This window comes from Tenggerimyces flavus (genome assembly GCF_016907715.1).
Taxonomy (GTDB): Bacteria; Actinomycetota; Actinomycetes; order Propionibacteriales; family Actinopolymorphaceae; genus Tenggerimyces; species Tenggerimyces flavus.
This window is the reverse complement of sequence record NZ_JAFBCM010000001.1, coordinates 560451-617901: the sequence shown is the minus strand read 5'-3', so window position 1 is coordinate 617901 and position 57451 is coordinate 560451. Positions and strand designations below refer to the sequence as shown.

Genomic DNA, 57451 nt, shown 5'->3' with positions numbered 1-57451 from the left:
ACCGCTGCCGCCGGAAGCCGAGGTGTACGGCGGTGGCGAGAGCTTCCAGGGACCGCGGCTGCGCGGGCGTACGAGGCTGTGCCGGAACGCCGAGACGCACGGCATCCTCGGCCGCGACGTCGCCTACCTGAACGTGCCGTTCTTCTGGTCCGACGCGGGCTGGGGCCTCTACCTGCACTCGTCCGGCGCTACCGCAGCCGATCTCGGAGCCACTCATACCGACATCGCGGCGTTTCTCGTTCCCACCAACGAGATCGACGTCTTCGTCTACTCCGGCACACCCGAGGAGATCCTGCGCCAGCACCAGGGCGTGACGGGGACGTCGCCCGTCCCGCCGGACTGGGCGTTCGGCGTCTGGATGAGCCGCTGCTCGTACCTCTCCGAGACACACGTGGACGCGATCGTCGACGAGCTGCAGGCGGCCGGCTGCCCGGTCGACGTCATCCATGTCGACGCCTGGGTGAGCGGCAACGTGATCGACGATCTGTCCTGCAACTGGACGATCGACCGGCGGCGCTTCCCGGAAGGGTGGACCAAACGCCTGCGGGACAAGGGCGTTCGCACCAGCCTGTGGGTCAACCCGTACGTCACGAGCGGAACGGAGACCGCCGAGCTGCTCGCGAGTCGGAGCTTCCTCGTCCGCACGGACTGCGGGCCGCGCGCGACCACCCCCGACCTGGTAAGCCGCAACCTGATCGACTTCACCAACCCCGAAGCCGTTGCCTGGTGGCAGGAACGCGTCGCCGAGCTGGTGGCCGAGGGCGCGAGCGCGATCAAGGCGGACTTCGCCGAGGAGGTGCCCGCGGACGCTCGGTTCGCCGACGGCCGGGACGGAGTCGAGCTGCGGAACGAGTACGCGCTGCTCTACCAGCAGGCGATCCGCGAGGTGCTATCCGACGACGCAGTGCTGTTCTGCCGTTCCGGCACCGCCGGCGGGCAGCGCACTCCCGTGCACTGGGTCGGGGACACGCCGGCCACCTGGGCCGGGCTGGTCTCGGCGCTGCGGGCGAGCCTGTCGATGTCCCTGTCCGGCTTCTCGTTCCTCGGCCACGACGTCGGCGGGTTCTGGACCCCCACGGCCGATCCGGTGATGCGGGCGGTCTTCGATGACATCGACGGCTACGAGTGGAGCGGCGAGGACCCGCTGCCGGCGGACGTCGAGCCGGAGCTGTTCGCCCGATGGGCCCAGTGGGGTGCGCTGTCGCCGGTGCTGCGCTTCCACGGGACCGGCCGCCGCGAACCCACCGCCTATCCCGAGCCGTGGCGGTCGGTCGCGATCGAGGCGTGCCGGCTGCGCGAACGGCTGCGCCCATACCTCCGCGAGGCCGCCGCCGACGGGTTGCCGATGATGCGTCCGATGGCGTTGGCCTATCCGGAGGTGCGGGAGGGCCGGGACGCGGATCTGCAGTACCTGTTGGGCAACGACGTCCTGGTCGCACCACTGCTCGAGCCCGGTGGGCGGCGGACGTTCTGGGTCCCACCCGGCCGGTGGCACCCGTTGCTCGGCGGTGAGCCGGTCGACGGGCCGGGGTGGACGACCGTGACGATGACCGCGACGGAGTTTCCGGCGTACGAACGGGAGGACGTGGCATGAGGCGCATCGGTGCGGTTCTCGCGGTGTTGGCCGCTGGCGCGGCGTTGCTGGTCGGTACGCCCGAGCAGCCCGCCGTCGCGGCACCGCCGGACACGATCGACCAAGCCCTGTTGCGGCACGACGGGCACAACGACGTCTACCGCGTACCGTTCGGAGCGGTCGCGCCTGGTCAGCGGGTCACGCTGCGGTTCCGGACGGCGGCGAACGACGTCTCCGAGGTCTTCCTGCGGATGCAGGACGCGGTGGGCAAGGAGCACCGGCTGCCGATGGCGGTCGCGGCGGCCGACACGGCGTGCGAGCCCGGGTCCGCTGGCCGCTGCGACTTCTGGCAAGCGACGTACGCACCGCCGAGCCTCGGCACCTACGCGTACCGCTTCCTCGTCCGCGACGGCTCGGCCGTCTCGTACTACGCCGACACGTCGTTCGAGTACGGCGGCGTCGGCGTGGGGGCGGCGCAGCCCGCGGTCACCGGCTACCGGATCCACGTGACCGACCCGAAGCAACGCGTGGTGCCGTGGCTCCGCGACGGCGTGATGTACCAGATCTTCCCGGACCGATTCGCCAACGGGGACAGCGGAAACGACCCTTCGCCGAACGGGCCGCGGTACGACTACCCGGCGCCGCCGAACGCGACGCCGGAGCAACTGCGCAATGCCGAGCTGTCCCGGATCCAGAACCGGCCGTGGACGGACCAGCCCGAGGGCTACTGCCGGACGTACGACCAGCCGGCGTCGCCGTGCGCCGAGGACACCCGCGGCCGCGACTACTTCGGTGGCGACCTCGAGGGCGTGACGGGCAAGCTGGACTACCTGAAGAAGCTCGGTGTCACTGTCCTCTACCTGAACCCGATCTTCACCGCCTCGTCCAACCACGCTTACGACGTGCGCGACTTCTACCACGTCGATCCCGCGTTCGGCGGCGACGAGGCGTTCCGCAAGCTGGTGAAGGCTGCGCACCAACGCGGGATGCGCGTGATCCTGGACGGGCCGTTCGCGCCGGCGTCGAGCGACAGCCCGTACTTCGACCGCTACGGCCACTTCCCGGAGGTCGGCGCGTGTGAGTCCTCGAGCTCGCCGATCCGGGACTGGTTCATCTTCCACGACGCCGGCGGGGCTGGACCCTGTGCCGGGGCGACGTACGAGAGCTGGGGCGGCTCGTTCGACGCGTTGCCCTTGTTCCGCAAGAAGGATCCCGCCGATCCGAGCAAGCCGTACGGTCCGGTCGCCGACTACTTCTACCGCGCCAAGGACAGCGTCGCGCGGCACTGGCTCGACCTCGGCGCAGACGGGTGGAGGCTCGACTCCATGCAGGAACCCTCGTTCCCGCTGAGCTACTGGCAGGAGTTCCGCAAGGTCGTCAAGCGCGATCACCCGGACGCGCCACTGATCGGCGAGGCTTGGCACTGGTACGACAACTTCCCGTTGACGAACGGTGACACGGCCGACTCGCCGATGGGCTACCGCTTCCGCGCTGCAGTGCTCGGCCTGTTGGGCGGGGTGGGGAGCTCGAAGGGTTTCCCCGGAGACGATGATCCGAACCTGCCCGTGTCGACGTTCGTCGACGGCATCGAGTCGATCCAGCAGGACTACTCGCCGGAGACCGTTGCCACGTTCATGAATCTGGTCTCCTCACACGACGTGCCTCGGTCGCTGTGGCTGCTGACGCCGGGCCGGAACAACGCGGAGGAGAAGGAGCGGAACGCCGCGAATCTCGCGGTGGGTAAGGCGAAAGCGACTATCGCCGCCGCTGTCCAGTTCACCTTGCCAGGCACGCCGAGCGTCTACTACGGCGACGAGGTCGGGCTGAACGGGTTCGACGACCCGGACAACCGGCGGACGTTCCCGTGGCAGGCGGACGGGTTCGCGGGTGGGGATGCCGCGATGCGTACGGCATTTCAGACTCTGGCGAAGGTGCGGCGGGACAACCCAGTGCTGAGCCGCGGTGAGCTGCGGTTCCTCTCAGCCGACAACGAGAACCGTACGGTCTCGTACGCGATGCGGGACTCGCGCAACGTCGCGTTGACGGTGGTCAACCGGGACGAGAAGGCCACCCGGACAGTCGAGGTACCGACCGTGGGCTACCTGCGCGACGGAGTGACGTTCCGGTCGGCGTTCGGACCCGCTTCTGACGCAACGACGACAGGGGGCAAGCTGACCTTGACGCTGCCGCCGTTGACGGCACAGGTCCTGGTATCGAAGGGCGAGCAGGATCTGAAGGGTCCCAGCGCTCCGCGGGGCGTCGAGACCAGGGCGAGTTCCGATGAGGTTCGGGTCAGCTGGTCCGGCGACGCGCCGCGGTACCAGGTGCTCCGCAGCGAGCTCGCTGGCGGCGGATACCAGCCGGTGGCGACGGTGGCGGGGGAGCGCTTCGTTGATCGCGGGGTCGAGGCCGGGCGGACCTATCGCTACGTGGTGCGCGCGATCGACCCTGCTGGCAACGTCGGCGCCTCGTCGAAGGAGGCGACGGCCCGGCCGGCGGTCCGCCTCAGCAACGCGGAGCTGATCGCGCCGACCTCGCTGAAGCACGAGCTCAGCGCCGGCTACGACACCGTCACGGCTCGGGTGCGGGCGACCGGTCCCGTCACGTCGCTGTCGGTGCGGGGCGAGGTCGGCGTCGGCGTCGGCGTCGCATGGTCGCCGATGAGCCTCGACGAGGGGACGTTCACTGGACACGTGCGGGCGGAGACCGTCGGCCGGCATGCGATCCGGGTGCGGTTCAGCGCGGACGGCGGGCGTACGTGGACGTACGCCGACCCGGGCCGGCTCGAGATCACGCCGAGCGCTGACACCACGCCGCCCGCGGCGCCGGTGACCGCGATCGACTGGGCGGAGACCGCGCTCACCGTGTCGTGGCCTGCGGTCGCGACGGCGGCCGAGTACCGCGTCTACCGGGCGGCGCCGGGTGGCTCGTTCGCCTTGCTGACAACGGTGAACGACGAGAACTTCGCCGACTACACGGTGTCCGAGGGCGACACGTACCGCTATGTCGTCCGCGCGGTGGACGACCACCTGAACGTGTCCGCGGCGTCGAACGAGGTCGCGCACAAGGTGGAGCGGAAGGTCGTCCACACGACGGTCCGCGTCCGCGTCCCGGACGAGACACCGGACAGCCAGACCATCTATCTCGCGGGCGCCACGACCGGGCTGCGTCCCGGCGAGCCCGACCCGTTGTGCTTGTGGTGCGGCGGAAACGCGACCACCGCGATGACCCGCGTGGCGCCGGGAGTGTGGGAGCTCACGCGCGACTTTCCGGTGGGCGCGTCGATCCAGTACAAGTACACGCGCGGTAACTGGAACACGGTCGAACGGTGGGGTTCGATCGTCGGTTTCGTCAACCGTACGGGCACGATCACGCCGGAAGACCCGTCGGCGCCGGAGCTCACCCAGGTGATCGACAACACCGGCTCGACGGGACCGGACAACGGGCGCGCGGTCGGCAACTGGGGCGATCCGCTGGTCCGGTCGCTCACCGCCTCGGCGGACTCGGTGGCGGTGGCGTTCAACTGGCCGGTCGCTGGGGCAGGGACCGACCCGGACGACGTGAGCGCCGTCGTGACGGTGACGCGGGACGGCGCAGCGGTGGCGGGGACCGCTTCGCGTTCCGGCGCCACCGTGACCTGGCGACCTTCGTCGCCGCTGGCCGCGGGGACGTACCACGTGGTGGTGGATCACGTGCTTTCGCTGCCAGACGGCTCGACCGGTGTCACGATGGCCGAACCGTTCGTACGCGACGTGGTGGTGTCCGGTTGAGGCGCGAGTCCAAGACCCAGGGGGCGAGTCCCGGCGTGCTCCGGGAGGTGAACCGTTCCCTGGTGCTCGAGGCGATCAAGGCCGCCGGCCAGATCTCGCGGGCGCGAGTGGCCGAGCAGGTCGGGCTGACGAAGCCGACGGTGTCGGCGATCGTCGACGCGCTGCTCCATGAGGGCGTTCTTCGCGAGCTCGGGCCGGGTGCGACCGCGGCGTTGGGTGGGCGGCGGCCGATCCTGTTGGAGTTCGACTCCAGCTCGGAGTACGTCGTCGGAGTGGGCGTCGGGGTCCGCCGTACGGCGATCGTCGTGGCGAACGGGCGAGGCGTGGAGGTGGCTCGGACGACGTTCGCAACGCCGCGGTCCTCGCCGGCGACGGCTTTGGCGAAGATCGCCTCGCGTACCGCCGCGACCATCGCGGAGGCCGGCGTCGACGCCGACCTGGTGGTGGGAACGGGCGTGGTCGTTCCGGGACTCGTCGACGCGGATCAGTCGACCTGCCTGCTGGCGCCGAACCTGGGCTGGCGGGACGTGCCGGTGCGCGAGCTGGTGTCGCGCCAGCTGGGTGGGCAGATCTTCGTGCACAACACGTCCCAGGCCGCGGCCGTCGCGGAGAGTGTGGAGGGGGCGGCGGTCGGTGTCGGCGACGTCGTTCTGCTCTACGCGTCGCACGGGGTCGGGGCGGGGATCCTGGCGGACCGCCGGGTGTTCCACGGTTTTCGCGGGCTGGCGGGGGAGATCGGGCACTGCGTGGTGCCGGGTGCGTCGGAGCCGTGCCGGTGCGGGAAGCGCGGCTGCGTGGAGACCCTGGCCTCCGGGCCAGCTTTGGCGCGGGCTGGGGCCCGAGCAGTGGAGGTGGGACTGGCGACGTCGATCCGGCCGGGTGCGCGCGGGAAGGTGACGTCGGAGGCAGTGTCGGCGGCGGCGCATGCCGGTGACCTTGTGGCGTTGCAGATCCTGGCGGATGCCGGGCGGGTGTTGGGGATCGCCGCGTCGTGGTTGGTGAACGTGGTCAATCCGGCGGCCGTGGTGGTGGCGGGCGGGCTCGCGGAGATCGGGCCGCCACTGCTCGATCCGCTCGAAGCGTCGCTGCGCGAACACGTTCTGCCACAGGCAGCTTCGGGCTTGCTGGTAAGGCGTTCCGCCCTCGGTCAGGACGCCGCCGTACGGGGTGCGGTGCTGCTGGCGAGGCAGAACACGGAGTCGTACTACAGGGTTGTCTTCCGCGGTTGAGGTGGCGACGTAGGTACCTAGGCCTAGGCCATTCGGACTAGGTAGGTCTGTCGGGGCGAAGATACGCATCTCGCTCCCGATGGCTGGGGCTCTCCTTCGAACCAGAATTGAGTCATCACCACACAGACTCGAAGAACTCGAAGGAGAACCACCATGTACGGTCACCCCGACTACTTGATCGACGTAGCCAAGACCCGTCACCAGGAGCTCATCGCCGAGGCCGACCGGCACCGCATCCTCGCGGCCGCCCGCCGGCGTCGTCGTCCCGCTCAGCGTGCCGATCTCGGTTCACGCTCTCCGGTCCGAGCCGGCCCCCGCGTCCCCACGCAGCGGACCGAATCGCCCGCGGAGCAGAAGGTCGCCTGACCCGGCCTTGACGAGCTGAGTTGAAGTCGAAGGAGCGCCGCTCGGACCCCCGAGCGCGCTCCTTCGCCGTTCAGGCTGTCAGCTGACGACCTCGCAGTAGCCGTTGCACTCGTAGCGCCACAACGAGCCGCAGCCGGTGAAGCAGTAGCAGCCGTGGGACTGGTCGCATTCCATGTGGCAGGCGATCTGGCGGCAGTAGCGCGCCGGCTTCGAGCACCAGTCGGACTCGGTCGAGCACTCGCAGATGTCACAGTCCTGCGGCGAGACGGATCCCGGCTGCAGGCTCGGCCCGAGCGACGCGAGCACCTTGTAGATCTCGTCCCGTTCGAACGCCTGGTGCGCGGCCTCGGTCAGCGCGTCCACCGCCGGTTGGGTGGCCGTACGCGTGGCCACGTCGTCGGTGAACGTCGACTCCTTGGCCGCGAGCGCCACCGCCTTGTCCAGGACGGACCGCTGCGCGGCGGACAGCTTCGCGCTATCGCGGTACCGCGTGAGCTGTTCCACCCACAGGTGGCTGCGAACGGCCGGCGAGGAGGCTTCGTAGATCGCGCGCCGGTACGCCGGAGCGTGAGCCACCACCTCGTCGTAGCGCTGTGGCAGCTTTCCGGCGTTCGCGGCCACCCACGCACGCGCCTCGGACTTCTCCCGCTCGACCGCGAGCGCGGGAGAGCTGCCGGCCAGCAGGGCACCCGCCGCCATGACCGCACCTCCGCCGAGCCGGAGGAAGCTGCCTCGCGTCAACCCAGTCTTGCCGCCGGGCGCGGTGCGCAGATCGCCCAGCGCGCCCAGGACGCGGAGGGACGCGGCCGCGCCCAGTCGCCGGACGAGCGGAAACGCCATGCGAGGACCGGTCCACGCCCGGACGTCGTCGTCGTCGACCCGGAGCAGAGTCGGTGCCCATGGTGCCTGCGCTCCGAGCGCTTGGCGCCGCCAGGTCGCTACGTCCGAACGACCGAGTGGGACGATCTCGAGCTTGCCCGCGCTGGCCCGTTCCACCGCCTGTGAGATCCCGCGGCACGTCGAACACGACGCGTCGAAAGCCAACATCCACTGTGCTGCCATGGCGAACCCCCGGAGAAGTCGGTGTCGGATCGGTTCGTTCTGGCAACCCACCTTGGCATCCGCTGCTGGCGCGCCGATGGCGCCGCGTTACCGGATGGTTACGTGCGGCATCCGGATCCAGCCTCGGGATTTCAGGTGTTGGTAGGCACTCCGTGGGTGAAGCGTCGTGGGTCGCCTTACCCGGCCAGTGCCCCCTCTACCTGGCGTCCACCCCACGTAAAGCGGCCAATGATCATGTAAACATGATCATTGGCCCCCGGGGGCCGGGCTGGACCGGTCGAACCCACCGCTGGACGAAAGATCGAGGCTGGGCCCGGTCGAGCTAGGCGGGGATGGGGACGGCGCGGGTGCGGAGGCGTTCGCCGGCGAGGTCGGTGGGGCGGATCTCGAAGCCCAACGGCCCCGCGAGCTCCTGCACGTGCTCGATCGGCAGTGACCCGTGCCGGTCGATCGTCAGCACCGGTCGTCCCCCGACGAACCCGTCCTGCGCGTGGAACGACAACAGCGTCACCGAACCCGGCGTGTGGTGCGGGTACGCGGCCAGGGACAGGGCCTCGTCGCGGTGCTCGATCAGCTCGAACTCGCCCACGTGATGTAACTCCTCCACAACCTCCGACGCCCGCCAGGGCACGAGGTTGGAGGAGAGGCGGCTCGCTGCCCCCACGTACAGAACGTCCGAGCCCAGCACGTCGACAGCATGCGCGAACAGCACGTTCGACGGGCATGCGTACCCCGGCGCGATCACCTGCACGGTCCGCACCCCCGCGGACGACAGCGTCAGGTGCGCAGGCACGTGCTCGGCGGCGGGACCGCGGAATCCGAACGGGCCAAGGGCAAACAGCTCGTCCATCAACGCGCGCACCGCGTGCCCGGACACGCCGCTCGGCAGCTGGGACCAGTCGAACATGGTCGGAATGAGATCGAACGAGGTGGTAACGCTGCCCACCTGCCGGATCGGACGCCCCGTCAGCAAGTTGATCCGCTGCACGGTCTCGACGTCCGGTCGGGACACGATCACGTAGAAGTTCGCGAACGCCGTGGCGACGATCGCCCCGTCCGCGAGGTCTTCGGCGACGTCCTCGACGTCGTGTTGATCATCGATCAGCAAGCGCTGTCGAACGATTCGATGGTTCATAGCTCCCCCTGAAGCTCACCTCGGCGCCGGCTGCCCCCCTTGGTGCCCTTCGCCGGGTCGAAGACTAGCGCCGTCCGGCTGTTACGTCTGGTGTTTTTCGTCCTTGACGTCAGCAGACGCCACGTCGCCCGTGTCGGTGACGTCGAGGTGCCCTCGTACCGCCGCGATCACGACCCACGGAACGCCAAGCAGGCAACCGATTCCGAGCACGATGAGCCCAGTACGCAGCCCGTACACCTGACCCAGCAGCCCGCCGACCAGACCGCCCACCGGCCCAGGCCCCCACTCGATCAGCCGCATCACCGCACCCACCCGGCCGAGCAGGTGATGCGCCACCGACTGCTGCAGCATCGTCTGCCGCACGATGATCAGGTACACGACGCCGAGCCCGAGGATGAACTGCCCGAACGCGATGATCGCGATCACCATCCACGTCGGCCCGGTGGCGAACGGGATCAGCAGGTTGCCGCCGAGCAGGACGGCGCCGATGACCGACGTCCACGCGGTTCCGAAGCGCCGGCTGACCGGCGCGACGACGAGCCCTGCCACCACCGGACCGAGCGACGCGACCATCGCGATCAGCCCGATCGTCGCGGGCGACAGGTGCAGCTCGCGGACGGCGTACAACACGTACAGCGCGAGCACGCCCCAGTGGAAGAAGTCCGGAACGCCCTTGGCGACCGTCAGAGCGACGACGCCCTTGTGCCGGGCGAAGGCGCGGAACCCCTCGCGCAAAGACGCGCCGATCCGCTCGTTGTGCTCCACCGCCGGCTTCGGATCGGTCCGCCGGCCGAACAGCTGCAGCACCGCGGCGACGAGGAACGAAGCCGCGTCGACAGCCACCGCGATCGGCGCGGTGAGCACCTGCACCAGCACGCCGGCCACGCCAGGCCCCGCCACCGCCGCGACCGAGTCGCTCAGCGCCACGACCCCGTTCGCCGTGGTGAGTTGACGGTTGTCGGTGACGAGCACGGGGATGTACGCCGTGTGCGCCAACGCGTACGCGAGCGCGAGCCCACCGGCGGTGAACATCACGATGCACATCTGCGCCAACGTGAGCACGCCGAACATCGCGGCGAGGGGAATCGTCCCGATCAGTACGGCCTGTCCGATGTTGCACCAGAACATCAGCCGTGCGCGCCGCACTCGGTCGACCAGGACGCCGAGGAACAAGCCCAGCACCAGGCTCGGCAGCGGCTCCATCGCGGTGAGGATGCCCATCTCGGCGGGGGTCGCGGACAGCACGATCACCGCGGTGAGCGGGATCGCAAGCTCGCTGACCTGGGTGCCCATGTTCGACATGGCCTGGGCGACCCAGAACATGACGAACGGCCGGTTGCGCCACAGCGACTTCGGCTTGGCGACTTCCGTCGTTTGTTGCTCGGACACAGAAGGTTCCGTTCTCGGCAAGCAGCTGATCCCCGGCGCCGAAGGTATCGCACGCTCTGGTCAGTAAGCTCTATTTACCAACCTCGGAGGACGCATGGCAGAGCCGATGGAGATCGTCGACGTCGACGCCTGGGAGGTGCTCGACTCGCGCGGTCGTCCGACCGTTGCCGCGGCCGTTCGGGTCGCCGGCGGCGGGTACGGGGAGGCCGCCGTTCCCTCTGGCGCATCCGTCGGGAGCCACGAGGCGCACGAGCTCCGCGACGGCGGCGAACGGTACGCCGGGAGAGGCGTCCGCACTGCCGTCGAGAACGTCCGCACCACGCTCGCCGACACCGTCAAGGGCCGCGACGCCAGCGACCAGCAAGCCGTCGACGAGGCGCTCCTGGCAGCCGACGGAACGAAGAACCTCGAACGCCTCGGCGCCAACGCCGTCCTCGCGGTCTCGCTCGCGACCGCCAAGGCCGCGGCCGACCAGCACCGCGTCCCGCTCTACCGCTACCTGGCCGGCGACCAGCTCACGATCCCGCTTCCCATGATCAACATCGTGTCCGGCGGCGCGCACGCCGGCGGCGCCGTCGACATCCAGGACGTGCTCGTCGTCCCGGTCGCGGCCGAGTCGATCGCCGACGCGCTCGAGACCGTCGTACGGGTCCGTGCCGCGACCGTCGAGGTCGCCGAGACCGACGGCCACCGCGCGAACCTGGTGGCGGACGAGGGCGGGCTCGGCGTCACGCTGCCGAACAACCGCTCCGCGCTCGAGCTCGTCGTGCGGGGCATCGAGCACGCCGGCTTGCGACCTGGGGACGAGGTCGCGCTCGCGATCGACGTCGCCGCGACCCAGTTCTACCGCGACGGCAGGTACGTCCTCGCCGCCGAGAACAGGGAGCTCGAAGCCGCCGACTGGGTCGCCGAGCTGGCTCAATGGGCAAGGGATCTTCCTATCGTCTCGATCGAGGACCCGTGCGCCGACGACGACTGGGACGCCTGGGCGCTCGCGACCAAGGAGCTCGGCGGGATCCAGCTGCTCGGCGACGACCTCTTCGTGACCTCCGCCGAACGCCTGCGGCGCGGAGTTGACGAAGACATTGCCAACGCGATCCTGGTCAAACCCAACCAGAACGGAACCCTGACCGGAGCGCGCCAGGTCGTACGGCAAGCACACAAAGCCGGCTATGCGACCGTGCTCTCAGCGCGATCCGGCGAGACCGAAGACTCCTGGCTCTCCGATCTCGCGGTGGGTTGGGCAACGGGGCAGATCAAGGTCGGCTCGACAACGCGGTCGGAGCGGACGGCGAAGTGGAACAGGCTGCTGCGGATCGCGCGCGAGGTCGGCGCCGAGGCCGCGTACGCCGGTGGTGCGGTTGTGCGGAGGGGATGACGAATGCGAGCCGTTCGCTTCTATGGACGACGTGACGTCCGGATGGACCAGGTCGAAGACCTCGGTAGCCCCAAGCCCGGATGGGTCCGGCTCAAGGTCGACGCGTGCGGGATCTGCGGCACCGACCTGGAGGGGTACGTCAACGGCCCCGATGACCGGGAGTACGCCGGCAAGGGGATCTTGACGCTCGGCCACGAGGGCGCCGGCACCGTCGTCGAGACCGGCGAGGGCGTCTCGCTCGCGATCGGCCAGCGCGTCGCGGTCGAAGGGCACCTGTTCTGCCGCGAGTGCTTCTACTGCCTGCGTGGCGACTACGCGTTGTGCGTCCGGCTCAAGTCGCTCGGCCAGGGCGCCGACGGCGGGCTGGCCGAGGAGATGCTCGCGCCGGAGTACATGTGCCTGCCGTACGCCGACTCGCTCGAGCCCCACCACGCGGCCCTCGCCGAGCCCACCTCCGTCGCCGTCCGAGCCGTACGCCGCGGCAGGCTGGCGGCGGGGGAGACCGTCGTGGTCGTCGGCGGCGGCACGATTGGCCTTCTGCTGTTGCAGATCGTGCGTCTCCGCGGCGCCGCCCGCGTCGTGGTGGTCGAGCCCGTCGCGTCCCGTCGCGAGCTGGCGCTCAGGCTCGGCGCGGACCAGGCAGTCGCACCCGACGATGCCCAGGCCACGTTGGACGAGCTCACCAGCGGCGTGGGCGCGGACGTCGCGTTCGAGGCCGGCGGCAGCCCCGCGGCGGCGAAGGCAGCGGTCGAGCTCGTACGCAAGGGCGGCCGCACCGTCCTGCTCGGCGTCACCGGCGGCTCGCTCGAGCTCCCGCTGCTCCGGTTTCTTCTTACGGAGAAGGAAGTTATCGCCTCGCTGTCGCACACGTATGACGTGGACTTCCCCGAAGCCCTGCGCCTGCTGGAGTCCGGACAGGTCGTCGCGGAACCCCTGATCACCGACCGAATCGGTCTCGATCAGGTCGTCTCGCACGGCTTCGAGGCACTGCTTGCCGAGCCGGCTGCCCACCTCAAGGTGCTCGTCGTTCCCTGATGTAGGCACCCCCTGCCGGGAGATGGGTAACCGGCACCGATGTTTGCGCACGCCCGCGACGCTTCCATCGAGTCATGTCCACTGTCGTGCTCACCGCACCGCCGCGCCCGAACGCGTTGTTCCTGCGCGTCAGCGCGCTCGGTGCCGTCGTCGCGTACGCGGTCGGCTGGGCGGTGCACAACTTCTACCTCAACGGAAGCTCGCACCTGGGCCACCTAGGCCGGCTTCCCGAACCGAGGCTGGAGAATCTCACCCCTGCGGCCAAGGCCGCCCTCGCCAGCCACGCTGGTCTCGTCTCCCACCACGGGGAAAGCGCGGGAGGCAGCTTCCTCCGCGACGCCACCCTGTCCGTCCCCCTCACGCTCGCGGTCCTGCTGCTCGCCGTGATGCTCGTCCGCAAGCTCACCTCCCGTAACGGCGTCGACGCCGACAGCATGCAGGCGCGGCTCGGCTTCGCCGTCGCGGCCGCCACCCTCGCCGCCATCGCGAGCATTCCCTTCGCTCTCGTACAGAACGGGCTCGACGGCGGGGTCCTCCCCACCGAGCTCGGCGCTCATCTCGCGGGCGTCGCACTCGCGACCCTCCGCTACACCTTCGCGATCACTCTCGGCGCGTCGCTGTTCTTCGGCGTGCCGTGGAAAGGCATGGAGTCACACTCATGATCAGCAGACGTAACCTCGTCAAGCTCGGCGGTCTCGCCGGTGCCGCGGCGATCCTGCCGGCCGAACGCATCGTCAGCGCACTCGGCGCGAAGCCCGCACAGGCCTCGCCCGCGGTGGAGCTGTTCGCGCAGAAGCTGCGGATTCCGCCGGTGCTCGTCCGCAAGTACCGCAAGTGGGGCGTCGACTACTACGGGGTCTCGATGCGGGAGGGCCTGGCGCAGATCCTGCCGGGCGCCAAGACGCCGATCTGGGGCTACAACGGGCAGTTCCCCGGCCCGACGTTCAAGGTCGAGAAGAACCGCCCGATCAAGGTGATCCAGAAGAACAAGCTGGACAAGGAGCTCGCGGTCCACCTGCACGGCGGGAACGTCCCGTCCAGCTCCGACGGCCTGCCGGGCGACGAGATCCAGCCCGGCGACACCCGGACGTACTTCTACCCGAACGCGCAGCAGGCCTCGACGTACTGGTACCACGACCACAAGCACGGCCTGGAGTCGTTCAACAGCTACATGGGCCTGTCCGGCTACTACCTGCTGCACGACTGGCGCGAGGACCGGCTGGACCTCCCGCGTGGCAAGTACGACGTGCCCCTCATCATCCAGGACCGCTTCTTCAACGACGACAACTCGTTCCGGCTGCCTGTTCCGGGTGAGTTCGCCGGCGACGTCACGTTGGTGAACGGCGTCGCGCACCCGCGCTTCGAGGTCGAGCGGCGGCCGTACCGCTTCCGGCTCCTGAACGGCTCGTCGATGGACGGACTCGTCGACCTGAGCCTGGACAACGGCGCGCCGCTCTACGTGATCGGCAACGACGGCGGCCTGCTCGAGAAGCCTGTCCCCGTTCAGCATCTGCCGATCGCGCCGTCGGAACGGTACGACGTGATCGTCGACTTCTCGAAGGTCGCTCTCGGCGCGAAGATCGTGCTGAGGAACGCGGTCAACTTCTTCGGCAACCGCGCCGAGGTCATGCGCTTCGACGTGACGAAGAAGGCCCAGGGGTACGTCCACCCGATCCCGAAGAAGCTCGTCCACCTGCACCGGCTCGACCCCAAGCGAGCCAGCAAGCACCGTACGTTCGACTTGCGCTCCAACCTCGAGGTCGGCCAGATGCTGATCAACGGGAAGGCGTTCGACCCGGCCCGGATCGACATCAAGCCGAAACTCGGCGCCACCGAGATCTGGACCGTCCGCAACACCGAGGCTCCGGAGCTGCCGATCCCGCACGTGTTCCACACCCACCTGGTGCAGTTCCACATCCTCGACCGCGACGGCAAGCCGCCGGCGGCGCACGAGGCCGGCTGGAAGGACAGCGTCACGATCGAGGCAGGCTCGAGCATCCGGCTGATCATGAGGTTCGGGGACTTCACCGGGCGGTACCTCTACCACTGCCACCTGCTCGGCCACGCCGACGCCGGAATGATGGCGCAGATGGAGGTCGTTCGATGAACGACTCCGTCGACAGGCGGGCGTTCCTCCAGAAGCTCGCCGTCGTGGGAGCCGCCTTTCCCCTTGCCAGCTTGGCGAACGCGCCGGCATCGGCGGGGACGCACAAGAAGCGGGTCGTGATCCTTGGTGCCGGACTTGCGGGTCTGGCGTCGGCGTACAACCTGATGAAGCGCGGGTACGACGTCAAGGTGCTCGAGGCGCAGGACCGCCCCGGCGGTCGCGTCTACACCAGGCGCGACGGGCTGCGTCGCGGCGGACACGCTGAGATGGGCGCGGTCCGCATCTTCGAGGTGCACGAGTACACGCACAAGTACGTCAAGGAGTTCGGCCTGCCGCTGCGCGAGTACGACACCGGGACGCGGGCCTTCTACCTGCAGGGCAAGCGATTCCTTGCACCCCCGGCTGGTAAGCGATGGCCTATCACGTTGGGGGAGAACGAGCAGCCCGACCCGAACGGGAAGGTGGGCGACTACCTCGGCAGCGGGTTCGGCAAGCTCGGCGACATCTTCGACTCCGCGTGGCCGAAGAAGTTCCCCGCTACCAAGGAGCTCGACGACACCACGTTCGGCGGCTACGCGAAGTCGCAGGGGGCTTCGGACACCTGGCTCGACTGGTTCCGAGCGGACCACGGCAACATCCTTCAGGTCAACGCGCTCGCCGGGTTCGCGGTGGAGTCGATCGCGAACGGCGAACAGCTGCGGAGCATCGACGGCGGGAACGACAAGCTGCCGTACGCGTTCGCGAAGGCGCTCGGGCAGCGGGTCAAGTACCGCTCGGTGGTCAAGCGGATCGCGCAGGACGCCCATGGCGTGACCGTGTCGTACGAGGACAGGCATGGCCGCCGGCACGAGCTGCGCGCCGACCGGATGATCGTCGCGATGCCGTTCGCGCCGCTGCGCCGGGTCAACATCGCGACACCGTTCTCCGCGAACAAGATGGCCGCGATCAAGAAGCTGCGGTACTACCCGGCGGCTCGCGCCTACTTCCAGACCCGCAAGCCGTTCTGGCGTTCCGACCCGCTCGGCGCGTTGGGTGGCTTGCAGCTCGTCGGTACGGACACGTTCGCCGGACGGATCTGGGACACGACGTCGCAGCAGACCGATCCGCACTACGGCATGGTGCAGAGCTACATGCTCGGCCAGGACGCGGTCGACTTCGCCGCGTACGGACATCGCCGGATCGACGCGATGCGCAAGCAGTTCCGCAAGGCGCTGCCGGGGATGGACGACCAGATCGTCGGCGTCGCCACCCACACCTGGCAGGAGGACAAGTGGGCCGGCGGCGTGACCGGCTGGGTGCAACCCGGCGACCTGACCTGGATGTGGCCAGCGATGCGCAAGGTCGAGGGCCGTGTCCACTTCGCCGGCGAGCACACCTCGCTCTGGATCGCCTGGATGAACGGTGCCCTCGAGTCCGCCGAACGCGTGGTCTCAGAGGTACTCGCCGCTGACTCGAAGGGCGCCTGATGAACAAGCAAGCTTTGGACAAGGAACCCCACATGAAGAACAGCACTGTCAAGCAGTCCTTGTTGCCGCTCGGACTCGCGGTGGCCGGGGTCGCGTCGATCGTCGGACTCAGCGCCGCCGCCGCGCCGGATGCTCAGCCGGACGCCGCACCCGCGGCCGCCAGCTCAGTCAGCGGCACCCAGCACCAGCCGCGGCCCGGCGACATCTTCCGCCGGACCGAGCTCTACTTCGGCTCGGCCCGTCCCGACAACAAGCCGCCGGTCACCGACGCGCAGTTCGACACGTTCGTCGACAAGTACGTCACCCCGCGCTTCCCCGACGGCCTCACCCAGCTCACCGGCGAGGGCCAGTTCAACGGGTCCACCGGCCCGATCGAGGAGAAGTCGTTCGTCGTCGTTCTGCTCTACCCGCTGGACGATCGCGGTGCGAACAAGGAGATCGAGGCCATCCGCAAGGACTACAAGAAGGCGTTCCAGCAGGAGTCCGTCCTCCGCGCCGACAGCCTGGATCGGGTGTCGTTCTGATGCGCCTCCGACGTCGTGCCGTGCTCACGGGGGCTCTGACCGTGAGCGCGGCCCTCGCTGCCCCGGGCATCGCCAACGCCGCGCCTTCGACCGTCCGAGCGTTCGGCGTCGAGGTCGTACGCCGCGCCGGCTGGGGTGCCGACGAGTCGTTCCGGTTCGACACGAACGGCAACGAGATCATGCCGCAGGCGTACTTTCCTGTTCAAACGTTGACGGTTCACCATGCGGTGACGTCGAACAACGACGCGAACCCGGCGGCCACCGTACGCGCGATCTACCGCGACCAGGCCGTGACACAGACCTGGGGCGACATCGGCTACCAACTGCTGATCGACCGGCACGGCACGATCTACGAGGGCCGCTGGTCCGGCGCCGACACCACGCCGGTCTTTCAAGGCCGGCAGGGCAACGGCCCACGGATGTCGAACGGCGCGCACGTCGGCGGCTTCAACGCCGGCAACGTGGGCGTCTGCCTGCTCGGCGACTTCACCACCATCCAACCCACCGCGGCCGCACGCAGGTCGCTCGTCCGTACGCTCGCCGGCCTTGCCCACCTCACTGGGCTCGACCCGCTCGCCACCGTCGCGTACGTCAACCCCATCAGCGGAGCGCAGAAGACCGTACCGGCCATCGCCGCGCACCGCGAGTGGAGCGCGACGGCCTGCCCCGGCGACGCGTTCTACCCCCACCTTCCCGGCGTCCGCCAGGACGTCGCGGCCTATCTCGAACGGTTCCGGAGAGAACACTCATGACCCCGACCATTCCACGCATCCGACTACTTGTCCTGATCGCTCTCGCCGCCATCGCCTTGCTGGCAGGTGGATTCAGCGCGCAGCCGGCCACCGCGTCGAGCGCCCCGCTCGGCAAGCCGGTCAAGATCGAGCAGCTCCCGGCGGCGCTCTGGCTGCCCAACACCGCCAAGGCGTACCGCGTCCACTACGTGTCGACCGGCCAGAACGGCAAGCAGACCGTCGTGTCCGGCGCCGTCTTCATCCCGACGGGCAAGGCTCCCAAGAAGGGTTGGCCCGTCGTCAGCTGGGGACACGGAACGGTCGGCATCGCCGACAACTGCGCGAACTCGATCGCCGGCCGCTCGGCCCGCGACACCAACTACCTCGGTGCATTGCTCGGCGCCGGCTACGCCGTCGTCAGCAGCGACTACGAGGGCTTCGGCACTCCCGGCACGCATCTCTACCTGTACGGGAAGTCCGAGGGGTACGGCATCATCGACATGGTCCGCGCGGCCCGCAAGGTGGACTCCTCGCTGAGCCGCACCTGGCTCGCCGTCGGGCAGTCGCAGGGCGCCCAGGGCGTGCTGTTCGCCGGTGCGATGGAGCACAAGTACGCGCCGGAGCTGGACTTCCGTGGCACGATCGCGACCGCCCCGCCGACGCAGTTCCGCGACACGATCGCCTCGTACACCGCGTTCGGGCCGGCCGCGCCGGTGATCCCGAACTTCTTCCTGGTGTTCCCCGTGGTCGAGGCAGCGCACCCCGGCAAGTTCGAGGCGGACGACTACGTCACCCCCGCGGGCAAGGAGCTCATGACCCGGGCCGAGCAGACCGACTGCTACACCGCGCTCGCCGTCGCGTCCGCGGGCAAGACGAACGGTGACTACTTCGACGTCTCGCTGGGCGAGTACCAGAAGGTGGCCGAACTGTTCATCCCGAACGCCGAGATCCCGATCGTCAAGCACCACGAGCCGTTGTTCATCGCTCAGGGCACCCTCGACACGGTCGTCTCGCCCGAGGCCGCCGAGCTGACCGCGGATCGCCTGCGGGCCAAGGGCAACGACGTCACGTTCAAGTCCTACCCGGGCGTCGACCACCTCGGTCTCATGCCCGCCGCGCTGCAGGACGTGCTCGCGTTCGCCGACGACCTCGTGCACTGAGCACTGACGCACCGAAACACGAAGGATCGGGGCCTTGAAGCTACTCGCGGGGATCAACCACGTTGCCGTACTGACGCCGGATCTCGACCGGCTGGTGCGGTTCTACCGACGCGTCTTCGAGGCGCGGGTCGAATGGGACCTGCAGGAGGAGAACGTACGGCTCGCGTTGATCAACGTGGGACCGAACGCGATCCTCTCCGCCTACGAGCTCGCGTCGGTGGACATGCCCGCGACAAGGCCCCGGTTCGACCGCGGTCGCCACGACCACCTCGGCTACAACGCCGCCAGTGAAGAGGCGTTCCGCGAGCTCCGCAGCAGGCTGCGCGCGATCGGCGCGACCGACGGTGTCGTCACCGACGTCGGTCCCGCGCGGCTGTTCTGCTTCACCGACCCGGACGGCTGGGAAGGCGAAGTGCTCTGGATGAAGCCGGGCGTGCCGTGGGCAACGCACAAACGACCGGCCCACTGGGAAATCGTCGACCTCGACTGAAGGGAATTACCATGCCAAGCCTGCGTCAAGGCGCCCTTGCGGTCGCTGCCGCAGTGGGACTGGTGCTCGCCGGGTTGCTGCCGAGCGGGGCGGTGGCGGCGACGTCTACCGTTCCGACGCTCGACTGGAAGCCGTGCGCGGAGCAGTTCGAATGCGCCACGATCCCCGTGCCGCTCGACTATCGCAAGCCGCACGGCAAGAGGATCTCGATCGCGATGATGCGTGCGCCCGCGACCGACCGGGACAACCGGATCGGCTCGTTGTTCATCCTCCCGGGTGGGCCTGGCCTTCCTGGCAACGACTTCCTCCCCACCGCGCCGCCCGGCGCCCTCGCCGCGCTCGGCCAGTTCGACGTGGTCACCTACGACCCGCGCGGCACCGGTGCGAGCCGGCCGCTGTTCGACTGCGGGCAGGGCTTCCAGGTCCCGCCCTCGTTCGAACGTGCGGCGACGATCGACCGGCGGGCGTACGAGGCGAAGACCCGCGCGTACGTCAAGGCGTGCCAGCAGAAGAACGCGCTGCTGATGCCACACATGAGCACGGCGAACGCTGCCCGCGACGTCGATCTGATGCGCAAGGCCGTGGGGGACGACAAGCTCACGGCGCTCGGCATCTCGTACGGCAGCGCGATCGCCGCGACGTACGCCACCATGTTCCCCGGTCGCTCGCGGGCGATGGTGATCAGCAACCCGATGGACGTGCAGACCTACTACGACCGTCCGCTCGACCTGTGGCTCGAGCAGTCCGCCGGGTACGAGACCGTCCTCGACCGGTTCTTCCAAGGCTGCTTGGCCGCAGGGCCTGCATGTGGCTTCGGCGGCGACGATCCGAAGGTCGCGTTCGACAACCTTCTCGCGAAGCTCGACCACGCACCGCTGCGCGGATCCGACCCCGCCGACCCGGTCGTGAACGGCGACTTCGTCCGGCAGAGCGCCATGTCGATGACGTACGGACTGTCCACCTGGGACGGCTTCGCGGCCGCCCTGACCCGGTTGGAGGCAGGCGAGGCCGACCCGATGCTGGACTGGTACGAGGAGACCGTCGGCCTGCTCGGCTTCAGCTTCGTCAACGACGCGTACACGGCCGTCACGGCAGTCGACGAACGGTGGCCGCGCGGGCCGGTCTCCGACTACTTCGACCGGCGCCAGCTCGGCGAGGGCCTGTTCGACCACTTCTTCTTCACCGTCGGACACAACGAGCTGGACGCCGCGCTGTGGCCGGCGAAGGACCGGAACGCGTTCCATGGCAAGATCCGCAACCCGAAGTCGGCGGCACCGATCCTCGTCGTCGGAGCGACGTACGACTCCGCCACGCCGTACGTCTGGAGCGAGCGGCTCACCGCGGACCTCGGCAACGCGCGGCTGCTGACGTTCGAGGCCGACGGCCACAACGCCGTTCTGACCGGCGACTTCTGCCTGTTCGTGCACGTGCTGACGTACCTCACCGACGGCAAGACGCTGCCGCCGGCAGGGACCGTGTGCGTGGACCAACGCGAGCCGTTCTCGGCAGGCACGCGATGACGAACCCGACCGTGGTCCCGGGCATCGCGGGACTGCCGGCCTGGGCAGCACCGGACGGAGCCGAGCTGGCCGCGATGGTGCGCGGCCAGCTCGGCCGGCCGAACGCGACCGTCGTGAACTGGTGGATCGAGGAGGTCGACTACGAGATCGGCACGCCGGTCACGGCCCGGTTGACGCGCGTCCGGGGCACCGCGAGGGACGGCGAGGCCGTGCTCCGCTGGTCGTTCTTCGTCAAGGAGCTGCAGTCGTTCCGGCTGTGGCCGCCGTACGAACGAGTGTCCAAGCTGGTGCCGGACTTCGGCCGGTTCGACGGGCGCTGGCGCTTCGAGGCCGACGTGTACGAGTCGGACCTGCACCACGCGCTGCCGCCCGGCCTCCGGCTGCCGAAGGTCTACGCAACGTACGAGCACGACGATCTGCGGACCGTCGTCTGGTCGGAGAACGTCGAGACCGCCCAGGTGGACTGGGACATCCCGCGGTACCAGCGCGCCGCCCGGCTGCTCGGCCAGCTGTCGGCCCGGCTGACCCGGCACGACCTGTACCCGGAGACCGCGTCGCGCGTCCCCGGTGAGATGACCCGCCTGTACGTGACGACGCGCCTGGAGGCAGGGGCGTTCGAGGACCTGTTCGCCGACTCCGTGTGGGAGCACCCGCTGCTGGAGGGGACGGGCTCGCTGCGGGCCGACCTGGAACGGCTGGCCGCACGCGTACCGGAGCTGCTCGGCGTCCTCGACACGCTGCCCCAGACGTTCATGCACGGCGACGCCAGCCCACAGAACCTCCTTGTTCCGAAGGACAATCCGCAAGGATTCGTGGTCATCGACTGGACGATGGCCGGGCTCGTCGCCGTGGGATACGACCTCGGCCAGCTGCTCGTCGGGCACGCCCACGCCGGGCTGCTCGACGCGGCCGAGCTGCCGGCGCTGCACGACGAGATCGCGGTCGCGCACGCGCAGGGTCTCGCGATGGACGGGTTCCCGGTGGACCTGGACGAGCTGCGGTGCGGCTTCGACGCGCAGCTCGTGATCCGCAGCGCGTTCACGGCCCTGCCGCTCGGCCGGCTCCGTGAGCCCGCGTCGGACAAGCTCGCCGACCTCGTGGAGAGCCGGCTCGCGCTCACCCGCTACCTCGTCGACCTCGGCCTCGCGCTCCCCGACCGGCTGACGGGATCTCAGGTCTGGAGGTCGTGACTACCTCAGGCAACTATCCTTCGGATGTGGCGGACGGTAGCCTCCCGGTCCGGCTGTCCAGCTTCGTCGGCCGGGAGAACGAGCTGGGAGAGCTCGAGCGACTCGTCTCCGCCGCACGCCTGGTCACGCTGATCGGGCCTGGTGGCAGCGGCAAGAGCCGGCTCGGGCTGGCGCTCGGCCGGCGGGTCCAGCCGCGGTTCGCCGGCGGCGTCTGGTGGGTCGCGCTGGCGCACCTGAACGACCCGACCGGCGTGCTGCCGGCGATCGCCGAGACCCTGCACGTGCGGAGTACGCCGACGGCGCCCCTCCTCCCCGCCATCGAGCGCCGGCTGTCGAGCGGACCGACGCTGCTGGTGCTGGACAACTGCGAGCACCTCGTCGACGCCATCGCCGACCTCGCGGCCACGTTGCTCACGAACTGTCCGGAGCTGTGCATCGTGGCGACCAGCCAGGCCGTGCTGAACGCCGAGGGCGAGGTGATGTTCGCCGTTCCGTCGCTGCCGTCGCCCGACGCCGTGCAGCTGTACGCCGACCGCGCCCGGCAGGCGCGGCACGACTTCGTCGTTGACGCCGCGAACGCCGAAGACGTGCTGCGGATCTGCCAGCAGCTGGACGGGATCCCGCTCGCGATCGAGCTCGCGGCCGCGTGGTCGGCGTTGATGACGCCGGCCGAGGTCGCGACGAAGCTGGCGAACCCGTTGGCCGTTCTCGTCGGTGGCGACCGGCAGTCGCTGCCGCGGCACCGGGCGATGCAGGCTGCGCTCGACTGGAGCGTGAGCCTGCTGTCGGAGCCCGAACGGCAGCTGCTGCGGCGGCTCGCTCCGTTCCCGGGCACGTTCGATCTTGCCGCCGTCGAGGCCGTGTCGGCCGAGTCGGGCGTCGCCTCGGGTGAGGTGCTGCGGCTGCTCTCGTCGCTGGTGAACCGTTCGCTCGTGCTCGTGACGCAGGGGGCGACGGCCCGGTACCGGCTGCTGCAGGTCGTGCGCCAGTTCGTCGTCAGCGAGCTCGGCGAGGACGAGGCCGCGGCCCGGCTGCACGCCGACTGGTTCCTGTCGGTGGCGATGCGGATCGGCGACGGCGTGGACGGCAGCCAGCAGGAGGAGCTGCTCCGGCTGTTCGACGAGGAGCGCGGCAACCTCCGGGCGGCGCTCACCTGGTGCGAGGCGAACGGGTTGGCCGAGGGTGCGCTGCACATCGCTGTCGGCTGCTGGTGGGCGTACTACCTGCAGGGCTGGTTCAGCGAGGGGCGGGACTGGTTGGAGTCGGCGCTCGCGATCGAGGGCTCGGCGCCGACGGAACTGCGTGCGCGGGCGTTGATGGGGGCCGCGTCGATGGCCCATCTGCAGGGCGACGAGGACGCCTCGGAGACCTGGCTGCAGGCCGGCCTGGCGGCGTACCAGGCCGAGGGCGACCGGACCGGCGTGGGCATCGAGCTGAACTGGCTGGGCGGCGTCGCGATGCGTCGCGGCGACTACGCGGAGGCGCGGCGCCTCGGCGAGGAAACCGTTGCCCTGTGGGAAGAACTCGGCGACGAGTCGCGAGCGGCCCGCGCGGTCGACTATCTGTGCATGCGCGAGCTGCTGGCCGGCGAGCTGTCGCGCGCTTCCGAGCTCGGCTTGCAGGCGTACGAGCTGCATGAACGTTCGGGCAACGCGGAGGCACTCGCGTGGACGGCCGTGCTTCGGGGCGGAATCGCCTTGTATTCAGGCGATGTGGGGCTTGCTGGCTCGTTCTTCGCGGACGGGTTGCGGACGGCACGGGCAGGGGCGTACCGGAACGTCCTCGCCTGGGGACTGCAGCTGCGTGGCGTGCTCGCGCTGCGGTCTGGTCGTTTCGACGAGGCGTGGCGCGACCTGTCGGAGGCGCTGCGGCTGTGCCTGGAGGGCGGGAACCGGTGGCGGGTGCCCACGGTGCTCGAGACGCTCGCGGGTGCCGCGGTCGAGTCGTCGGACGCGAAGCTCGCCGCGCGCTTGCTCGGCTGTGCGGGGCAGCTGCACGAGTCGTGGGGGTGGCCCGTTCCGGCGGTCGAGCGCCCGGACGTCGAGCGCATCACGGCGTCGGTACGGCAGGCGCTCGGGCCGAGCGTGTTCGCGGGCGAGTGGGAGTTGGGAGAACTGCGCTCGTTGGACGAGTTGGTCGCCGAGCTGCCGGCTTCTCTGCGACGGCCCGCGCCTGTTGCCGTTGCGGAGCCGGCGCCGCTGGTGCTGCTCGGCTTCGGCGCGAGCGCGGCGCGGCGGGACGGTGCGTTGCTGGGGCCGGCGGACTGGGGGTACGCCAAGCCGCGGGAGCTGCTGTTCTTCTTGCTGGGCGAGGAGTCCGCGCACAAGGACACGATCGGGGCGGCGCTGTGGCCCGAGGCCTCGACGCTCGTGCTGCGAAACAGCTTCCACACCTGCCTGCACCAGCTGCGACGGGCGTTGGGACGTACGGACTGGATCTTGTTCCGGAAGGGGCGGTACGCGTTCAACCGGTCGCTCGCCTACTCCTTCGATGTGGAGCGCTTCGCTTCGGTGGTCGGCGGACCTCGTACGGCGCTGGCTTTGGCGGAGGCGGTGGAGCTGTATCGCGGCGACTATTGCGCTGATCTGTCCGGTGCGTGGGTCGATACCCGCCGTTCCTCGCTGCAGCAGTCGTACGAGCGGGCGCTGCTCGACCTGGCCGGTTTGCGCACTGGTGAGGGGTCGCACGCCGCGGCGGCCGAGCTGTACCTGCGGGCGATCGAGCACGATCCGCTGCTGGAGCCGGCGCACCGGGAGCTGATGGCTTCGTACGTACGGATGGGTGACCGGGGGCGGGCGCTCCGGCACTATCAGACGCTGTCGACGCTGCTTGCGGACGAGCTCGGGGTGGGGCCGAGCGCCGAGACTGTGGCGTTGCATGCCGCTTTGATCCGGGAGCCCGGCGACTGACGACGGTCCCCACAGCGTTTCCCACAGCATCGACCCGCCACTCTGTCACGCAGAGGGATCCACCACGCCGTCAGGTCAGGGCGACGTGGCGACGGCAGGGGCGTTGCGGTGAAGTTCCAGGGTTTCACGCTGAGCAACCTCGAGCTGTAGGGCCAGGTGTCCATACAGGCTTTGCTACAGGTGCGGGTGGGGAAACTCCGATGGAAGCACTGTTCGAACGTCATGATCATGTCCAGACCCTCATGGCCGCGGTCGCCGCGGCGACGACACGTCACAGCACCGCCGTCCTGCTGACGGGCGAGGCGGGAATCGGCAAGACTTCCCTCGTCCGTGAGTTCCTGCGCCGCGTGGGGGGCGGCGTCAAGGTCATGGTCGGTAGCTGCGACGACATGCTCGCGCCGCCGGCTCTGGCGCCGCTTCGCGACGCCGCTCGCGGTTCGGGCGGGCCACTGGAGCGTGCCCTCGCCGCCGGCTCGCCCGACCAGATCTTCGATGCGCTGTGCGCTGAGCTCGACGGCGCGCACCCGACCGTTCTCGTGATCGAGGACGTGCACTGGGCCGACGACGCGACGCTGGACCTGCTGCACTACCTCGCGCGGCGGCTGTACCGGTTGCGCGTGGTGCTGGTGCTGACGTTCCGCGACGACGAGGTCGACGCCCGCCACCCGCTGCGGCCGGTGCTGGGGGCGCTCGCCGACAGCCGGGTGTACCGGCTCGCGCTGTCGCCGTTGACGGTCGAGTCCGTGCGTACGTTGGCTTCGGGGTCCGGCTGGGACGCTCGTGAGCTGCACGAGCTGACGGCTGGCAACCCGTTCTTCGTGACTGAGGTGCTCGCCGCTGGTGCCGCCGCGGGCGGGGTGCCGACGAGCGTGGTCGACGCGGTGCTCGCGCGGCTGCGGTCGCTCGACCTGTCGACGCTGCGGGTGCTGGAGCAGCTGTGCATCCTGCCGGGGGCGATCACGCTCGAGGTCGCGCGGCACGTGGTCGGGGATGCTCTGCACGAGCTGTCGGTGGCCGAACGTTCGGGGCTGATCGAGCTGGACGGGACCGGCCTGCGATTCCGGCATGAGATCGCTCGGCGCGCCCTGGAGCAGTCGCTGGCGCCGATTCGTCGCCGTACGATGCACGCCGACCTGGTGCGGAAGATGCTCGAGCTCGGGAACGCTCCGCTGTCGTGCCTGATCCACCACGCGGTGGCGGCGGGAGATGTCGCGACGGTGCTGGAGTACGCGCCGCAGGCCGCGCGGGAGGCCACGCAGGCGGGGTCGCACCGGCAGGCGCTGGTGTTCTTCGAGGCGTTGTTGCCGTACGTCGACTCGCTTCCGGTGGCCGAACGTGCTGCTGTGCTTGACGATTACGCCTGGGAGCTGCACATCGCGCACCGCTTCACCGAGGCCGTGGTGGTCGGGGACTCCGCGATCACGTTGCGCGAGGTCGTGGGGTCGCCGGTCGAGCTGGCGGAGACGTTGCTGCGGCAGTCGCGCCACCAGCTGATGGCGGGCGACACGTCGGGTGCCCTGTCGACGATCGACCGGGCGGTGTCGGTGGCTTCGTCGACGTCGTCGGACTCGGTGCGTGCGGCGGCGGCGTACTACCGGGGCGCGATCCTGGTGTTGACCGGCGACCCGGTGACCGGGATCGCCGCGCTGACGGAGGCCCGTTCGCTCGCTGCCGCGGCGGGACGGACCGACTTTGCCGCGCTGTGCTTGAACTATCTCGGCGTCGCTCATGGCGAGTTGGCTCTGCAGGGGGCGCCGGCGCGTCAGTATCTGCGGGACAGCCTTGCTCTGGCGCTCGCGACGGGGGACCACGAGGCGGCTGCGCGGGGATACACGAACCTGGTGGAGTTGCTGTTCTGCCAGGGGGAGTGGTCGTCGCTGCCTGCCTTGCTCGACGAGGGTTCGGCTTTCACTTCTGAGCGTGGGTTGTGGTTCCACTCGTACTCCCTGGACGCGCATGTGGCGATGCTGCACCTGCGTCGGGGCGAGTGGGAGCTGGCGGAGTCCTTGTTCGGCCGGTTGGCTTCTGCCGTGGAGGACCCGGGGCTGCTGGACCTGTTCAGCACACCGGCGTACGGTCGCCTCCTGGCGCGGCGCGGGGATCCGCGGGCGCAGGAGCTGTTGGCGTCGGCGTGGTCGCGCGCTGTGTCGCTGCGGTCGATGGCCGGCCTGCGGTATGCGGCGACGGCTTATGTCGAGTGGGCTTTCCTGAACGGGCGCGACGACATCGCGCATGCCGTGCGGGACGGGGTGTTGGCCTTGTTGCCGCACGGGTTCACGCCTGCGTTTGGTGAGCTGCTGCGGTACCTTTCGCGCGCTGGGGTGGAGGTCACGTCGATCCCCGGGCTGGCCGAGGGCTACGCGGCCGGGCTGAGCGGCTCGTGGCGTGCGGCGGCTGCTGCGTGGGAGCGGGTGGGGGACCCGTACGAGCAAGCCCTGGAGCTGGCTGCCGCCGGGTCGGCGGAGGCGATGTTGCAGGCGTTGTCGATCCTGGACGAGCTCGGCGCCACCGCGACGGCCACGATCGTGCGCCGCCGACTGAAGGCGATCGGCGTGCAGCGAATCCCGCGTGGAGTGCAGTCGAGCACCCGCAACAACCCGGCGGGCTTGACCGACCGGCAGCTCGACGTCCTCGTCCTGTTGGCGCGTGGGTTGACGAACGCGGAGATCGCCCAGCAGCTGGTGGTGTCGGTGCGAACGGTCGACCACCACGTGTCCGCCATCCTCAGCAAACTCGGCGCCCGCACCCGCCGCGACGCCGCGGCCGCCGCCTACACCCTGGGCATCGCCTCCGACACCGACTCCCCGGAGCGCAGCCTCCTGCTCGCCTGAACCGGAACGCGTGTCGTGGTACACCCTCGCAAGAGCGGAGACGTACCACGACACGCGTTCTCTTTCGGTGTACGTTGCGATGCAGATGATTTGACCGACTGGCACCCCACGAGGTCCTCCAGCCGACTCGCACCGCCACCCGGGTCGACACTCACCAACTGGAGGATCTCGAATGTCTGTGCTCACCGTCGCCCTGCTGCAGATCGCCGCGGCCGGGAACGACCAGGCCGCCAACCTCGCCATCGGCGAGGCCGCCTGCCGCAAGGCGAAGCATCTCGGCGCGGACGTCGCGCTGTTCCCCGAACTGTTCAGCATCGGCTTCGCCCCGGCCGTTCCGCTCGACCCGGACGGCCCGGACGTCTATCGCTCGCCGGACCGATGGACCGACCGCGTACCGCCGTCGCCACCCGCGGCCGAGATCTGGCGCGGACTCGCCATCGGCCGAAACTCGGCCTTCGTTCGTCACTTCCGCGACCTCGCCCGAGAGCTCCAGCTGGCCATCGCGGTGACCTACCTTGAGGACTGGCCGGGCCTACCCCGCAACACGGTGTCGCTGATCGATCGCCACGGTGAGCTCGTGTTGACGTACGCCAAGGTGCACCCCTGTGCGTTCAGCCAGAGCGAGGCCGCGTGCACGCCCGGCGACGGGTTTCCCGTGACGACGCTCGACACCGCAGCGGGAGCAGTGCAGGTCGGCGCGATGATCTGCTTCGACCGACTGTTCCCCGAAGCCGCTCGCGCGCTCATGCTCGCCGGCGCCGAGCTCATCCTGGTGCCGAACGCCAGCAGCATGGAGACGTACCGGCTCAGCCAGCTCCGCTCGCGCTCCGACGAGAACATGGTCGCCATCGCGATGGCCAACGATCCGGGCGCCGGCAAGGGTCATTCGATCGCCTTCGACGGCATCTCGAACTCCGACTCGAGCGCACGGGACATGTTGGTCGTCGAAGCCGGCGAGCACGAAGGCATCTATCCGGCGATCTTCGACCTGGACCGGCTCCGCGACTTCCGCGACCGCGAGACCGAGGGCGACGCGTTTCGCCGCCCTGACCTCTACGGCATTCTCACCGATACCGCGCAGCATCCGCCGTTCGTCCGCGTCGATCACCGGGGCGATCCCGTACCAGGGCGCACGATCGGCCATGTGAAACACGTGTTGTAAAACGCCTGTTGTAGTACAGGTGTTTTACAACACGTGTTTCAAAACGGCTGTTGCACTACCCGACGGGGTGGTTGCTGCGAATCACTCCGTTCGGGTCACGGCGGTGCTTGATGGCGCGCAGGGAGGACAGGACGTCGGTGGGGAAGAGGACTTCGACGGGCTTGTTGGACGACATGTTCAGGTGCGTCCGCTGCGTGTCCCAGGTGGCCATCGCCTCGGTGATCTCGCCCATCGCTGCCTCGAGGATCGGGGTGAAGGCGGGCGAGGGGAGGAAGCCGCCGAAGAAGAGGAGGTACGGCTCGGCCAACGCGCCCGCGGCGCCGTCTGTGGGCTGAGGGCGGGCGAAGGCTCCGCCGAGGTGGCGGACCTCGAAGACTGCCACCGGCGACGGCTGGCCCGGGTTGGCCGCCGCGATCAGCGCGTCCACCGCCGACTCGTCGAAGCCGCTCAGCAACGTCCCCTGCAGCAGGCCCGGAACGGGATCCACCGGCTCGTTCGCCACCCCGTCCAGCTGGTTCAACGGCACCGTCCCCACCGTGTCGGACAGCAAAGGTGCCGCGGCACGGATTGGCGCCAGCAGCGCGTCCGCAGCGGACGAAGAGCCCAGGTACACAGCATCGATCATCACCAGCCAACGCCCGCGCATCGGCTCGGGGATCATCGGCGCGTCCGGCATGTTCATCAGCCACGCCCACAGCGTCAGGTCCTCGGGCGCCGACTTGGTCACGGCGACGAACGAACGGAAGACCTCCCGCGCGTGCTCGGCCGCGAACGTCATCCGCCCACCGTAGATCTGCGGCTCGGCGAACAGCCGAAGCTCCAAAGCCGTCACGATGCCGAAGTCGCCACCCCCGCCCCGCACAGCCCAGAAGAGCTCCGGATCCGACTCAGCGGTCACGCGCACAGGCTCGCCGTCCGCAGTGACGAGTTCGACAGCGTGCACGTGGTTCGCGGCCTGACCGTACTTGCGCCCGAACCAGCTGAGGCCGCCGCCGAGCGTGTACCCGACCACGGACGTGTCACCCGAGCTGCCCGGCAGACCGGTGAGCCCCGTCGGCGCCAGGACCTCGTTCAGCTCACCCCACCGCACCCCGGGCTCGACGCGCGCGATGCGCGCCTGCTCGTCGACCTCGATCGCGGTGAGGCCCAACGTACGAAGGAGGATCGCGCCCTGCAACGCCGCTGTGGCACCGTGTCCACGCGCCTGCGCGGTGACGGAAAGCCCATGCTGCTTGGCGAAATTGACAGCGGCGACGACATCGTCGACGCCGGTGACGTGGACGACCGCCGCCGGGTGTTGGTCGTTCGTGAGATGCCAGGCGAGCCGTTCCTGCTCCCAGGTAGCGTCACCGGGAAGAACGACGGCGCCCTTGACCGCGTCGCGGAGTGTGGCAATGGAGTTCATGGTTCCGTTGTAGGCGGCCACGGAGGGTGCACCCATCGGCAGCGGGTGCCCAACTCGGAGGCGGCGCTGCCTATATTCGTTCGCGCTCGCGGCGCAGTCCCGGCTATACAAGGGCATATGGCGCTGCGCGTGGTCGTGATGACGTTCTTCCATCCCGCCTATCGCGTCGTCGCGGACTGGGCCGAACGGCACGGCCACCGGATCGTCCTCGTGGTCACCCCGCCGGTCGGCAGGTCCCTCCGGGGCGCCAACCCCCTCGTTCTCGACCTCCCGCCGGACGCCGACGTTCTGCTCACCGGGCGGCTCCGCCCCATCGCCACCCCGGCGATCACGGCCCTCGCCCCCGACCTCGTGGTCTCGGTCGCCTATCCGCGGCTGATTCCGCCGGAGATCATCGCGGTGCCGACGTGTGGGGCGTTCAACGTGCACCCGTCGCTCCTCCCCGAAGGCCGCGGCCCCAACCCGCAGCGCGCGGTGTACGAGGGTGCGACGACGATCGGCGCCACGACGCACCGGATCGCGCCGGAGTTCGACACCGGCGCGATCATGTCGCAGCGCGAAGCCACCCTCCCCGAAGAGCTGACCGCCGTGACGTTCCTCGCCGGCTGGCTCGACCTGATGGCGCAGACGCTCGAGGAGGGCGTGGCAAGCGCGCTGGCCGGAGAGCCGGGCAGGCCGCAGGATGCGGAGCGAGCCACCGAGGCAAGGCCGTTCACGATCGAGGAGAAGCTGCTCGACCTCACCGAGCCGGCAAGCGTCCTCGTCCGAAAGGCAGCTGCGCTGAACGTGATGGGCCCCGAAGCGAAGGTGCGCGTGGACGGCACTGAAGCCACCGTCCTCGCCGTGCGGCCGGCACCCGGCCAGGCGACGGCACCGGGCACCATCCTGGACAAGCACGAGGACGGCTGGACCGTCCAGACCGGCACGGACGCCCTGCGCATCGTCACCGTGGTCGCCTTACACGGCCAATGACCCCTCTACCTGGCGTCCACCCCACGTGAAGAGGCCAATGACCATGTAAACATGATCATTGGCCCCAGGGTGGGGTGGGGCGGGCAGGTCGAACCCACCGCCGGACGAAAGATCGAGGCGGGTTAGCTGCCCGGTCGGAGGTAGGCGAGGACCGCCATCACCCGGCGGTGGTCGGAGTCGGACGGGGCCAGGCCGAGCTTGGCGAAGATGTTGCTGACGTGCTTCTCGACCGCGCCCTCGGAGACCACGAGCCGCTGGGAGATCGCGGTGTTCGTACGTCCCTCCGCCATCAGCCCGATCACCTCGCGCTCGCGCGGCGTCAGCGTCGTCAAGGGATCGCGACGGGCGACGAGGAGCTGCGAGACGACCTCCGGGTCGAGCACCGTACCCCCGCCGGCGACGCGGTTGAGCCCGTCCATGAACTCGTCGACGTCGACCACGCGGTCCTTCAGCAGATAACCGACCGCGCCCACCTTGTCGGCGAGCAGGTCGGTGGCGTACGACTCCTCGACGTACTGCGACAGCACCAGGATCGGCGCCCCCGGTACGCGTTTGCGGGCCTCGATCGCGGCCCGCAAACCCTCGTCGGTGTGGCTCGGTGGCATCCGTACGTCGACGATGGAGATGTCCGGCCGGTGCTCCTCGATCGCCTCGACGAGCGTGGTGCCGTCGCCCACCGCGGCGACCACCGTGTGGTCGTGCTCCTCGACCAACCGGACCAGACCTTCTCGGAGCAGTACCGAATCCTCGGCGATCACGACCCGCATGGGGTCGAGGGTGTCACATCGGGCAGGGGATCTCGGCAGGGAGGCACAGCGTTGGGCCGCCCACTCGCTTTGGGGCCTTGGGGGTCACATCGGGCAGGGGATCTCGGCAGCAAGGATGGTCGGCCCGCCCACGGGGCTCTCGACGTCGAGCTTGCCGCCGATCGCGCGGACCCGGTCGACCAGCCCGGACAGCCCGTGTCCCTTCGCGGGATGGGCGCCGCCCACGCCGTTGTCGGTGATGATCACGCGGATGGACTCGGTCGTACGGGAGACGTCGACTCGGCAGTGCGTGGCCTGGCTGTGCTTCGCCACGTTGGTCAGCGCTTCGGCGACGACGAAGTACGCCGCGTTCTCCACCGCTGCGGGCAGCCGGCTGCCGCCCGGCATCGCGACCTCGAGGTCGACCGTCACCGTGCTCCGCGCCGCGACCGCTGCCAGCGCCGCGGCCAGACCGCGGTCGGCGAGGATCGGCGGGGCGATGCCACGCGACAGCGCGCGCAACTCGTCCAGCGTCTCGCGGGTCTGGGCGATCGCCTCGGCGATCAGCGGCTGGGCGGCGTCGGGGTCCTTCTGTAGCCGACGCTGGGCGGTGGACAGGTCCATCGCGAGGCGTACGAGTCGCTGTTGCGGGCCGTCGTGGATGTCGCGTTCGAGCCGGCGCAGCGCCGACGCCTCGGCCGACACCGCCGCGTCGCGGCTCTCGGCCAGGTCGGACACCTGCTCGTGCAGCACCTGCACCCGGTCGCTGGTCAGCATGAAGCGGGCCAGGCCGGACAGCATGCCGGAGCTGAACTTCACGATCGCGGGCAGCGTCACCAGGAAGATCACGCCGATGATCGTGCTCAGCAGGGCGTTCGCCGCCTTGCCCTCGCCGAAGCCGATGAGCTCGGCCAGGCCCTGGTCGCCGTCGCCGCCGTCCGGGATCGCCGGGTACCAGACGAACGACAACGTGCCGCCGACGCCCGCGCACCACCAGGTGACGGTGAGAATGAACGCCACGAGTGCGGGAACGAACGCGATGATGCCGTGTCCCCAGTCCGCCCAGCGCTGCGCCTGCGCCAGCATCCCGAACAGCTTCGAGAAGCCCTTGCGATCCTCGAGCGAACGGTACTGCGGGCGCTGCGCCGGCCAGCCCTGCACGTTGGTCAGCCGGCCCCGGTCGACGTCGGCGAAGACGCGCGAGATGCCCAACGTTCCGGCCAGAATCGGCAGGCCGAGCACGGTGACGAACGTCCCGATGCCGAGCAGGAACATGGGAAGCAGCACGACGAAGCGTGCGATCGCGATCGGGAACTCCGTGATCACGTAGAGGCTGCGGGCCCCGAGGCGACGCAGGAAGCTCTGCGTCTGCGGGGGGACGGCGGGCAAGGCGCTGGTCATGTCACTCACATTATGGAGCCGCGAAGCGTGGGGGCATCCGGCGGACAGGCGTCGTGAGGGTGGGGTTTCCCCTACCATCTGGGGCGATGACTGCGCCTCTGACCTTGGACGACGTGGCCGCCCACCTGCTCGCCCGCGGTGTGCTGGCCGCCCCGCCGGACTCGGTGTCGGTGCTGGCGGGCGGGGTGAGTGGGGCGACGTACCTCGTGACCGGCCCCTCGGAGCGGCTGGTGGTCAAGCAGCCGCTGCCGTTCCTGTCCGTCGCCGACGAGTGGCCGGCCCGGATGGAACGGGCGGCCGTCGAGGCTGCCGCGCTGTCGCTGGTGGGGACGTTGACGCCCGAGGTGGCGCCGCGGTTGCTGGACTTCGATCCGGAACGGTTCGTGCTGGTGATGGCGGCCGCGCCCGCGTCGTGGGTGGAGTGGCGGACCCAGCTGCTCGGCGGGACCGTGGTGTCGTGGGCGGGTACGACGTTGGGCTCGACACTGGGCCGCTGGCACTCCGCGACGGTCTCCGACCTACCTGAGGTGTTTACCTCGTTGGACGGCTTCCTGGAGCTACGCGGCGACCCGTACCACCGTACGGTCGCGGCCCGGCGTACCGACCTCGCGCCGCTCGTTTCGGCTTGCCTGGATGAGCTTCTGGCCGCGCCGACGTGCTTCGTGCATGGGGACTTCTCGCCGAAGAACGTGCTGATCGGGCCGGATTCGCTGTGGGCTTTGGACTTCGAGGTGGCGCACCGCGGTAACCCGGTCTTCGACGTCGCGTTCATGCTGCACCACCTGACGATGAAGGCGATCCACCTTCCCGCATTGGCGTCACCGCTGGAGGACTGTGCGCTGGCGTTCTGGCGCGCGTACGGCGACGCCGGCGGGCTTGCGCTCGACGAGCCAGCAGTCCTCCGCCACACCGGCGCCCTGCTGCTGGCCCGCGTGCACGGGAAGTCCCCCACCGCCTACCTCACGCCGGCCGAGGCCGAGCAGGTCTCGCTGCTCGGCGAGCGGGCGCTCCGAGGCGGGTTCGGCACGCTCGCGGAGCTGTTCGCGCGGTAGTCAGGGCCTCGCGCTACAGTTCGAGATCCGGACACTTGGGGGATCTCGGGCAGAGCTGTGGACATCCGACTGCTGGGGCCTGTCGAGGCCCGCGATGGCGACGACCGCGTGGTCGACCTGGGCCCCCGACAACAGCGGCTCGCGTTCGCCGTCCTGGCGCTCGAGGTCGGACGGGCCGTTCCGGTCAACCGCTTCGTCGACCTGATGTGGCCCGACGGTCCTCCGCGTACGGCACGTTCCTCAGTCCAGGTACGCATCTCCGGGCTCCGCGGCGCGCTCCGCGGCCTCGCCACCGTGCCGAGCTCCGGCGACGGCTACCTGCTCGACGTCGACCCCGAAGCGGTCGACGCGCACCGGTTCAAACGGCTCGTACGCCAAGCGCACCAAGCCACCGACGACCAGCAGCTCGTCGCCCTCCTCACCGAAGCCACCGACCTCTGGCGCGGGCCTGCGCTCGGCGGCGCCCTCACCGACGAGCTGCTGCGCGACCGCCTCACGCACGGACTCGAAGAGGCAAGGCTCGGCGCGATCGAGGACCGCATCGACGCCGAGCTGCGCCTCGGCCGCCATACCCGGCTGCTGGGCGAGCTCACCGACCTCGTCGAGGCACACGGCACCCGCGAACGCCTGGTCCGCCTGCACATGCTCGCGTCCCACCGCGCCGGCCAGACCGACCGCGCGCTCACCGCCGCGCGGACGTACCGCGACCTGCTCGCCAGCGAGTACAGCGGCAAGCCCACCAGCGAGCTCACCGACCTCGAGCAGGCGATCCGCCGCGCCGACCCCGCGCTGATCCCGGTCGACGTACCCGCACCACGACAGCCGAACGGTGCCGTCCCACCCGCCGAGCTCCCGCCCGCGGTCGCCGCGTTCACCGGCCGAACCGACGACCTGCTCGGGCTCGACGAGCTGCTCCCCAACCCCCAGGACGCCCGGCAGACCGCCGCTCTCGCCGTCATCGCGGGCACCGCCGGCGTCGGGAAGACCAGCCTCGCGGTGCACTGGAGCCACCGCGTCCGCGACCACTTCCCCGACGGCCAGCTGCACGTGGACCTGCGCGGGTACGCACCGGCGCCAGCCCTCACCCCGCACGAGGCGCTCGCCCAGTTGCTCCGCGGACTCGGCGTCGACTCCCGCGCCGTGCCCGTCGAAGTCACCGAGGCGACCGCGCTCTACCGTTCGGCGACCGCGGGCAAACGTGTGCTGGTGCTGCTCGACAACGCGATCGACGCCGAGCAGGTACGCCCGCTGCTGCCCGCCACCTCGGGGAGCCTCTGCCTGGTGACGAGCCGGGACCGCCTGTCCGGCCTCGTCGCCAGGGACGGCGCTCGACGGATTCTGCTCGACACGTTGAAGCCGGAAGAGGCGACGGCGCTGCTCGACTCGCTGCTCGGAAGGGACCGGCCGCGGGAACGCGCCTTGCTGCCCGAGCTCGCCGCTGCCTGCGCGTTTCTCCCACTGGCGTTGCGGATTGCGGCCGCACAGCTCGTCGACGACCCGCATCGTACGATCGCCGACTACCTCGTCGAGCTTCGCTCCGAGCCGCTCGCCGCGCTCCGGCTTGACGGCGACGACGCGGTCCAACGGGCGTTCGAGCTCTCCTACCAACGCCTCGGCGAAGCCGACCGGCGGATGTTCCGGCTGCTCGGCGTGATCCCCGGGCCGGACTTCACCGTCGACACCGCAGCCGCGCTGGCGTCCGTGACGTCGGGCGACGCGCGTGCTCAGCTCCGGCGCCTCGTCGCGGCGCACCTGCTGGAGCAGCACGCATCGCAGCGGTACCGCTTCCACGACCTGCTCCGCGAGTTCGCGCGCGCCCGGCTGACGTCGGAGGAGTCGGCAGCGACCGAGACGTTCGAACGCCTCCTCGCCTGGTACTACGCCCACTGCGACGGCGCTGTGACCCGGCTCGTGCCCGTTCACCAGGCGCCGGAGCTGCCGCCGCCGGACGTCGAGGCGGTCCCGTACGCCGACGAGGACGCCGCGATCGGCTGGCTCGAGGACGAGCGCCACGTGCTGCTGGCCGCCGTCGCGCACTGCGCCGAACAAGGCCCGTACGCCTGGGCCTGCCGGTTCGCCAACCGGCTGCGGCTGTACGCGAGCACCGTCAGCTCGGCCGACGAGCTCGCGCTGGCCGAGGCCGGCGTGATCGCCGCCGACCGGCTCGACGACCCGGTGTTCCAGGCCCGTGCGTACGCCAACCTCGGCGTGGTCAGAGCCAAGCTCGACTCCGCGGCTGGCCTGCCGTTCATCAAGCGGGCTTTGGAGTTCGCTCAGGCCACTGGCGACCTGGAGGAGATCGCGAACGCTAAGAACAACCTCGGGCTCGTCCACATGCAGCTCGGTGAGCTGCCGGTCGCGCAGGAGCTGTTGACCGAGTGCATCGCGATGCGGAGGCAGGCGCGCGAGCCGTTCCCGTTGCAGCTGCTGAACCTCGGGTACGTCGAGTCGCTCCTCGGCCGGCTGCACGTCGCGCGCGACCATCTCGCGGAAGCTGCGGCCACGATCCAGCAGGGCGACCAGCGGTACGCGGCGGACACCTTGGACACGTTCGCCGACGTGACCTACGCGCTCGGAAGACCCCTGGTGGCGTTGGAGATTCTCGACCAGGCGCTCGATGTCGCGACCTCGACGAACAACCGGCGCGCTGAGGGCGGGATCCTCAAGACGCGCGCGGCGGTGTTGGGCTCGATCGGCCGGTTCGACGAGGCTTTCGCCTTGGTGAGCAGGAGTCTGGAGATCGCGTCGGAGATCCGGGCGGCGGAGAATCTCGGTCAGGCGTTGACCGTTCTGGCTCGGATCGAGCAGCGACTCGGACGGTTCGACGCGTCCGCGCGGCACTACGCCGAGGCGGTGGAGGCGAGCCGCGACGGGCGCTACCACCACGCGTACGTCGAGGCGCTGCTCGGGCAGACGACGGGTCACGCCGATCGCGGTGACCTCGTGGCCGCCGACAGGCAGGCGCGGAGGGTGCTCGAACTCGCGCAGGCGAGCAGCTACCGCGTGTGCGAGGGCGACGCGCGGGTCGCGCTCGCGTGGACCGCGTTGTCGATGGGCGAGGCGCTCGCCGCGGAGGGCCACGCCCGTGCCGGCTGCCAGCTCCACCGGGAGACCGGGCATCTGCTCGGTCTGGCGTGGGCGTTGGCGGCGTTGGCGGACGCGCTGTTGGCGCGCGGTGCGACGGCCGAGGGGCAGGGGTCGCTGCGGGAGGCGCACGAGTCGTTCGTCGCGTGCGGCGCGGCACCACAGGTGGCGATCACGACGCGCCGACTGGCGGAGCTCACGCCCGCGTAGCCGGTTCCCAGACGCGGTCCTCGGTGACGATCGCGGTGATCAGGTCGGCGGGGGTGACGTCGAACGCGGGGTTGAACGCCTTGGCGCCGTCCGGGACCAAGTCGCCGAGCTCGGCAGCGTCCCGTTCCTCGATCGCGATGTCCTTGCCGGTAAGGGTTTTGGCGTCGATCGTGGACTCCGGCGCGACGACCAGGAACGGCACGCCGTGGTGCTTCGCGGCGAGGGCGAGCGGGTACGTGCCGATCTTGTTGGCGACGTCGCCGTTCGCCGCGATCCGGTCCGCGCCGACGACCACCGCGTCGCTCCTGCCTTCGGCGAGCGCGGTCGCGGCGGCGGAGTCGGGCAGGATGCAGTACGGGACGCCCGCCTCGGCGAGCTCGAACGCGGTGAGCCGCGCGCCCTGCAGCAGCGGGCGGGTCTCGTCGACGAGGACCTCTTCGATCGCGTTCTCGTTGGCGAGATGCCAGACGACGCCGAGCGCGGTGCCCCAGCCCGCGGTCGCGAGCCAGCCGGTGTTGCAGTGGGTGTGCAGCCTGAGCTTGCGTCTCGTCGTGTGGGCCTTGACGTACTCGGCCGCGCGGAACGACGCGCGCTTGTTGATCTCCTCGTCGGCCTTGGCCAGCCGTTGCGCTCTGGCGAGGACCTGCTGTGGTCCGTTCGGCAGCTCCTTCAAGGCCTGCTCGACGCCCCACCTCAGGTTGACCGCGGTGGGCCTCGCTCGCGCGAGCCGTTCGGCCAGCTCGCTCGCGTCGTCGCGGCCGGCGACGAGCGCCACGCCGAGCGCCCCCGCCACCCCCAGCGCGGGTGCGCCGCGGACGGCCAGCCGCTGGATCGCGTCGATCAGCTCGTCCACGTTGGTGATTCGTTGGGTGGCGAACGTCCCCGGCAGCAGCGTCTGGTCGACGATCACGATCGCGTCGCCGTCCCACTCGATAGCCCTCCGCATGCCCCTCAGTCTCGCGGCTAGCTCGCGCGCAGCAACTCGCGGCCCAGCGGGGTGAGCGTGTGCTGGACGGACTGGCCGAGGCGGTTCGTCGCCACCAGCCCCGCGCCGCGCAGGACGGCGGTGTGTTGGCTGATGGCGGCGGAGGAGACGTCGAGGCGGACCGCCAGGCGGCCGGTCGACGTGGGCAGGGTGAGGAGCTCCAGCAGGCGGGCTCTCGTACCGCCGAGCAGCTTGCCCAACCGTTCTTCGCCCTGTCGCGGTTGCGGGATCGCGTCGTCGGCGGCCGCGGGGTAGACGAGGACGGGGGAGCGGTCGGTGTCGATCAGGGTGATGGGGCTGCCCCAGCAGAAGTACGCCGGCTGCAGCACGAGCCCTCGTCCGGCCAGGTCGAGGTCGTGGTCGAACGGGTAGTCCGTCTCCAGCACCGGCGCCCGCCAGCGGATCGAAGGATGCAGGGACGACAGCACCGCCCCGACGCCGTTGTCCGTCAGCTGGGTGGACCTCATTGCCCGGTCGGTCTCGATCGCCTGGTGGATTCGTGGCCAGCGCGGCGCGATCGCGAGGTCGTAGTACTGCCGCAGCATCTCGACGGTCCCCTTGGCGTTGCCGCGTTCGTACAGCCCGTTCGCCCAGGTCGGGACGCGTTGGCGCCGGAACGTTCGCGCCAGGTCCTTGCGGAGCGCGGCCTTGCCGTACCCGAGCATCGCCTCGAGGTGCGCCTGCGGGGCGGGATCCTCAAGCTGTGGGGTGAGGAAGTCGGGGAAGTTCGAGCCGGGCGGGGCAAGCGTCGCCGCGGCTCGGATGGCGCCGGCGTACGCACGGTCGTCGGTGCCCGTGCGCAGCACGTCCCGCCGCCAGCCGGCGAACCGGGACGGCAACCTGGCCGCCTGCAGGCTGTTGATCGAGAGCATGAGCTCCCACGACGGGTGGGCGTGCCGGGCGACGGTGACCCGGCTGACGTCCTCGAAGCTGAACCTGATGCGCAACATCGCGTCCCTCTGCGGCTGCCGGCGTTGTCTCGTCGGACAGCCTGCAGGGGGTCGCCTACAGCTCGCTTACACGCGGCTTATCCGCCTGGCGCTGGTCGTACGCCGATCGGGCCTCGTCGATCTGGTCGGAGTGGTCGTATGACCAGGACACCAACGTGCACACGCTCGCCAGCAGCGTCTGCCCCAGCTCAGTGAGCGCGTAGTCGACCCGCGGCGGTACGACCGGGTGGACCGTACGGCTGACGATGCCGTCCCGCTCCAGCCCGCGCAGGGTCGCGGTGAGCATCCGCTGGCTGATGCCGGTGACGTCACGGCGGAGCTCGGTGAATCGCACCGTCTCGTTGCTGAGCCTTCGGATCACGAGCAGCGACCACTTGTCGCCGATGCGGTCCAGGATGTCCCGCGCCTTGCAAGCGCGACGGTGGTCGTCGGGGTCGGACGCCACCGACGCTAGCTCGGCGACGTTGGCGAGGTTCGCGGGCCGATCGTTCGAGGCCATGGGTTATCTCCAGGGAACCGAGGCAGAAAAAAGTGCCGTCTTTCGCGTCTGTCCATAGTTACGCATCATGAGGTTAGTTACTAGTAGGAACCACCTGGTGAGAAGGGGATCACATCTCATGACCGTCGCGTCACTGACCTTGGACGAGACGTTTGCCCAGCCCGCGACGGAGGAGCGGATCCTCCGGGCGGCCGAGGCCCTGAAGGCCAACAACTTCTCCGCGCACGTCGTCGACTCCGCCGCCGACGCGCGCGTTCTCTTGCACGGACTGCTGCCCAAGGACAAGGAGATCTTCACCGCGAACAGCGAGACCCTGCGAGTGTCGGGGATCGCTGCCGACATTGACGATGGCGGCTCCTTCCGCTCGGTACGGTCGAAGCTGGTCGGCTTGGAGGGCGACATCCGCGCGCAGATCGCGTCGGGCGCGGCACCGGACGTCGTGGTCGGCAGCGTCCACGCGGTGACCGAGTCCGGCTTGATGCTCGCCGCCTCCGCGAGCGGCAGCCAACTCGGCCCGTACGCGGCGGGAGCGGAGAAGGCCTTCTGGATCGTCGGCGCACAGAAGATCGTGGCTGATCTGGATGCCGCGCTTCGGCGGGTCCGCACTTATAGCCTGCCGCGCGAGTACGAGCGGATCTACGCCGCGACTGACGGCCGCTTCGAGTCGTTCATCGGCAAGATCTTGATCATGGAGCGGGAGTACCTGCCAGACCGCTCCACCGTGATCCTGGTGCGGGAGGAGATCGGCTTCTGACGGCTTTGCTAGGAGGGCACCTTCCCGCGCGAACGGTGAAGGTGCCCTTCTCGCGTTGTCCGGGGTTTGGTGCTCTCTTGGTGCGGTGTCGCGATGAGCGCTCTCCGGCCGTTTGGTGCTCTCGGGGGCCTGTGGCGGCGGTCGATGGTGGTGGCCGGTCCGGGGCGCGTCAAGGGCGCCGTTTGGACGGGCGCTTCGCGCGGGAGCAAACGACGTCGCTTCGCGATCGCTTTGCGACCCTTGACTCGCCCCGGCCCGGCCACCTGTTTTCACGCGCCGCCCCTGCCCCCCGGAACAGGTGTCCCGGGGGAGGTTCCTTCTTGCTTAGGTCTGTTGCCGTGCTCGCGTTGCTTGTTGGCTTCCCCCGGTCTCTTGTGGTGACGATGAAGCCGGGTGGTTCCGTCCCCACTGTTTTGAATGAAGGGCACCTTCATTCAATAGGTTTGTATGAAGGTGCCCTTCATGCAAACCGCTCCGCCGATCAGCTGGCGGGCGCGACCCGGTCGCCGCGCTTCGGACTCATGGGGGCGCTCACTCAGACTCGGGCGCCGAAGCCGGTCCGGCGTCGACCACCTCGCTGCTCAAAGCGGAAAGCAGCTCGGGATCCGCCCACACCTCTGCCGTGTTGCGCCATTGAGCGATCACAGTCAGCGCCGGTGCGGGATTGTCCAGCTCCACACTCGCGTCGAAGACCGCGATCAGCTCCTTGAGGAACAGCACCAAGTCGTCCTGTGGCAGGAATCGCACCCATGGGAACACCGCCGGCAGGAGATCGACCAGATGGTGCGAGCGCAGCCCGGGGTCACGCATCACCGCGAAGAACAGACGCCGCGCGATCTCGACGAGCTCATGTTCCTGGCTCGCCCGGCTCGCCGTGATCAGCACCAGGTCCTCGCCGTCGCGTCGACGAATGCGCAGAGCGCGGTGACGATCCGCCTCGAGCCTCTCGACGGTCGGCGTGGGCTTGTTGAGCAGGTCGGACCAGCTCACCTCGGACAGTGCGGCCATGACTTCGAAACTAGTTGAAAGGTTCGACCCGCGCAAGTGATCACAGACGGAAGGGCGCCTTCACCGCGAGCGGTGAAGGCGCCCTTCTCGTTGCGAACGATCTAGCGGGCGAGGGCGCCCATGGGGTCCCAGGCGGGGAGCACGATGGGGGGCTCGCCCAGCACGTCGGCCAACGCTGGGGGCAAGAGGTTGCGGCGGACGGCGATCTCGAAGACGTACTCGTCGAACCACGAGTCGTTCATCGTGTAGAACCCCTGATCCGCGTCCTTGTCGCCCCAGCTGTTCTCCACGCGCCAGCGGCCGGGGATGTCGTCGGTCACATCGACGCCGGTGAAGAGCATCGCGTGGGTCATCTGGCTCTCGTGGAACATCAGCCGGTCGGACTTGCTCAGGTCGAACGACGTCCCGTAGACCGCCTCGTGGTCATAGAGCTTCGCGTCCCAGATCCCCACGTCGCCGCGCATCATCTTGCCGACGTCGCAGCCGAACCAGACCGGCTCGCCCGACACGATTGTGCGCATCGCGAGCTGTTTCATCAACGATACTTCGACGTTCAGATACGTCACCGGGGCACCGCCCACGACGTTGCCCAACCGGTCGACGGTGAACGTACGGCCGACCGGGCTCGACGGCCGCGGGTCGTGCACCAGGCAGACGTACTCGTCCAACGGCAGCTTCACGTACTTCGAAGCGAACTCCTGCGGCGTCAGCTCGCCGTCGCGGTGGAACACGCGGTCCTTGTCGGTCCACTGCCACACGAACTTGTCCGGCGGCGTGCCCAGGTGGATCGACAGCACCCGGTGCACGACGTCGAGGATCTCCTTCTTACGGTCGCGAAGCGACTCCAACGCGTCCGCGTTGGAGCCCAGCTCGCCATGCAGCGCGCGGATGTCGCGGGCGCCCTGGCGGAGGACGCGGCGGACGATCTCGTTCATCCGCTGCGTCGCCGACGAGCTCTGCGTCTCCGGCATCGCCTGCTTCGGAACGAGCCCGTGCTTCTTCACCAGCGCGACGAACATGTTCCACTGGCCGCCGTCGTTCGACACCTCGTCGAGCAGGTACGCCACCGTACGGTCGTCGCCGTCGCGCGAGGCGGTGTCGATGATCGCCTCGATGAAGTAGTTCGCGCGCTCGAGCTTGTCCCAGAACATGATGTGGTTCTGGGAGAACTCGAAGTCCTTGAGGTTCATCGCCTGCATCGCGCCGACGCGCAGCAGGTTGAGACCGGCGAACAGCCAGCAGCGGCCGCTGCTCTTCTGGTTCGTGACCTTCCAGTCGTCGAGCAGGTGCGAGACGGTGTGGTCGGTCCGTACGACGATCTCGCGGTCGAGGGCGACGTCGTCGATCGTGGTCTGCGTGACGGCGTTCTGGACGACCCGGTACGCGGGATCGCGAGCGAACTCCTTCCGCAAAGCGTCGATGTCCGCCGGCGTGATCGCGCCGTCCATATGCCGCCCCCTCCAGGGTTCGTCGCAGTCGGTCCGAAGCCAGTCTTCAGTCTGTAGTGACTCTGGGATCGACTGTAACCCTGTGATCGGACGTGATCATCCTTCGACCGTGCGTGACCGGATCCGGTCGCACGCGGCCGCGACCTCGCGGGCGAGCAGCTCCGGCGCCGTCAGGTTCGCCGCGTGACCTTGTTTCGGCAGCACGACCTTCTCCGCGTGCGGCACCGCCTCCAGGCAGGCCGCGACCAGTCCGGCGATGTACGGGGAGCTTCGCTCGCCGGTGAGCACGGTGGTCGGTGCGGTGATCCGGGAGTACCGCTCGTGGTGGCCGCCCAATAGATGGATGGCCCGGGCGTCGTAGATCTGCCGCGGCACGAGCCCGCGGTACGTCCGGCGGATCGCGAGATAGACACCCGAGAGCGCGGCCACGGCAGCGGGCAGCTTGATGACGTCGCGGAGGAAGATCGCCATCGGCTTGCCGATCTTCCCGCGTTCGAGCGCCGCCATCGCGTCGCGGACCGGCTCGGCCCACGAGCCCGGCGGAATCTCCAACGCCGCCTCGTAGATCACGGCGCCGGCGAAAGGTAGCTCGAGCATCGACTCGAGCGCGAGCACGCCGCCGGACGAGTGCCCGACCACGACCACCGGCCCGTCCAGCAGGGCGGCGATCGCGCGAACGTGCTCGACCTCCTCGGCCATCGTCACCGGCCCAGGCAGGTCGAGCCGATACTGCCGGCGGATCAGCCGGACGACCCGGAACCGGTCCGCGAGGAGCCCGGCGACCCGTCCCCAGCGGGTGCCGTCGTCCATGCCCGCATGGAGAACGAGGATCGCCGGGCCCTCGCCCTCGTCGTACGCCCGGACCTCCGTGCCGTCCGCGGCCGTCGTGGTCAGCATCGTCGTCGCCTCCTTAGCATCGCTAAGGAGGACCTTAGCACTGCTAAGGTCGTGTGTCATGCAGAAGGATCTGACGCGGGCGTCGGTGGTCGAGGCCGCGTTGGATCTGCTCGACGAGGTCGGGCTGGACGCGCTGTCGATGCGCCGGCTCGCGGCGAAGCTAGGCGTACAGAATCCCGCGCTGTACTGGCACTTTCGCAACAAGCAGGAGCTGCTCAACGAGATGTCCAGGGCGATGCTCGAGCCGAGCCTGGGGCCGCCGCGGGCGGGCGAGACCTGGCAGGAGTGGCTCAACCGGCGCGCCCACCTGTACCGGTCGATCCTGCTGGGCCGGCGCGACGGCGCGCGGGTCATCGTCGGCGGCAACCCCGGGCCGAGCGTCGGCCGGAAGTTCGAGCAGGAGCTCAGGATCATGATCGCCTTCGGATTCGGGCCGGCCGCGTCGATGCTCGCGATCGGGGCGATCAGCCACTACACCACGGGATTCGTGCTCGACGAGCAGTCGCGCGAGCACGATCCCAGCCCGGAACGGATCGCCGCGCTCGCGGAGGAGTACCCGACGGTGGTCGCCGCCGTACGCGAGGGTGGGACGCCGACGAGCGACGACGCGTACGCGTACGGCCTGCGGCTGCTGATCGACGGGATGGCCGAGCGGCAGGATGGGTCCCGTGGCTGACGAATCCCCTTCCACCGAGCCCGATTACCGCTTCACGTTGGCGAACGAGCGCACGTTCCTCGCCTACCTGCGGACAGCCCTGGCGCTGGACGCGGCAGGTCTCGCGGCGGTGCAGTTCCTCACGTCCCTGCACGAGGAGTGGGCGCGCCGCCTGGTCGGCGCGGTCCTCGCGGTGGCAGGCGTGATCGCGGCGGTGGGCGCGTACCTGCGCTGGCGGCAGAACGTTGCCGCGATGCGGCAGAGCCGGGCACTCCCCGCGACGATCATGCCGCTCGGCCTCGCGGTCGCGGTCGTGCTGGTGTCGGCCGCCGCAGTCTATCTCGTGGTCGCGGGATGACCGGGGCCGTCGAGTCGGGGGCGCAGCTCGAGCGCACGGCGCTCGCCTGGAACCGGTCGCTGCTGGCCCTCGCTGTCAACGGAGCGCTGCTGATCAGGGCGGCGTCAATGTCGGGAACGTGGGCCGCCGTGGTGGGTGTCGCCGTGCTCGCCGCGACCGGCGTGCTGTGGTTGGTGACCAGTGGGACGTACCGGAAGCTGCGCGGACAGCGTCCGGGCAGCCTGCTGGCTAGCCCCTCGTTCGCGCTCGGCTTCACGGCGTTCGTCGCCCTGGTGGGAATGGTCGATATAGTCGTAATCGCGACATATAGGTACTGAATTTTCACTGAATCTGGCAACGTCTGGCAAGCGGTTGCCACCCGGAACCAGCCGGCATGACCGGTTGGGCGGAGAAGGAGATGACTCGTTCGGGTCATGCCCAAAATCGCCCCCGGTCCTTACGCTGGACGCATTGGGGAGCTCGTACCGGCGGGGGGTCGGCGCGCTCGGGTTTGCGAAGGAGGTGCTCGGGTGGTTCAGCACCCCGACGCGCGCGTGCACGACCTGGTCGCGTTGGACGAGATCGAGCTGTGCACCGAGCTGATCATCGCGGCGTCGTCGAGCGACGAGCCGCTCTCCCAGGAGCAGATCGACGCCGTTCTGGGGCTCGGCCAGCACTAGGCCCCCATCGACAACGGCTCGTAGTCGCCACCTCGCGCACCGTGACACGTACGCCGCTCACCCGGTGTGACCGGTCACACTTCGTGCGGGAGCCGCCCTGTTCGCGTACCTCGAACCCCTAACATGGCCCTGGCCTGTCCATCCCACGTCAGGTGCCGTTCGACAGGAGTTCGCCGTGCGCTTGCGTTTCACCCCGGTGGACACGACCTTCTACGACCTGTTCGCCCAGTCCGCTGGCAACCTGGTCGACGGATCCCGCCTGCTCGCCGAGATGCTGGTCGACGGCAGCGACCGGGCGGCGATCGCGCGCCAGATGAAGGACGCCGAGCACCGCGGCGACGAGGCCACCCACGCGATCGTCAGACGAGTCAACTCGACGTTCGTCACCCCGTTCGACCGCGAGGACATCTACCGGCTGGCGTCCTCGCTCGACGACGTCATGGACGCGATGGAAGCGGCGGTCGACTACGTCCTGCTGTACGAGCTCGACGGCCTGCCCGAGGGCATCGAGGACATGGTGGACGTCCTCCAACGCCAGGCCGATCTCACCGCGGAGACGATGCCGCGGCTGCGGGCGATGCGCGACCTCGAGGACTACTGGATCGAGATCAACCGGCTGGAGAACGTCGGCGACCAGCTCTACCGCAAGATGCTGGCCAAGCTGTTCAACGGCAGCTACGACGCCCTCCAGGTGATGAAGCTCCGGGACGTCGTCGAGCAGCTCGAGGACGCGATCGACGCGTTCGAACACGTCGCGAACATCGTCGAACAGATCGTCGTCAAGGAGTCGTGAGCTCACCCGATGGAGCTCGCGCTCGTCATTGCGGTCGTCCTGATCGCGCTGGTCTTCGACTACACGAACGGCTTCCACGACGCGGCGAACGCGATCGCCACGTCGGTCTCGACCCGCGCGCTGACGCCGCGTACGGCACTGATCCTGGCCGCCGTCATGAACCTCGCCGGCGCCCTCATCTCCGAGGGCGTCGCCGCCACGATCGGCAGCGGCATCATCACGCCGGCCCAGTCGGCGCACGGCATGACGGTCGTCCTGACCGGCCTGATCGGCGCGATCACGTGGAACCTCATCACCTGGCGACTCGGCCTCCCCTCGTCCTCGTCGCACGCCCTGATCGGCGGGCTCATCGGAGCCGGTGCCGCGTCGGCGACGACCGTGCACTGGGACGTGATCGTCGAGAAGGTCGTCCTGCCGATGTTCCTGTCGCCGCTGCTCGGGTTCGTCCTCGCGTACCTGGTGATGCTCGCGATCCTGTGGATCTTCCGTAGGGCCGCGCCGGCTCGGGTCAACCGGGGGTTCCGGGCCGGGCAGGCGGTGACCGCGGCGGCGATGGCGTTCGGGCACGGTCTGCAGGACGCGCAGAAGACGATGGGCGTGATCGTTCTGGCGCTGGTGGTCGGTGGCTACCACGCCGGGTCGGACGTGCCGCTGTGGGTGAAGCTCGCCGCGGCGGGCGCGATCGCTCTGGGTACGTACTCCGGCGGGTGGCGGATCATGCGTACGTTGGGCCGAAAGGTCATCAAGCTCGACCCCTCGCGCGGGGTGGCGGCGGAGATGACGGCGTCAGGTGTGCTGTACGTGATGGCGATCGGGTTGCACGCGCCGGTGTCGACCACGCACACGATCAGCGCGGCGATCATGGGCGTGGGGGCGACCCAGCGGTTGTCGGCGGTGCGGTGGGGGATGGCCGGAAACATCTTGCTGGCTTGGATTCTCACGATCCCGATGTCGGCGGCGGTGGCTGCTCTGTGCTACTTCTTGGCGCGGCTGTTCTTGCCTTAGCGAGGAGTTTCGCCAGCTCCTGTGGGCGTTCGAACATCGAGCGGTGTCCTGTGCCTGCGGCGATCACGTGTTCTTTGTGTGGGGCTTGGAGATTCGCGTACCACTCCCGCATGAGTTCGCTGCGGGATGGCACCTCGTTCGCTCCGTCGAGGAAGTAGACGTCGACTCGCAGGGCCTTGACGGTGGTGCGCAGGTCGAGGTCGCGCAGACGTGGGTAGTAGAGGTCGTACGCGTCGACCAGACCGGCGAGGACGTGCGCCTTGTCGAGCAGGCTGTACTCCTTGGCCGCGAGGCTGGACATCAGGCCGCCCTGGTCGGGTTGGGCGTGCTTCTCGGCCTCGGCGAGCAGCATGGGTTCGTAGTCGTAGAAGTGGTCGTACGGCGGTGGTCCGACGCCCCTGAGCCGTGCTTCCGCGTACTGGCCTTGGTCGGCCTCGGTGAGGTCGACCGCTTGGCCGACGCCGACGTACGCGTGGAACAGCTCGGGATGCTGCTGGGCGGCGAGGATCGCGGGGACGGTGCCGCCGGAGTGGGCGAGGAGGAAAACCTTGTCCTGCTTGAACTTCTGGCGGAGCGCGTTGGCCGCGGCGAGGGTGTTGGCGACCTCGTTCTCGAGCGTGAGCGTGTCGGTGGGCTCGATCGCCTGGTACGAGGTGCCGCCGCCGCGCCGGTCGAGGGTGGCGACGACGAAGTCCCGCTCGAGTGGTTGCAGGTGCTTGCGTACGGCACCGCGTTCGGCGGCGCCTGGGGCTCCGGGGACGAACAGCAGCACGGGATTCGTCGGCTTGGCGCCTCGGATCATCAGGCCGAGGTGGTGGTCTTTGCTTTGGATCGTGGTGAGCTCGGCGATGCCGCCTTCGATCTTCGCCGTGCTGGCGGGGATCGCGACGCCGACCGCGACGAGCAGGACAGCGGCGGTGGGGAGGGTGATGGCGATGCGGCCTTTGAGCTTGCGGGTGATGCCGGCGCCGTACGCGGCTCCGACGGCCATCGGCAGCAGGGCGAGCAGGCCGTGCACGCCGCGGCCGGCGAGGAACGCGAGGACGCCGAACGTACTGAGATGCGGGGCGTCGACGGTCGGCCCGCCGGCGCCTGCTCTGGCGAGCTCGGTCGCGAGGGCGAAGACCGCTGGGGCCGCCGGCATCGCCCACTTGGTCCTGGTCAGGTGTCCGGCCGCGATGCCGACGAGCAGGCTGACCGCGATGCTGGCGAGTGCCTGCGTGGTGGTGAGCGGGCCGCGCGGCATCAGCAGCCCGGTCGCGGCTCCCCAGGCGATGACCACCGCCGCGGCTATGGCGAGTCGTCTCATCGGTGTCCCTCCCCTTGATGTAGCGACTGCTACATGACTGTAGCAGCTGCTACGGTGCGCCGATGGATCGCCGTGAGTCGCTTACCGCCCAGGCGCTGGAGTACGTCCTCGAGCACGGCCTGGTCGGCCTCTCACTCCGCCCGTTGGCCGCGGCGCTCGGGACCAGCGATCGGATGCTGATTTACCACTTTGGGAGCAAGGAACGCCTGGTCAGCGCCGTTTTGTCGCTTGCCCAGACGCAGCTGGGCGCGGCTCTCGGGCCGCCGGGGCCGGACGTGCGCACGCTCGGCGACATGGTCCGGCACGTGTGGTCGGGCGTGATCGGACCGGTGGGGCGGCAGGTGACGCGGCTTTACGTGGAGACGTGCGTACTGGCAGCGCAGGAGCCGGACCGCTTCGGCACCGCACCGGAAGCGCTCCGCGGCCAGTGGCGCGAGGGAGTGCGCACCGGCCTGGTGGCCTTCGGCGTACCGCCGGATCGAGCTGGAGCGGTGACCGACCTGATCTTGGGCACGTTCGACGGCCTGGCCCTGGACCGCCTAGTGGCGACCGACCCGGCGAGGGTCGACGCAGCGGCGGAGGAGTTCGCCGACCTCATCGACCTCACCCCCCTCCGCCTCGGCTGACCCAGCCAGGTGTTTATGAAGGGCACCTTCATTCGAACCTATTGAATGAAGGTGCCCTTCATTCAAAACAGCGGGAACGGAACCACCCGGCTTCATCCGAGCCACAAGAGACCGGGGGAAGCCAACAAGCGACGCGAGGACGGCAACAAACCCACGCAACAAGGAACCTCCCCCGGGACACCTGTTCCGGGGGGCAGGGGCGGCGCGTGAAAAACAGGTGGCCGGGCCGGGGCGAGTCAAGGGTCGAAGATCGCGAAGCGACGCATCTCTCCGTCTGCGCGAAGCGCCCCCTGGGAGGCGCCCTTGACGCGCCTCGGACCGGCCACCACAATCGACCGCCGCCACAGTCCCCGAGAGCACCAAACTCCCGAACAGCTCTCAAAGGAACACCGCACCAAGACAGCACCAGACCCAGAAGAGCTTCGCCACCCACATCCCGCCCGTGATGCGTGATCATGAAGCCAAACCAGTCGTATACGCAGAGTCGCCTTCATGATCACGTTCATGATCACGGACAGGCGCGCCCGAGAGTTTGGGTGAGGGGCACCCCAGTCCCATAGGTCCGGACCAGGGTGCCCCCGACCCAACCAGACCTCGCCACGCTTGGATGAAGGGCACCTTCATCCAATAGGTTTGGATGAAGGTGCCCTTCATCCCAAAAAGGGCGGTCAGCCGAAGCGGCCGGTGATGTAGTCCTCGGTCGACTTCTCGCTCGGGTTGCTGAAGATCTTCTGCGTACTGTCCATCTCGATCAACCGCCCCGGCTTGCCCTGCGCGGCCAGGTTGAAGAAGCCGGTCGCGTCCGAGACTCGCGCAGCCTGCTGCATGTTGTGCGTCACGATGACGATCGTGTACTGCTCCTTCAGCTCGGCGATCAGGTCCTCGATCGCCAGCGTCGAGATCGGGTCCAGTGCGGAGCAGGGCTCGTCCATCAGCAGCACCTGGGGTTCGACCGCGATCGCGCGGGCGATGCAGAGGCGCTGCTGCTGACCACCCGACAGACCCGATCCCGGCCGCTCGAGGCGGTCCTTGACCTCGTTCCACAGGTTCGCGCCGCGCAGGGAGCGCTCGACGATCTCGGTGGCCGCCTTCTTGTTCATGCGCTTGTTGTTCAGGCGCATGCCGGCCAGCACGTTCTCGGCGATCGACATCGTCGGGAACGGGTTGGGCCGCTGGAAGACCATGCCGATCTCGCGGCGCACCTGCACCGGGTCGACGCCCGAGCCGTACAGGTCCTGTCCGTCCATCGCGACCTTGCCCTCCACGCGCGCGCCCGGGAGCACCTCGTGCATCCGGTTCAGCGCGCGCAGGAACGTGGACTTGCCGCAGCCGGACGGGCCGATGAAAGCCGTCACCGATCGCGGTTCGATGGTCATCGACACGTCCTCGACGGCCTTGAACGAGCCATAGAAGATGTTCAGTCCGGAGACATCGATGCGCTTGGCCATGGTCGTGTTCCTTCTATGAGCTCAGCGGCCGGTCTTCGGGGAGAAGAAGTACGAGATCAGTCGTGCGATGAGGTTGAGCAGCATCACGATGATGATAAGCGTGAGTGCGGCGGCCCAAGCTCGGTCGTAGTTGATGGTGACGACGCCGTTCGGGGCGAGGCCCTGGCTGTACTGGCGGAAGACGTAGACCGGCAACGTCATCATCCGGCCGTCGAACGGGTTCAGGTTCAACGAGTCGACCACACCACAGACGATCAGCAGCGGTGCCGTCTCGCCGATGATGCGGGCGATCGCGATCGTGACACCGGTGACGATGCCCGCGAGCGCGGTGGGGATCACGACGTTCACGATCGTGAGCCACTTCGGTACACCCAGAGCGTACGAGGCCTCGCGCAGCTCGTTCGGGACGAGCTTGAGCATCTCCTCCGACGAGCGTACGACGACCGGAATCATCAACACCGACAAGGCGACCGCGCCGATGATGCCCATCCGGATGCCCGGTCCGAAGAACAGCGCGAACAACGCGTACGCGAACAGGCCGGCCACGATCGACGGGATGCCGGTCATCACGTCGACGAAGAACGTGATGCCGCGCGCCAGCGAGCCCTTGCCGTACTCGACCAGGTAGACCGCGGTCATCAGGCCGATCGGCACCGAGATGAGCGTGGCCAGCGCGGTGATCATCAGCGTGCCGAGGATCGCGTGGTACGCGCCGCCAGCGTCCATGCCGCCGAACACGCCGCGCATCGTGTAGGTGAGGAAGTACGGGTTGAACCGCTCGATGCCGTTCGCGACCGCCGTCCAGAGCACGGTGACCAGCGGGATCAGGGCGAGCCCGAACGCGCAGTAGACCACCGTGGTGACGAACCGGTCGGTCGCCTTGCGGCCGCCCTCGACGACGCGCGAGGTGATGTAGTTCGCGAGCGCGAACAACACGATGCCCAGGATGACCCAGACCGGGATGCTGAACGCGCCGAGCAGGGCGAGCACAGCGGCGACGACGGCGAGCGAGCCGACCAGGATGGCGGGGGTGGCGTACCTCGGCAGCGAGCCGGCGATCAGCGAATGGTCCGGAGCCGACGGAGCCGTGGGAGGGGTCGTCATGGTCGTCATCAGTTGGCCCCCGAGAATTCCTTGCGCCGGCTGATGATCCACCGGGCGAGCATGTTGACCGCGAGCGTGATCACGAACAGCACCAGACCGCTGAAGATCAGGACGGCGACACCCAGCGCGTTCGCCTCCGGGAACTTCAGGGCGATGTTCGCGGCGATCGACTGCTGCTGGCCAGCCTTGAGCAGGAAGAACGAGTACAGGAAGCCGGGGGAGAGCACCATCGCGACCGCCATCGTCTCGCCGAGCGCGCGGCCGAGGCCGAGCATCGCGGCGCTGATGACGCCGGACCGGCCGAACGGGATGACCGCCATGCGGATCATCTCCCACCGGGTGGCGCCGAGGGCGAGCGCGGCTTCCTCGTGCAGCTTCGGCGTCTGCAGGAAGACCTCCCGCGAGACGGCCGTGATGATCGGCAGGATCATCACCGCGAGGACGACGCCGGCGAGCAGGATCGTGCGCGGCGGGCTCGCGGCGGGACCCGCGAAGATCGGGATCCAGCCGAAGTACTTCGCCAGCCACTCGAAGAACGGGAAGATCTGCGGCATCAGCCAGAGGCCACCCCACAGGCCGTACACGACGCTGGGGATGGCGGCGAGCAGGTCGACCACGTAGCCGAGGCCCGAGGCGAGCCGGCGGGGCGCGTAGTGCGAGATGAACAGCGCGATGCCCACCGCGATCGGGGTGGCGATCACGAGGGCGATGAGCGCAGCGAGGAGCGTTCCGAAGGCCAGCGGTCCGGCGTACGCGAGGATGTTGCTGTACGTGAAGCCGGGAACTTCCTGGAGCTCCTCGATCGGAGCCGTCATCGCCGGCCAGCCCTGCTGGACCAGGAAGATCGCGACCGCGGCCAGGACGATGAGGATCAGCGAGCCAGCGGCGGTGGCGCTGAACGAGAAGACCCGGTCACCGATCCGTACGACCTTCTTCTTGCCGGTCGGATCCGGAGCTAAGTCCTTGGGAGATTGCTGACCGGTGGTTGCCGTCACTTCTTCACCTTCCCCATCGGTCTGCCGGTGGTCACCATGGGCGGCGGTAGGCGGGGGCTGCACCTCGGCAGCCCCCGCTCACCAGTGTCTGCTTCGACTTGTCAGGCGCCGCTGGTGATGGCGTCGACAGCACCCTTGAGGTCGGCCTCGAGCTTGCTGGAGACCGGAGCCGAACCGGCGGCGTCAGCGGCCGCCTTCTGGCCGTCGGCGCTGGCAATGTAGCCGAGGAACGCCTTGACCAGGTCGCCCTCCTCAGCCTTGGGGTAGTTCAGGCAGGCAACCTCGTACGAGACCAGAACGACCGGGTAGGCGCCGGACTGGGTCGTCTTGCGGTCGAGCTCGATCTCGTAGTCGTGCTCGGGCGTGCCCTCGACCTTCGGCGAAGCGTCGACGACGGCCGCGGCACCCTCGGGCGTCGGGGCGACCCACTCCGAGCCGACCTTGACCTTGACCTTGCCGAGCGAGCCGGCCTTGGAAGCGTCCGCGTAGCCGATGGTGCCCTGGCCACCCTGGACGGTCTGCACGACACCGGAGGTGCCCTGCGCCGACTGGCCACCCTGGATCGGCCACTCACCGTCCGGCTCGTGCGGCCAGTCGGCCGCCGAGGTCGCCTTCAGGTAGTCGGTGAAGTTGTCCGTCGTACCGGACTCGTCGGAACGGTGCACCGGGCTGATCGCCGTGTCCGGCAGCGTCTTGCCGGCGTTGTCGGCCGCGATCGCGGCGTCGTTCCACTTGGTGATCTTGTTGTTGAAGATCTTGGCGATCGTCGCCGGGGACAGCTGGAGGTCGGGGGCCTCCGGCAGGTTGTAGATGACGGCGATCGGGCTGATGTAGACCGGGAGGTGGATGGCCTCGGTGCCGCCGCAGCGCTCCTTGGAGGTCGCCTTCTCCTTGTCGTCCATCGCCGAGTCGGAGCCGGCGAACGCGAACGAGCCCTCGAGGAAGCCGGTACGGCCACCGCCGGAGCCCGTCGGGTCGTAGCTCACCGTGACGTCGGGGTTGGCCGACTGGAAGCCCGCGATCCACGCCTGCATCGCGGACTCCTGCGACGTGGCACCGCCGAGCGCGAGGTTGCCCTTGAGGTCACCGCCGCCGTTGCCACCGCCGGTGCTTGTGCTGTCGGGGGAGGCGCTGCTGTCGCTACCCGGACCAGTGGGGTCGTTGCCGCACGCCGCAAGCGCGAGCGCGCCAGCGACGAGGACGGCCGCGACGCGTCCGTACCGCATGAGCTTCACTGGGGTCTTCTCCTGAACGTGTCGAGGTCATGCTGGAGCCGCGCAGGATGCCCAGCCCCACCACGGAACGTAGGGATTGGAGGTGAAACCGCGTGCGGGGTGGAGTGAACGCGTGGTGAACGTCGGTCGGCATTATTTGAACAGCGACACAACGCAGTGGCATCCGTCACATGAACAACCCCGCGCCCTGCCACAGCGTCGCGGGTCAACTGCGAACGGCTAGCGCGTGCCTCGTGCGCCGGCAGACTACTGACCTGCGCTTGCCGCGCCAAGGGTGGGGCTTGGCTACGGTTGCTGCCCATGGTCGAGGCGATTGAGCGGGAGCTCTTCGATCGAGTGTGGAGCCTCGCCTGCGCGGCCGACGCTGGCGTGGGTTTGGCCGGCGACGACGGGTTGCGGGCTGTGCTGGCGTTCCACGGGCTGACGATGAACGGCGGCCTGTCGCACAGCTGCTCGGTCGGCGCCGACCTCGCCCCTGCCGCGATCGCCGCGCTCCGGGCGTACGGCCTCATCGAGCTGGCCGACGTCGTGGCCGAGGCCGTGGCTCTGTCGGACGATCCGGAGCAGGAGGAACGCGTCGAGGAGTTGGACGACACGTACAACGAGCTCCTGCCCACCGACCAACACCTCGTCGACGCCGCCTTCACCTACTGGCGCCACCACCGCGCCGCCTTCGCGGAGCCTGGCAACTCCAGGCCGCTGCGGCCTCGACCCGGATCGGCATGACACCCCGGATGGAGCAGCAAGAACCGGAGCAAACGCGTTAGCGACCCCGGCCCTGGCGCGCTTGACAGGCAACATGCCATCACGGTTATATAGCCGCCATGGAACAGACTCTGGGCGTCGTGACCGAGACCGATGGCGGGTACCAGCTGGCGTTCGAGCGCACGTTCAAGCATCCGCCGGCCAAGGTCTGGCGCGCGCTCACCGATCCTGGCGAGCTCAGGAACTGGTTCCCCGCGGTCGTCGACTTCGACGTCACCGTCGGCGCCAAGCTCACGTTCGCGCCGACCGACAAGCAGCGCGCGAAGTTCGGGCTCACCGACGCCGACGCGGCGCAGGGTGAGCTGATCGCGGCCGATCCGCCGAAGCTGCTCGAGTACACCTGGGGCGAGGACCGCCTCCGCTGGCAGCTCCACGACACCGCCGACGGCGGCTGCCGGCTCGAGTTCACCCAGACCTGTCCCGAGCGCGACTCCGCGATCGTCCAGGGCGCCGGGTGGCATGTCGGGTTCGAGCAGATCGAGGCACTGCTCGACGGCACGACGCCCGCGTATGACCCGTTCGAGCGCGCCACCGAGCTGGCGGCCACGTACGTCCAAGCCCACACGCCATGATGGGCGGGTGCCCGAGCAGCAGCCGGTCCGGAAGCGCCAACGTGCGCTGAGCGCCGACGAGATCGTTCGCGTCGCCGTCCGCCTCGCGCGGTCCGACGGCGTCGAGGCGGTCAGCATGCGCCGCATCGGCGAGGAGCTCGGCGCCTCGCCGATGGCGGTGTACCGGCACGTCACGGACCGCGAGGACCTGCTGATCCGTATGCTCGACGCCCTCGCCAGCCGTGTCGACAAGCCCGTCACCGAGGGCGCGCCCCGCGAGCGCATCGCGCGGATGATGTGGACGATGCACGACGGGTTCCGCGACGATCCCTGGGTCGTCCGCGTCCTCGCCCACGAAGGCCTGGCCAGCCCGCGCATCCTCCCGATGATCGAGGCCGTCTTCCAGGCCCTCACCGACGCCGGCTTCGACCCGGCGACGTCGCGGTCGATCTACAACCTGCTGTTTCAGTTCCTCTACGGCGAGACGCTGATGTCGCACTTCGACCGGCTGAGCACGTACAGCCGCCGCATGGTCGAGGCGGCCGATGCCGCCACGTACCCCGCCCTGATAGCCGCGGTCGGGACCGAACGGCACGAGACGCCGGAGTACTTCGAGGCGAACCTCACCCGCGTCCTCGACGGAATCTTTGGCCGCGATGTCGAGAACGTCGACCAGGCTCCGACCGATCGATGACAGGTCCACCGAGACAGAACGGGATCCAGCGATGAAGTACATGATCATGATCGTGCTCAACCCGGCCGCGATGGACGGGCTCTCCAGGGCGGAGAACGAGGAGCTGATGGGCAAGTTCGAGCCGTTCCTGGCCGGGCTCCGCGAGTCCGGCGAGCTCGTCGGCACCCAGGCGCTCGCGATGCCCGACCAGACCGCCGTCGTGCAGGTACGCAACGGCTCCGTCGTGCAGACCGACGGCCCGTACCTGGAGTCGAAGGAGTTCCTCGCCGGCTACTACCTCGTCGACACCGCGACGAAGGAACGCGCCATCGAGATCGCGAGCCAGGTCCCGGACGCGCACCTCAACACGCTCGAGGTGCGGCCGGTCATCCACTCGACAGGCATCGATCTCTAACGCTTGACCGCAGTCGTTTCTTAGGTCACCCTTGCATAATGTTTACGCCGTACGCATCGGGCCTGAGGTGACTGCCGTGACCGCTGCTGTGACCAAGGGCCGCGGGCTGGGCTTCGCGCTCGCCGCGGTCCTCGTCACGTTCTCCGCTCAGCAGCTGCTCACCCCCCTGCTCGCCCCGTTGGCGCGGGAGCTGGGGCTGAGCGAGTTTCAGCTCGGTCTCGTGGTGACGATCGCCGCGGCGGCGCTGACGGTGATGAGCCCGGTGTGGGGCCGGGCGGTGGACACGATCGGTCCGCGCGCCGTGCTGCTTTCTGGCGTGGGTCTCGCCGCGCTCGGTCTCGCGGGGTTCGCCGCGGCGGTGGAGTGGGGGTTGGGTGGGGAGAACCGCGCGGGGTGGACGTTCGCGGGGATGCTGCTGACGC

General features: G+C 69.2%; 51 protein-coding genes (2 of these 51 only partly in view). 34 read left to right on the top strand and 17 right to left on the bottom strand.

The window, feature by feature from the left end; genetic code table 11:
- The 4 genes from JOD67_RS02995 to JOD67_RS02980 all read left to right on the top strand — a co-directional run.
- Positions 1–1594, top strand: the 3' portion of a protein-coding gene (locus tag JOD67_RS02995) for a glycoside hydrolase family 31 protein (protein ID WP_205114809.1). Its footprint begins 251 nt before the window's first position; the window shows 1594 of its 1845 coding nt (coding positions 252–1845); its start codon lies beyond the left edge, outside the window; the stop codon is at positions 1592–1594.
- Positions 1591–5343 carry an alpha-amylase family glycosyl hydrolase gene (locus JOD67_RS02990; RefSeq protein ID WP_205114808.1) on the top strand — a complete coding sequence of 1251 codons (3753 nt, stop codon included), beginning with the start codon at positions 1591–1593 and terminating at the stop codon, positions 5341–5343. Before JOD67_RS02995 ends, JOD67_RS02990 begins: the two co-directional genes overlap by 4 nt.
- A gap of 47 nt (positions 5344–5390) precedes the next feature.
- Entirely contained in the window at positions 5391–6572 is a 1182-nt protein-coding gene (locus JOD67_RS02985; RefSeq protein WP_205114806.1) for an ROK family transcriptional regulator, read from the top strand.
- Between the two features lie 153 nt (positions 6573–6725).
- Positions 6726–6938: a hypothetical protein gene (locus JOD67_RS02980; RefSeq protein WP_205114804.1), complete on the top strand. Its 213-nt coding sequence runs from the start codon at positions 6726–6728 to the stop codon at positions 6936–6938.
- A gap of 78 nt (positions 6939–7016) precedes the next feature.
- On the opposite strand, the gene JOD67_RS02975 is transcribed toward JOD67_RS02980, so the two are convergent.
- From JOD67_RS02975 to JOD67_RS02965, 3 genes are all read right to left on the bottom strand, one after another.
- Positions 7017–8000 (bottom strand): bacteriocin fulvocin C-related protein, encoded by a 984-nt coding sequence (locus JOD67_RS02975; RefSeq protein WP_205114802.1) that lies wholly within the window; start codon positions 7998–8000, stop codon positions 7017–7019.
- Between the two features lie 322 nt (positions 8001–8322).
- Positions 8323–9135: a hypothetical protein gene (locus tag JOD67_RS02970; RefSeq protein WP_205114794.1), complete on the bottom strand. Its 813-nt coding sequence runs from the start codon at positions 9133–9135 to the stop codon at positions 8323–8325.
- A gap of 81 nt (positions 9136–9216) precedes the next feature.
- Complete coding sequence (locus tag JOD67_RS02965; protein WP_205114792.1) at positions 9217–10524, bottom strand: MFS transporter; 1308 nt, start codon at positions 10522–10524, stop codon at positions 9217–9219.
- Positions 10525–10618: 94 nt separating this feature from the next.
- Between JOD67_RS02965 and eno the strand changes: the two genes are divergently transcribed.
- From eno to JOD67_RS02895, 14 genes are all read left to right on the top strand, one after another.
- Entirely contained in the window at positions 10619–11902 is a 1284-nt protein-coding gene (eno, locus tag JOD67_RS02960; protein ID WP_205114790.1) for a phosphopyruvate hydratase, read from the top strand.
- A gap of 3 nt (positions 11903–11905) precedes the next feature.
- Positions 11906–12937 (top strand): zinc-binding dehydrogenase, encoded by a 1032-nt coding sequence (locus JOD67_RS02955; protein WP_205114783.1) that lies wholly within the window; start codon positions 11906–11908, stop codon positions 12935–12937.
- A gap of 74 nt (positions 12938–13011) precedes the next feature.
- The gene (locus tag JOD67_RS02950) at positions 13012–13599 is read left to right on the top strand and encodes a hypothetical protein (protein ID WP_205114774.1); all 588 of its coding nucleotides are present in this window, start codon (positions 13012–13014) and stop codon (positions 13597–13599) included.
- The gene (locus JOD67_RS02945) at positions 13596–15044 is read left to right on the top strand and encodes a multicopper oxidase domain-containing protein (RefSeq protein WP_205114772.1); all 1449 of its coding nucleotides are present in this window, start codon (positions 13596–13598) and stop codon (positions 15042–15044) included. Before JOD67_RS02950 ends, JOD67_RS02945 begins: the two co-directional genes overlap by 4 nt.
- The gene (locus JOD67_RS02940; RefSeq protein ID WP_205114765.1) at positions 15041–16510 is read left to right on the top strand and encodes a flavin monoamine oxidase family protein; all 1470 of its coding nucleotides are present in this window, start codon (positions 15041–15043) and stop codon (positions 16508–16510) included. Before JOD67_RS02945 ends, JOD67_RS02940 begins: the two co-directional genes overlap by 4 nt.
- 32 nt (positions 16511–16542) lie before the next feature.
- Positions 16543–17034 carry a DUF3574 domain-containing protein gene (locus JOD67_RS02935; protein ID WP_205114756.1) on the top strand — a complete coding sequence of 164 codons (492 nt, stop codon included), beginning with the start codon at positions 16543–16545 and terminating at the stop codon, positions 17032–17034.
- A 41-nt stretch (positions 17035–17075) separates the two neighbouring features.
- Positions 17076–17786, top strand: a complete 711-nt coding sequence (locus JOD67_RS02930; protein ID WP_205114754.1) for a peptidoglycan recognition protein family protein — start codon at positions 17076–17078, stop codon at positions 17784–17786.
- Complete coding sequence (locus JOD67_RS02925) at positions 17783–18925, top strand: alpha/beta hydrolase (protein ID WP_205114752.1); 1143 nt, start codon at positions 17783–17785, stop codon at positions 18923–18925. The genes JOD67_RS02930 and JOD67_RS02925 overlap by 4 nt, the downstream gene beginning before the upstream one ends.
- Before the next feature lie 34 nt (positions 18926–18959).
- Positions 18960–19415 carry a VOC family protein gene (locus JOD67_RS02920; RefSeq protein ID WP_205114750.1) on the top strand — a complete coding sequence of 152 codons (456 nt, stop codon included), beginning with the start codon at positions 18960–18962 and terminating at the stop codon, positions 19413–19415.
- 11 nt (positions 19416–19426) lie between these two features.
- A complete protein-coding gene (locus tag JOD67_RS02915) occupies positions 19427–20935 on the top strand; it encodes an alpha/beta hydrolase (RefSeq protein WP_205114748.1) in 1509 nt (502 codons plus the stop codon).
- Positions 20932–22125, top strand: a complete 1194-nt coding sequence (locus tag JOD67_RS02910) for a phosphotransferase (protein WP_205114741.1) — start codon at positions 20932–20934, stop codon at positions 22123–22125. The genes JOD67_RS02915 and JOD67_RS02910 overlap by 4 nt, the downstream gene beginning before the upstream one ends.
- A gap of 26 nt (positions 22126–22151) precedes the next feature.
- Positions 22152–25034: a BTAD domain-containing putative transcriptional regulator gene (locus JOD67_RS41660; RefSeq protein WP_205114732.1), complete on the top strand. Its 2883-nt coding sequence runs from the start codon at positions 22152–22154 to the stop codon at positions 25032–25034.
- Between the two features lie 200 nt (positions 25035–25234).
- Positions 25235–27865: an ATP-binding protein gene (locus JOD67_RS02900; RefSeq protein WP_205114730.1), complete on the top strand. Its 2631-nt coding sequence runs from the start codon at positions 25235–25237 to the stop codon at positions 27863–27865.
- 172 nt (positions 27866–28037) lie between these two features.
- Positions 28038–29027 carry a carbon-nitrogen hydrolase family protein gene (locus JOD67_RS02895; RefSeq protein ID WP_205114728.1) on the top strand — a complete coding sequence of 330 codons (990 nt, stop codon included), beginning with the start codon at positions 28038–28040 and terminating at the stop codon, positions 29025–29027.
- 55 nt (positions 29028–29082) lie between these two features.
- Here JOD67_RS02895 and JOD67_RS02890 read toward each other — a convergent pair whose 3' ends face one another.
- The gene (locus JOD67_RS02890) at positions 29083–30432 is read right to left on the bottom strand and encodes an FAD-binding oxidoreductase (RefSeq protein WP_205114726.1); all 1350 of its coding nucleotides are present in this window, start codon (positions 30430–30432) and stop codon (positions 29083–29085) included.
- A 117-nt stretch (positions 30433–30549) separates the two neighbouring features.
- On the opposite strand from JOD67_RS02890, the gene JOD67_RS02885 reads away from it, so the two are divergent.
- Positions 30550–31404, top strand: a complete 855-nt coding sequence (locus tag JOD67_RS02885; RefSeq protein WP_205114724.1) for a methionyl-tRNA formyltransferase — start codon at positions 30550–30552, stop codon at positions 31402–31404.
- 122 nt (positions 31405–31526) lie between these two features.
- Here the strand turns inward: JOD67_RS02885 and JOD67_RS02880 are convergent, their stop codons facing one another.
- Complete coding sequence (locus JOD67_RS02880) at positions 31527–32171, bottom strand: response regulator (protein WP_205114722.1); 645 nt, start codon at positions 32169–32171, stop codon at positions 31527–31529.
- A gap of 84 nt (positions 32172–32255) precedes the next feature.
- Positions 32256–33551 carry a sensor histidine kinase gene (locus tag JOD67_RS02875; protein WP_205114720.1) on the bottom strand — a complete coding sequence of 432 codons (1296 nt, stop codon included), beginning with the start codon at positions 33549–33551 and terminating at the stop codon, positions 32256–32258.
- An 86-nt stretch (positions 33552–33637) separates the two neighbouring features.
- On the opposite strand from JOD67_RS02875, the gene JOD67_RS02870 reads away from it, so the two are divergent.
- Both JOD67_RS02870 and JOD67_RS02865 read left to right on the top strand, forming a co-directional pair.
- Positions 33638–34603 (top strand): phosphotransferase family protein, encoded by a 966-nt coding sequence (locus JOD67_RS02870; RefSeq protein WP_205114718.1) that lies wholly within the window; start codon positions 33638–33640, stop codon positions 34601–34603.
- Between the two features lie 57 nt (positions 34604–34660).
- Positions 34661–37897 carry an AfsR/SARP family transcriptional regulator gene (locus tag JOD67_RS02865; protein ID WP_205114716.1) on the top strand — a complete coding sequence of 1079 codons (3237 nt, stop codon included), beginning with the start codon at positions 34661–34663 and terminating at the stop codon, positions 37895–37897.
- Here the strand turns inward: JOD67_RS02865 and mtnA are convergent.
- From mtnA to JOD67_RS02850, 3 genes are read right to left on the bottom strand one after another with little or no spacing between them, the layout of a single operon-like run.
- Positions 37884–38843, bottom strand: coding sequence for an S-methyl-5-thioribose-1-phosphate isomerase (gene mtnA / locus JOD67_RS02860; protein WP_205114714.1), 960 nt, complete (start codon positions 38841–38843; stop codon positions 37884–37886). The genes JOD67_RS02865 and mtnA overlap by 14 nt on opposite strands.
- Before the next feature lie 17 nt (positions 38844–38860).
- Positions 38861–39832 carry an ArsR/SmtB family transcription factor gene (locus tag JOD67_RS02855; RefSeq protein ID WP_205114712.1) on the bottom strand — a complete coding sequence of 324 codons (972 nt, stop codon included), beginning with the start codon at positions 39830–39832 and terminating at the stop codon, positions 38861–38863.
- A 55-nt stretch (positions 39833–39887) separates the two neighbouring features.
- The gene (locus JOD67_RS02850) at positions 39888–40331 is read right to left on the bottom strand and encodes a winged helix-turn-helix transcriptional regulator (RefSeq protein WP_205114710.1); all 444 of its coding nucleotides are present in this window, start codon (positions 40329–40331) and stop codon (positions 39888–39890) included.
- Positions 40332–40449: 118 nt separating this feature from the next.
- On the opposite strand from JOD67_RS02850, the gene JOD67_RS02845 reads away from it, so the two are divergent.
- Positions 40450–41085, top strand: a complete 636-nt coding sequence (locus JOD67_RS02845) for an LUD domain-containing protein (protein ID WP_205114708.1) — start codon at positions 40450–40452, stop codon at positions 41083–41085.
- A gap of 531 nt (positions 41086–41616) precedes the next feature.
- Here the strand turns inward: JOD67_RS02845 and JOD67_RS02840 are convergent.
- From JOD67_RS02840 to JOD67_RS02830, 3 genes are all read right to left on the bottom strand, one after another.
- The gene (locus JOD67_RS02840; RefSeq protein WP_205114699.1) at positions 41617–42093 is read right to left on the bottom strand and encodes a hypothetical protein; all 477 of its coding nucleotides are present in this window, start codon (positions 42091–42093) and stop codon (positions 41617–41619) included.
- Positions 42094–42194: 101 nt separating this feature from the next.
- Complete coding sequence (locus JOD67_RS02835) at positions 42195–43541, bottom strand: C1 family peptidase (protein WP_205114697.1); 1347 nt, start codon at positions 43539–43541, stop codon at positions 42195–42197.
- Between the two features lie 96 nt (positions 43542–43637).
- The gene (locus JOD67_RS02830) at positions 43638–44438 is read right to left on the bottom strand and encodes an alpha/beta fold hydrolase (RefSeq protein WP_205114692.1); all 801 of its coding nucleotides are present in this window, start codon (positions 44436–44438) and stop codon (positions 43638–43640) included.
- Between the two features lie 58 nt (positions 44439–44496).
- Between JOD67_RS02830 and JOD67_RS02825 the strand changes: the two genes are divergently transcribed.
- From JOD67_RS02825 to JOD67_RS02800, 6 genes are all read left to right on the top strand, one after another.
- Positions 44497–45114, top strand: coding sequence for a TetR/AcrR family transcriptional regulator C-terminal domain-containing protein (locus JOD67_RS02825; RefSeq protein ID WP_205114691.1), 618 nt, complete (start codon positions 44497–44499; stop codon positions 45112–45114).
- Positions 45107–45451 carry a YidH family protein gene (locus tag JOD67_RS02820; RefSeq protein WP_307782253.1) on the top strand — a complete coding sequence of 115 codons (345 nt, stop codon included), beginning with the start codon at positions 45107–45109 and terminating at the stop codon, positions 45449–45451. Before JOD67_RS02825 ends, JOD67_RS02820 begins: the two co-directional genes overlap by 8 nt.
- Positions 45448–45768 carry a DUF202 domain-containing protein gene (locus tag JOD67_RS02815; protein WP_205114689.1) on the top strand — a complete coding sequence of 107 codons (321 nt, stop codon included), beginning with the start codon at positions 45448–45450 and terminating at the stop codon, positions 45766–45768. The genes JOD67_RS02820 and JOD67_RS02815 overlap by 4 nt, the downstream gene beginning before the upstream one ends.
- Before the next feature lie 192 nt (positions 45769–45960).
- Positions 45961–46110 (top strand): hypothetical protein, encoded by a 150-nt coding sequence (locus JOD67_RS02810; protein WP_205114688.1) that lies wholly within the window; start codon positions 45961–45963, stop codon positions 46108–46110.
- A gap of 175 nt (positions 46111–46285) precedes the next feature.
- Entirely contained in the window at positions 46286–46903 is a 618-nt protein-coding gene (locus JOD67_RS02805) for a DUF47 domain-containing protein (RefSeq protein ID WP_205114685.1), read from the top strand.
- A 9-nt stretch (positions 46904–46912) separates the two neighbouring features.
- The gene (locus JOD67_RS02800; RefSeq protein ID WP_205114683.1) at positions 46913–47908 is read left to right on the top strand and encodes an inorganic phosphate transporter; all 996 of its coding nucleotides are present in this window, start codon (positions 46913–46915) and stop codon (positions 47906–47908) included.
- On the opposite strand, the gene JOD67_RS02795 is transcribed toward JOD67_RS02800, so the two are convergent.
- Positions 47841–49217: an alpha/beta fold hydrolase gene (locus JOD67_RS02795; protein ID WP_205114681.1), complete on the bottom strand. Its 1377-nt coding sequence runs from the start codon at positions 49215–49217 to the stop codon at positions 47841–47843. The genes JOD67_RS02800 and JOD67_RS02795 overlap by 68 nt on opposite strands.
- Positions 49218–49279: 62 nt before the next feature.
- Here JOD67_RS02795 and JOD67_RS02790 point away from each other — a divergent pair, with 62 nt between their 5' ends.
- On the top strand, positions 49280–49843 hold the full coding sequence (locus JOD67_RS02790) for a TetR/AcrR family transcriptional regulator (RefSeq protein WP_205114680.1): 564 nt from the start codon (positions 49280–49282) through the stop codon (positions 49841–49843).
- Between the two features lie 668 nt (positions 49844–50511).
- Here JOD67_RS02790 and pstB read toward each other — a convergent pair.
- From pstB to JOD67_RS02770, 4 genes are all read right to left on the bottom strand, one after another.
- Positions 50512–51291: a phosphate ABC transporter ATP-binding protein PstB gene (gene pstB / locus JOD67_RS02785; protein ID WP_205114679.1), complete on the bottom strand. Its 780-nt coding sequence runs from the start codon at positions 51289–51291 to the stop codon at positions 50512–50514.
- Positions 51292–51312: 21 nt separating this feature from the next.
- Complete coding sequence (pstA, locus tag JOD67_RS02780) at positions 51313–52395, bottom strand: phosphate ABC transporter permease PstA (RefSeq protein ID WP_239553699.1); 1083 nt, start codon at positions 52393–52395, stop codon at positions 51313–51315.
- Between the two features lie 8 nt (positions 52396–52403).
- A complete protein-coding gene (gene pstC, locus JOD67_RS02775; protein WP_205114677.1) occupies positions 52404–53390 on the bottom strand; it encodes a phosphate ABC transporter permease subunit PstC in 987 nt (328 codons plus the stop codon).
- Positions 53391–53491: 101 nt separating this feature from the next.
- Positions 53492–54616: a phosphate ABC transporter substrate-binding protein PstS gene (locus JOD67_RS02770; protein ID WP_205114676.1), complete on the bottom strand. Its 1125-nt coding sequence runs from the start codon at positions 54614–54616 to the stop codon at positions 53492–53494.
- 309 nt (positions 54617–54925) lie between these two features.
- Here JOD67_RS02770 and JOD67_RS02765 point away from each other — a divergent pair, with 309 nt between their 5' ends.
- The 5 genes from JOD67_RS02765 to JOD67_RS02745 all read left to right on the top strand — a co-directional run.
- A complete protein-coding gene (locus JOD67_RS02765; protein WP_205114675.1) occupies positions 54926–55351 on the top strand; it encodes a DMP19 family protein in 426 nt (141 codons plus the stop codon).
- Between the two features lie 98 nt (positions 55352–55449).
- The gene (locus JOD67_RS02760; protein WP_205114673.1) at positions 55450–55962 is read left to right on the top strand and encodes an SRPBCC family protein; all 513 of its coding nucleotides are present in this window, start codon (positions 55450–55452) and stop codon (positions 55960–55962) included.
- A 7-nt stretch (positions 55963–55969) separates the two neighbouring features.
- Positions 55970–56635 (top strand): TetR/AcrR family transcriptional regulator, encoded by a 666-nt coding sequence (locus JOD67_RS02755; RefSeq protein ID WP_205114671.1) that lies wholly within the window; start codon positions 55970–55972, stop codon positions 56633–56635.
- Between the two features lie 31 nt (positions 56636–56666).
- A complete protein-coding gene (locus JOD67_RS02750) occupies positions 56667–57029 on the top strand; it encodes a YciI family protein (protein WP_205114668.1) in 363 nt (120 codons plus the stop codon).
- Positions 57030–57105: 76 nt separating this feature from the next.
- Positions 57106–57451: the beginning of an MFS transporter gene (locus JOD67_RS02745; RefSeq protein WP_205114666.1), read on the top strand. Its footprint extends 896 nt past the window's final position; 346 of the gene's 1242 nt are visible here — the first part of the coding sequence; its start codon is at positions 57106–57108; its stop codon lies beyond the right edge, outside the window.

Excerpts from the sequence above, each read along its gene's own strand:
- JOD67_RS02990 (WP_205114808.1), top strand. The coding sequence starts at position 1,591 with ATGAGGCGCATCGGTGCGGTTCTCGCGGTGTTGGCCGCTGGCGCGGCG.
- JOD67_RS02980 (WP_205114804.1), top strand. The coding sequence starts at position 6,726 with ATGTACGGTCACCCCGACTACTTGATCGACGTAGCCAAGACCCGTCAC.
- JOD67_RS02975 (WP_205114802.1), bottom strand. The coding sequence starts at position 8,000 with ATGGCAGCACAGTGGATGTTGGCTTTCGACGCGTCGTGTTCGACGTGC.
- JOD67_RS02970 (WP_205114794.1), bottom strand. The coding sequence starts at position 9,135 with ATGAACCATCGAATCGTTCGACAGCGCTTGCTGATCGATGATCAACAC.
- eno (WP_205114790.1), top strand. The coding sequence starts at position 10,619 with ATGGCAGAGCCGATGGAGATCGTCGACGTCGACGCCTGGGAGGTGCTC.
- JOD67_RS02955 (WP_205114783.1), top strand. The coding sequence starts at position 11,906 with ATGCGAGCCGTTCGCTTCTATGGACGACGTGACGTCCGGATGGACCAG.
- JOD67_RS02950 (WP_205114774.1), top strand. The coding sequence starts at position 13,012 with ATGTCCACTGTCGTGCTCACCGCACCGCCGCGCCCGAACGCGTTGTTC.
- JOD67_RS02945 (WP_205114772.1), top strand. The coding sequence starts at position 13,596 with ATGATCAGCAGACGTAACCTCGTCAAGCTCGGCGGTCTCGCCGGTGCC.
- JOD67_RS02940 (WP_205114765.1), top strand. The coding sequence starts at position 15,041 with ATGAACGACTCCGTCGACAGGCGGGCGTTCCTCCAGAAGCTCGCCGTC.
- JOD67_RS02935 (WP_205114756.1), top strand. The coding sequence starts at position 16,543 with ATGAAGAACAGCACTGTCAAGCAGTCCTTGTTGCCGCTCGGACTCGCG.
- JOD67_RS02925 (WP_205114752.1), top strand. The coding sequence starts at position 17,783 with ATGACCCCGACCATTCCACGCATCCGACTACTTGTCCTGATCGCTCTC.
- JOD67_RS02915 (WP_205114748.1), top strand. The coding sequence starts at position 19,427 with ATGCCAAGCCTGCGTCAAGGCGCCCTTGCGGTCGCTGCCGCAGTGGGA.
- JOD67_RS02910 (WP_205114741.1), top strand. The coding sequence starts at position 20,932 with ATGACGAACCCGACCGTGGTCCCGGGCATCGCGGGACTGCCGGCCTGG.
- JOD67_RS02900 (WP_205114730.1), top strand. The coding sequence starts at position 25,235 with ATGGAAGCACTGTTCGAACGTCATGATCATGTCCAGACCCTCATGGCC.
- JOD67_RS02895 (WP_205114728.1), top strand. The coding sequence starts at position 28,038 with ATGTCTGTGCTCACCGTCGCCCTGCTGCAGATCGCCGCGGCCGGGAAC.
- JOD67_RS02890 (WP_205114726.1), bottom strand. The coding sequence starts at position 30,432 with ATGAACTCCATTGCCACACTCCGCGACGCGGTCAAGGGCGCCGTCGTT.
- JOD67_RS02885 (WP_205114724.1), top strand. The coding sequence starts at position 30,550 with ATGGCGCTGCGCGTGGTCGTGATGACGTTCTTCCATCCCGCCTATCGC.
- JOD67_RS02880 (WP_205114722.1), bottom strand. The coding sequence starts at position 32,171 with ATGCGGGTCGTGATCGCCGAGGATTCGGTACTGCTCCGAGAAGGTCTG.
- JOD67_RS02875 (WP_205114720.1), bottom strand. The coding sequence starts at position 33,551 with ATGACCAGCGCCTTGCCCGCCGTCCCCCCGCAGACGCAGAGCTTCCTG.
- JOD67_RS02870 (WP_205114718.1), top strand. The coding sequence starts at position 33,638 with ATGACTGCGCCTCTGACCTTGGACGACGTGGCCGCCCACCTGCTCGCC.
- mtnA (WP_205114714.1), bottom strand. The coding sequence starts at position 38,843 with ATGCGGAGGGCTATCGAGTGGGACGGCGACGCGATCGTGATCGTCGAC.
- JOD67_RS02855 (WP_205114712.1), bottom strand. The coding sequence starts at position 39,832 with ATGTTGCGCATCAGGTTCAGCTTCGAGGACGTCAGCCGGGTCACCGTC.
- JOD67_RS02850 (WP_205114710.1), bottom strand. The coding sequence starts at position 40,331 with ATGGCCTCGAACGATCGGCCCGCGAACCTCGCCAACGTCGCCGAGCTA.
- JOD67_RS02845 (WP_205114708.1), top strand. The coding sequence starts at position 40,450 with ATGACCGTCGCGTCACTGACCTTGGACGAGACGTTTGCCCAGCCCGCG.
- JOD67_RS02840 (WP_205114699.1), bottom strand. The coding sequence starts at position 42,093 with ATGGCCGCACTGTCCGAGGTGAGCTGGTCCGACCTGCTCAACAAGCCC.
- JOD67_RS02835 (WP_205114697.1), bottom strand. The coding sequence starts at position 43,541 with ATGGACGGCGCGATCACGCCGGCGGACATCGACGCTTTGCGGAAGGAG.
- JOD67_RS02830 (WP_205114692.1), bottom strand. The coding sequence starts at position 44,438 with ATGCTGACCACGACGGCCGCGGACGGCACGGAGGTCCGGGCGTACGAC.
- JOD67_RS02825 (WP_205114691.1), top strand. The coding sequence starts at position 44,497 with ATGCAGAAGGATCTGACGCGGGCGTCGGTGGTCGAGGCCGCGTTGGAT.
- JOD67_RS02815 (WP_205114689.1), top strand. The coding sequence starts at position 45,448 with ATGACCGGGGCCGTCGAGTCGGGGGCGCAGCTCGAGCGCACGGCGCTC.
- JOD67_RS02800 (WP_205114683.1), top strand. The coding sequence starts at position 46,913 with ATGGAGCTCGCGCTCGTCATTGCGGTCGTCCTGATCGCGCTGGTCTTC.
- JOD67_RS02795 (WP_205114681.1), bottom strand. The coding sequence starts at position 49,217 with ATGAGACGACTCGCCATAGCCGCGGCGGTGGTCATCGCCTGGGGAGCC.
- JOD67_RS02790 (WP_205114680.1), top strand. The coding sequence starts at position 49,280 with ATGGATCGCCGTGAGTCGCTTACCGCCCAGGCGCTGGAGTACGTCCTC.
- pstB (WP_205114679.1), bottom strand. The coding sequence starts at position 51,291 with ATGGCCAAGCGCATCGATGTCTCCGGACTGAACATCTTCTATGGCTCG.
- pstA (WP_239553699.1), bottom strand. The coding sequence starts at position 52,395 with ATGACGACCCCTCCCACGGCTCCGTCGGCTCCGGACCATTCGCTGATC.
- JOD67_RS02770 (WP_205114676.1), bottom strand. The coding sequence starts at position 54,616 with ATGCGGTACGGACGCGTCGCGGCCGTCCTCGTCGCTGGCGCGCTCGCG.
- JOD67_RS02765 (WP_205114675.1), top strand. The coding sequence starts at position 54,926 with ATGGTCGAGGCGATTGAGCGGGAGCTCTTCGATCGAGTGTGGAGCCTC.
- JOD67_RS02760 (WP_205114673.1), top strand. The coding sequence starts at position 55,450 with ATGGAACAGACTCTGGGCGTCGTGACCGAGACCGATGGCGGGTACCAG.
- JOD67_RS02750 (WP_205114668.1), top strand. The coding sequence starts at position 56,667 with ATGAAGTACATGATCATGATCGTGCTCAACCCGGCCGCGATGGACGGG.